47 protein-coding genes and 1 pseudogene (1 of these 48 cut by a window edge) are annotated in these 57,671 nt (G+C 53.9%); 23 read left to right on the top strand and 25 right to left on the bottom strand.

What is annotated here, in order from left to right; translation table 11 throughout:
* Nucleotides 1–444 (top strand): CHAT domain-containing protein (locus OSC10802_RS0126845; RefSeq protein WP_026098849.1); only part of this gene is annotated, 444 nt, incomplete at its 5' end.
* A 267-nt stretch (nt 445–711) separates the two neighbouring features.
* A complete protein-coding gene (locus OSC10802_RS0126855; RefSeq protein ID WP_155968439.1) occupies nt 712–1,005 on the top strand; it encodes a hypothetical protein in 294 nt (97 codons plus the stop codon).
* Here OSC10802_RS0126855 and OSC10802_RS0126860 read toward each other — a convergent pair.
* Nucleotides 1,002–2,003 (bottom strand): IS4 family transposase, encoded by a 1,002-nt coding sequence (locus tag OSC10802_RS0126860; protein WP_044170208.1) that lies wholly within the window; start codon nt 2,001–2,003, stop codon nt 1,002–1,004. The two genes, OSC10802_RS0126855 and OSC10802_RS0126860, sit on opposite strands and share 4 nt — an antisense overlap.
* Before the next feature lie 150 nt (nt 2,004–2,153).
* Here OSC10802_RS0126860 and OSC10802_RS41990 point away from each other — a divergent pair.
* Nucleotides 2,154–3,402 (top strand): annotated as a pseudogene (locus OSC10802_RS41990) (CHAT domain-containing protein).
* Entirely contained in the window at nt 3,399–3,686 is a 288-nt protein-coding gene (locus tag OSC10802_RS55895; RefSeq protein ID WP_026098851.1) for a CHAT domain-containing protein, read from the top strand. The pseudogene OSC10802_RS41990 and the gene OSC10802_RS55895 overlap by 4 nt, the downstream one beginning before the upstream one ends.
* 17 nt (nt 3,687–3,703) lie before the next feature.
* Here OSC10802_RS55895 and OSC10802_RS55900 read toward each other — a convergent pair whose 3' ends face one another.
* From OSC10802_RS55900 to OSC10802_RS0126890, 4 genes are all read right to left on the bottom strand, one after another.
* Complete coding sequence (locus tag OSC10802_RS55900; RefSeq protein WP_017719872.1) at nt 3,704–3,838, bottom strand: hypothetical protein; 135 nt, start codon at nt 3,836–3,838, stop codon at nt 3,704–3,706.
* Complete coding sequence (locus tag OSC10802_RS0126880) at nt 3,835–4,530, bottom strand: potassium channel family protein (protein WP_017719873.1); 696 nt, start codon at nt 4,528–4,530, stop codon at nt 3,835–3,837. Before OSC10802_RS0126880 ends, OSC10802_RS55900 begins: the two co-directional genes overlap by 4 nt.
* Nucleotides 4,531–4,702: 172 nt before the next feature.
* Nucleotides 4,703–6,037, bottom strand: coding sequence for a TrkH family potassium uptake protein (locus OSC10802_RS0126885; protein ID WP_017719874.1), 1,335 nt, complete (start codon nt 6,035–6,037; stop codon nt 4,703–4,705).
* A 142-nt stretch (nt 6,038–6,179) separates the two neighbouring features.
* The gene (locus tag OSC10802_RS0126890; RefSeq protein ID WP_017719875.1) at nt 6,180–6,821 is read right to left on the bottom strand and encodes a TenA family protein; all 642 of its coding nucleotides are present in this window, start codon (nt 6,819–6,821) and stop codon (nt 6,180–6,182) included.
* A 77-nt stretch (nt 6,822–6,898) separates the two neighbouring features.
* On the opposite strand from OSC10802_RS0126890, the gene OSC10802_RS0126895 reads away from it, so the two are divergent.
* From OSC10802_RS0126895 to OSC10802_RS0126935, 8 genes are all read left to right on the top strand, one after another.
* The gene (locus OSC10802_RS0126895) at nt 6,899–7,753 is read left to right on the top strand and encodes a methyltransferase domain-containing protein (RefSeq protein WP_017719876.1); all 855 of its coding nucleotides are present in this window, start codon (nt 6,899–6,901) and stop codon (nt 7,751–7,753) included.
* A 38-nt stretch (nt 7,754–7,791) separates the two neighbouring features.
* A complete protein-coding gene (locus OSC10802_RS0126900) occupies nt 7,792–8,724 on the top strand; it encodes a homogentisate phytyltransferase (protein ID WP_017719877.1) in 933 nt (310 codons plus the stop codon).
* Nucleotides 8,725–9,361: 637 nt separating this feature from the next.
* Nucleotides 9,362–9,847 carry a hypothetical protein gene (locus OSC10802_RS0126910; RefSeq protein WP_017719879.1) on the top strand — a complete coding sequence of 162 codons (486 nt, stop codon included), beginning with the start codon at nt 9,362–9,364 and terminating at the stop codon, nt 9,845–9,847.
* Between the two features lie 83 nt (nt 9,848–9,930).
* Nucleotides 9,931–10,206, top strand: a complete 276-nt coding sequence (locus OSC10802_RS0126915; protein ID WP_017719880.1) for a hypothetical protein — start codon at nt 9,931–9,933, stop codon at nt 10,204–10,206.
* A gap of 325 nt (nt 10,207–10,531) precedes the next feature.
* Entirely contained in the window at nt 10,532–10,702 is a 171-nt protein-coding gene (locus OSC10802_RS51220) for a hypothetical protein (RefSeq protein WP_155968441.1), read from the top strand.
* A gap of 1,717 nt (nt 10,703–12,419) precedes the next feature.
* Nucleotides 12,420–12,701 carry a glutaredoxin family protein gene (locus OSC10802_RS0126925; protein WP_017719883.1) on the top strand — a complete coding sequence of 94 codons (282 nt, stop codon included), beginning with the start codon at nt 12,420–12,422 and terminating at the stop codon, nt 12,699–12,701.
* A 107-nt stretch (nt 12,702–12,808) separates the two neighbouring features.
* The gene (locus tag OSC10802_RS0126930; RefSeq protein ID WP_017719884.1) at nt 12,809–14,329 is read left to right on the top strand and encodes a UDP-N-acetylmuramoyl-L-alanyl-D-glutamate--2,6-diaminopimelate ligase; all 1,521 of its coding nucleotides are present in this window, start codon (nt 12,809–12,811) and stop codon (nt 14,327–14,329) included.
* A gap of 9 nt (nt 14,330–14,338) precedes the next feature.
* Nucleotides 14,339–16,078, top strand: a complete 1,740-nt coding sequence (locus OSC10802_RS0126935; protein ID WP_017719885.1) for an ATP-binding protein — start codon at nt 14,339–14,341, stop codon at nt 16,076–16,078.
* Between the two features lie 312 nt (nt 16,079–16,390).
* On the opposite strand, the gene OSC10802_RS41995 is transcribed toward OSC10802_RS0126935, so the two are convergent.
* A complete protein-coding gene (locus tag OSC10802_RS41995) occupies nt 16,391–18,262 on the bottom strand; it encodes a sensor histidine kinase (RefSeq protein ID WP_017719886.1) in 1,872 nt (623 codons plus the stop codon).
* Nucleotides 18,263–19,365: 1,103 nt separating this feature from the next.
* Between OSC10802_RS41995 and OSC10802_RS0126950 the strand changes: the two genes are divergently transcribed.
* Together OSC10802_RS0126950 and OSC10802_RS0126955 are read left to right on the top strand one after the other, a co-directional pair.
* Nucleotides 19,366–19,545 carry a hypothetical protein gene (locus tag OSC10802_RS0126950; protein WP_155968443.1) on the top strand — a complete coding sequence of 60 codons (180 nt, stop codon included), beginning with the start codon at nt 19,366–19,368 and terminating at the stop codon, nt 19,543–19,545.
* Complete coding sequence (locus OSC10802_RS0126955) at nt 19,526–20,926, top strand: TldD/PmbA family protein (RefSeq protein WP_017719889.1); 1,401 nt, start codon at nt 19,526–19,528, stop codon at nt 20,924–20,926. Before OSC10802_RS0126950 ends, OSC10802_RS0126955 begins: the two co-directional genes overlap by 20 nt.
* Nucleotides 20,927–21,074: 148 nt before the next feature.
* Here the strand turns inward: OSC10802_RS0126955 and OSC10802_RS0126960 are convergent, their stop codons facing one another.
* From OSC10802_RS0126960 to OSC10802_RS0126980, 5 genes are all read right to left on the bottom strand, one after another.
* Entirely contained in the window at nt 21,075–21,443 is a 369-nt protein-coding gene (locus OSC10802_RS0126960; protein ID WP_017719890.1) for a hypothetical protein, read from the bottom strand.
* Nucleotides 21,440–21,757, bottom strand: coding sequence for a hypothetical protein (locus OSC10802_RS46725; protein WP_071593359.1), 318 nt, complete (start codon nt 21,755–21,757; stop codon nt 21,440–21,442). Before OSC10802_RS46725 ends, OSC10802_RS0126960 begins: the two co-directional genes overlap by 4 nt.
* 78 nt (nt 21,758–21,835) lie before the next feature.
* The gene (locus OSC10802_RS0126970; protein WP_017719892.1) at nt 21,836–23,209 is read right to left on the bottom strand and encodes a serine/threonine-protein kinase; all 1,374 of its coding nucleotides are present in this window, start codon (nt 23,207–23,209) and stop codon (nt 21,836–21,838) included.
* 242 nt (nt 23,210–23,451) lie between these two features.
* Nucleotides 23,452–24,420, bottom strand: coding sequence for a C40 family peptidase (locus tag OSC10802_RS44865; RefSeq protein WP_017719893.1), 969 nt, complete (start codon nt 24,418–24,420; stop codon nt 23,452–23,454).
* Nucleotides 24,421–24,571: 151 nt separating this feature from the next.
* Entirely contained in the window at nt 24,572–25,207 is a 636-nt protein-coding gene (locus tag OSC10802_RS0126980) for a hypothetical protein (RefSeq protein WP_017719894.1), read from the bottom strand.
* A gap of 417 nt (nt 25,208–25,624) precedes the next feature.
* Between OSC10802_RS0126980 and msrA the strand changes: the two genes are divergently transcribed.
* On the top strand, nt 25,625–26,290 hold the full coding sequence (gene msrA, locus OSC10802_RS0126985) for a peptide-methionine (S)-S-oxide reductase MsrA (protein ID WP_017719895.1): 666 nt from the start codon (nt 25,625–25,627) through the stop codon (nt 26,288–26,290).
* 194 nt (nt 26,291–26,484) lie between these two features.
* On the opposite strand, the gene OSC10802_RS0126990 is transcribed toward msrA, so the two are convergent.
* The 7 genes from OSC10802_RS0126990 to OSC10802_RS0127015 form a co-directional block, all read right to left on the bottom strand.
* A complete protein-coding gene (locus OSC10802_RS0126990) occupies nt 26,485–27,888 on the bottom strand; it encodes a reverse transcriptase family protein (RefSeq protein WP_017719896.1) in 1,404 nt (467 codons plus the stop codon).
* Between the two features lie 1,141 nt (nt 27,889–29,029).
* Nucleotides 29,030–30,673: a hypothetical protein gene (locus OSC10802_RS0126995; protein ID WP_017719897.1), complete on the bottom strand. Its 1,644-nt coding sequence runs from the start codon at nt 30,671–30,673 to the stop codon at nt 29,030–29,032.
* A gap of 26 nt (nt 30,674–30,699) precedes the next feature.
* Complete coding sequence (locus OSC10802_RS0127000; protein WP_017719898.1) at nt 30,700–30,924, bottom strand: type II toxin-antitoxin system HicB family antitoxin; 225 nt, start codon at nt 30,922–30,924, stop codon at nt 30,700–30,702.
* A 41-nt stretch (nt 30,925–30,965) separates the two neighbouring features.
* Nucleotides 30,966–31,496, bottom strand: coding sequence for a hypothetical protein (locus tag OSC10802_RS0127005; RefSeq protein WP_017719899.1), 531 nt, complete (start codon nt 31,494–31,496; stop codon nt 30,966–30,968).
* A 20-nt stretch (nt 31,497–31,516) separates the two neighbouring features.
* A complete protein-coding gene (locus OSC10802_RS42005; RefSeq protein WP_017719900.1) occupies nt 31,517–31,777 on the bottom strand; it encodes a RelB antitoxin-like protein in 261 nt (86 codons plus the stop codon).
* Nucleotides 31,778–32,000: 223 nt separating this feature from the next.
* A complete protein-coding gene (locus tag OSC10802_RS51225; protein WP_155968445.1) occupies nt 32,001–32,324 on the bottom strand; it encodes a hypothetical protein in 324 nt (107 codons plus the stop codon).
* A 71-nt stretch (nt 32,325–32,395) separates the two neighbouring features.
* Nucleotides 32,396–33,778 (bottom strand): helix-turn-helix domain-containing protein, encoded by a 1,383-nt coding sequence (locus OSC10802_RS0127015; protein WP_017719901.1) that lies wholly within the window; start codon nt 33,776–33,778, stop codon nt 32,396–32,398.
* A gap of 310 nt (nt 33,779–34,088) precedes the next feature.
* Here OSC10802_RS0127015 and OSC10802_RS0127020 point away from each other — a divergent pair, with 310 nt between their 5' ends.
* Nucleotides 34,089–34,451 carry a hypothetical protein gene (locus tag OSC10802_RS0127020; RefSeq protein ID WP_017719902.1) on the top strand — a complete coding sequence of 121 codons (363 nt, stop codon included), beginning with the start codon at nt 34,089–34,091 and terminating at the stop codon, nt 34,449–34,451.
* A 12-nt stretch (nt 34,452–34,463) separates the two neighbouring features.
* On the opposite strand, the gene OSC10802_RS51230 is transcribed toward OSC10802_RS0127020, so the two are convergent.
* Together OSC10802_RS51230 and OSC10802_RS0127025 are read right to left on the bottom strand one after the other, a co-directional pair.
* The gene (locus tag OSC10802_RS51230) at nt 34,464–34,646 is read right to left on the bottom strand and encodes a hypothetical protein (protein WP_155968447.1); all 183 of its coding nucleotides are present in this window, start codon (nt 34,644–34,646) and stop codon (nt 34,464–34,466) included.
* Between the two features lie 3 nt (nt 34,647–34,649).
* Nucleotides 34,650–37,823: a HEAT repeat domain-containing protein gene (locus OSC10802_RS0127025; protein ID WP_017719903.1), complete on the bottom strand. Its 3,174-nt coding sequence runs from the start codon at nt 37,821–37,823 to the stop codon at nt 34,650–34,652.
* Nucleotides 37,824–38,229: 406 nt separating this feature from the next.
* Between OSC10802_RS0127025 and OSC10802_RS0127030 the strand changes: the two genes are divergently transcribed.
* The 4 genes from OSC10802_RS0127030 to hemJ all read left to right on the top strand — a co-directional run bounded on the left by OSC10802_RS0127030 (nt 38,230) and on the right by hemJ (nt 42,042).
* Entirely contained in the window at nt 38,230–38,640 is a 411-nt protein-coding gene (locus OSC10802_RS0127030) for an ArsR/SmtB family transcription factor (protein WP_017719904.1), read from the top strand.
* Between the two features lie 4 nt (nt 38,641–38,644).
* Entirely contained in the window at nt 38,645–39,373 is a 729-nt protein-coding gene (hetL, locus tag OSC10802_RS0127035; RefSeq protein WP_017719905.1) for a heterocyst differentiation pentapeptide repeat protein HetL, read from the top strand.
* A gap of 348 nt (nt 39,374–39,721) precedes the next feature.
* A complete protein-coding gene (gene hemN / locus OSC10802_RS0127040; RefSeq protein WP_017719906.1) occupies nt 39,722–41,107 on the top strand; it encodes an oxygen-independent coproporphyrinogen III oxidase in 1,386 nt (461 codons plus the stop codon).
* Nucleotides 41,108–41,484: 377 nt separating this feature from the next.
* On the top strand, nt 41,485–42,042 hold the full coding sequence (hemJ, locus tag OSC10802_RS0127045; RefSeq protein WP_017719907.1) for a protoporphyrinogen oxidase HemJ: 558 nt from the start codon (nt 41,485–41,487) through the stop codon (nt 42,040–42,042).
* Nucleotides 42,043–42,093: 51 nt separating this feature from the next.
* On the opposite strand, the gene OSC10802_RS0127050 is transcribed toward hemJ, so the two are convergent.
* The 4 genes from OSC10802_RS0127050 to OSC10802_RS42015 form a co-directional block, all read right to left on the bottom strand.
* On the bottom strand, nt 42,094–43,773 hold the full coding sequence (locus OSC10802_RS0127050; protein WP_017719908.1) for a serine/threonine-protein kinase: 1,680 nt from the start codon (nt 43,771–43,773) through the stop codon (nt 42,094–42,096).
* 285 nt (nt 43,774–44,058) lie between these two features.
* Nucleotides 44,059–45,909: a serine/threonine-protein kinase gene (locus OSC10802_RS0127055; protein WP_017719909.1), complete on the bottom strand. Its 1,851-nt coding sequence runs from the start codon at nt 45,907–45,909 to the stop codon at nt 44,059–44,061.
* Nucleotides 45,910–46,016: 107 nt separating this feature from the next.
* Nucleotides 46,017–48,179 carry a protein-arginine deiminase domain-containing protein gene (locus tag OSC10802_RS42010; RefSeq protein ID WP_232731762.1) on the bottom strand — a complete coding sequence of 721 codons (2,163 nt, stop codon included), beginning with the start codon at nt 48,177–48,179 and terminating at the stop codon, nt 46,017–46,019.
* A 612-nt stretch (nt 48,180–48,791) separates the two neighbouring features.
* Nucleotides 48,792–49,418 carry a COP23 domain-containing protein gene (locus OSC10802_RS42015; protein ID WP_017719913.1) on the bottom strand — a complete coding sequence of 209 codons (627 nt, stop codon included), beginning with the start codon at nt 49,416–49,418 and terminating at the stop codon, nt 48,792–48,794.
* A gap of 300 nt (nt 49,419–49,718) precedes the next feature.
* On the opposite strand from OSC10802_RS42015, the gene gatA reads away from it, so the two are divergent.
* The 3 genes from gatA (at nt 49,719) to dnaE (ending at nt 57,407) form a co-directional block, all read left to right on the top strand.
* Nucleotides 49,719–51,176, top strand: a complete 1,458-nt coding sequence (gene gatA, locus OSC10802_RS0127075; protein ID WP_017719914.1) for an Asp-tRNA(Asn)/Glu-tRNA(Gln) amidotransferase subunit GatA — start codon at nt 49,719–49,721, stop codon at nt 51,174–51,176.
* Nucleotides 51,177–51,698: 522 nt separating this feature from the next.
* On the top strand, nt 51,699–52,604 hold the full coding sequence (locus tag OSC10802_RS0127080; RefSeq protein ID WP_017719915.1) for an alpha/beta hydrolase: 906 nt from the start codon (nt 51,699–51,701) through the stop codon (nt 52,602–52,604).
* A gap of 267 nt (nt 52,605–52,871) precedes the next feature.
* Nucleotides 52,872–57,407: a DNA polymerase III subunit alpha gene (gene dnaE, locus OSC10802_RS53325; RefSeq protein ID WP_017719916.1), complete on the top strand. Its 4,536-nt coding sequence runs from the start codon at nt 52,872–52,874 to the stop codon at nt 57,405–57,407.
* A gap of 76 nt (nt 57,408–57,483) precedes the next feature.
* Here dnaE and OSC10802_RS0127090 read toward each other — a convergent pair whose 3' ends face one another.
* Nucleotides 57,484–57,671: the 3' portion of a helix-turn-helix domain-containing transcriptional regulator gene (locus OSC10802_RS0127090; RefSeq protein ID WP_017719917.1), read on the bottom strand. 139 nt of this gene lie beyond the right edge of the window; the window shows 188 of its 327 coding nt (coding positions 140–327); the start codon falls outside the window, past its right edge — the gene reads right to left on this strand; it ends in the stop codon at nt 57,484–57,486.

The raw sequence follows: 57,671 nt of genomic DNA on the forward strand, positions 1-57,671 counted from the left end.
ATCGTGCATTTCGCCACTCACGGGTTCGCCAACAGCCAGAACCCTGAACTGTCAGGAATTGTCCTGTCTTTGCTCGATGAAAAGGGCGATTTGCAAAACGGCATTTTGCGGCTAAATGACATATTTAATCTTAAATTGCCGGCGGATTTGGTAGTGCTGAGCGCCTGTCAAACGGGGCTGGGTAAGGAGATTAAAGGAGAGGGGCTAGTAGGGCTGACAAGAGGGTTCATGTATGCCGGCGCTCCCAGAGTTGTGGTATCTTTATGGAGCGTCAATGACAAAAGTACAGCCGAGCTGATGGCAAAATTTTATCAGAAAATGCTCAAAGAAGGCAAGCCGGCGGCTGCGGCTCTGCGAGAAGCTCAATTGGAGATGTGGGAAGATAAAAACTGGAAATTGCCGTTTTACTGGGCGGCTTTTGTTTTGCAAGGCGAGTGGAGGTGAGTGTTAGGTGTCAGGCGTAAGGGGTGAGGGGTTAGCGGTGAGGTTTTAGGCAATGCACCGGCTCCCCTAAGCAATGACGGCGCTGACAATCGCAATGCACCGGCTCCCCTAAGCAATGCCGGCGCTGACAATCGCAATGCACCGGCTTACAATATTCATGCCGGCGCTCACAATTGCAATGCCGGTGCTCAACGCTCGCAATGCCCCATGCGCCATGCCCAATGCCCCATGCCCAGTTTAGAATGAGGTTGACTTTTCAGCAGAGGCGTGATATGCTTTCCCCAGTACAGTGGAATTGGCTCAATGGTGGTGCCGGCACCGGCATGGCTGTGCTGGCGAGGAAAGCAGCTTGTCTTGCTGTGCGTCTCGACTGCAAGTGCCGGCGCTCAACCGGCTCTGGCGCAAGGGGAAAAAAAACATAGCACAAAAAATCCAATCAGTCAAGGGGTGCCGGTGGTGCCGCGCGATGGCGTGCCGGTGCTAGACTCACAAGTGTTGAATTCTGTCACAAAACTTTACATTTTAGCTTACATTTATCCTGCCCTGAGTAAAAATGCTTAGCCAGAGAGAAGTCGTTCTATCCAGTGGACATAGCTGATTTCTTGACACATACAACATTGAAGATAGCGGAGTTTATCTAGTAGCGTAGTCCCCCATTCTTTAGGAATATCTACTATCTTTAATATCAGGTAAGCTATCAGCGAAACATAAATTTGTATAGCTATACCATTTACATTTTTAGTAATCAGCTTATCCAACTTAAGGTGCATTTTAAGAAACTTCCATAGCAACTCTATGTGCCACCTATATTTGTAGATTTCCATAAGCTCTTCATCGGAGACTTCGGCCCGCTCCAAATTGGTGGCCAATCTATACTCAGCACGCTTTTCAAGATCGCAAAAGTTAACAATTCTATATATTCCTGAGTCCTTGCCTGTCCCAACTAGAAACTGCCCCTTATTTTCAGAAAATTGAAGTTTGTAGTTGTTAGGTATGCGCAAGACAAAATACTTGTTTGACTGCTGGGCGAGCCGTAAAATTTTTAAACTAGAAAAGCCCCGATCCATTACCCCTACACCGTTTGGGGGCAAACTAGCTAACATCTCTTTTCCATATCTGTAGTCAGAGTCGTATCCAAAATTTATTAAGTTTTCTTCTGGAACTCCTGTGGTTAAATTTAAGGAGCTAACAAGCTTGACTTGGTAGTATTCTTGCAGCCATAGCAATTTACTCGTTAGAGTAATGACAGTTGAATCAATAGGAAACAGCTCATATTTTTGAAGGCTTTTTTGACGGCAAATTTCCTCATTAAGTTGTTGATAAAGTCTCAGAAATGGCTCTTGACTTCTGGACGCATTAGCTTTGGAGAAAGTTGAAATATCTAGCTCATAGCCAGTTCCATTTAGTCGCTTGAATATATCTCTCATACTGGTCAAGCTTTTATCCATTGCATAGCTCAACCATATGGACATAAACAAGCGGGTGTTAAGGACAGGATAATCATTTTTAGGCAAAGAAGCCAAACGATTTTGGACAATCTTAGAGAATGAGTTGAGCACAGGTTATTAACAGGATTGATTTGACCGTAGCCCAAATCATAGCACGTTTTGGGCGCTTTTTTTATGTCGAATTGTTAAGATTCAACACTTGTGTGCTAGACTTCCCCCCAGTAAAGGTGGCGCAACAGCCAGAAACCGGCTCGCCCCCAGATGCGAGTGCCGGTGCTGCAAAGCTGTTTCAAGAGACAGAGCAGCAAACAGCAACCCAACTCGGGATACGACGCTCAGGCGCTCCACGCTAGCGAGAGCGCCCGCGCCCGCACTTTGCTAGAACTCCTCACAGAAGCCGGTGCCGATATCCGTGCCGGTGCTAGCCCCGAATTATTGCAGGAAGAAAGCACTGTGGTGCAGCAACTCGACGCAACAGAAAAGCAGCGGGCACTCCTGCTGGCTAGCAACATCGACTCCCTCTGGCTAGTCGAGCTAGACAGACAGCGGGAATTTCTTCTCAGCTACTACCAGGAAGTGAGAGGGAAAATCCGCACCAGGAGCCCCCGTTACGCCGCCCTCACCCAGCCGCAACCCCTCACCCTTAAAGAAATTCAGCAGCAGGTGCTCGATGAGGGAACGTTGCTGCTAGAATACTCCTTAGGTGAGGAGCGCAGCTATCTGTGGGCGGTGACAAAAACCGGCATCACCAGCTACGAATTGCCCCCCTGCGCCGACATCGAAAAAGCCGCCAAAGATTTCCGGGAGGTTTTGACGCTGGCTGAGAGGGCGTCACCGGCACGCTTAGCATCTGCAGGAAAAAAACTCAGCGATATCATTCTGGCACCGGCTCTGCAGCAGTTCGGCGAGAAACGCTTGCTTATCGTTAGCGACGGCATCCTCCAGTATATCCCCTTCGCCGCCTTACCGGCACCCGGAAAGGATAGCGATTATATCCCCATAATACAAGAGCGTGAAATTGTCAATCTGCCCTCCGCTTCCGCTATAGCTATTATAAGGCGCGACACAGAAAAAAGGCAACCGGCTCCCAAAACACTGGCGGTGATTGCAGATCCCGTTTTCGGCACTGATGATGAGCGCGTCAGGGGTATTGTACTGTCAGGAAGTGTGCCGGTGGAAGCGCAACAGCTGCAAAGAGCCGCTAGAGATGCCGGTGTTGCTTGGAACCGGCTCCCCTTCACGCGCAGCGCAACAAATTCTCTCCCTCGTACCAGAAACACAGCGCGAGCAGGCATTCGATTTTGCCGCCAGTCGCGCTGCTGCAACTTCCTCGCAACTCAGCCAGTACCGTATCGTGCATTTCGCCACTCACGGGTTCGCCAACAGCCAGAACCCTGAACTGTCAGGAATTGTCCTGTCTTTGCTCGATGAAAAGGGCGATTTGCAAAAGTGCATTTTGCGATTAAATAACATATTTGATCTTAAATTGCCGGCGGATTTGGTAGTGTGAGCGCCTGTCAAACGGGGCTGGGCAAGCAAATTAAAGGTGAGGGGCTGGTGGGGCTGACAAGAGGGTTCATGTATGCCGGCGCTCCCAGAGTTGTGGTATCTTTATGGAGCGTCAATGACAAAAGTACAGCCGAGATCATGGAAAAATTTTATCACAAAATGCTCAAAGAAGGCAAGCCGGCAGCTGCGGCTCTGCGAGAAGCGCAATTGGAGATGTGGGGAGAGACGCAGTGGAAGTTGCCGTATTACTGGGCGGCTTTTGTTTTGCAAAGCGAGTGGAAGTGACTGTTAGGGATCGGGGTTCAGGTGTTAGGTTTCAGGAGCAATCCAATGCCCCACGCCCAATCCCCAATCCCAAATCCCAAATCCCAAATCCCCAATCCCCAATCCCCAATCCCCAATCCCAAATCCCCAATCCCCAATCCCAAATCCCTCAAATCGGCAAGCGATTGATATCCTTATTAGAGCCAATAACCACCATTGCCGTGCCCTTTTGCAGGCGGGTGTTTGCAGACGGATTAATTGCGAACTTTTTGTCCTGACTCACTGCCAGCAGGTTCAGCCCATAGCGGCTGCGGAGTTGGAGTTCCGCGATAGTTTTGCCGTGGAATTCTTCCGGAACAATCAGTTCCACAATACTATTTTCTGGGTCTAAGTCGAAGCGCTCGATAATGCTGGGTTTAGTGAGACTTTGCGCCAGAGTGCGCCCCATTTCATGTTCGGGGAACACCACCAGATCCGCCCCCACTTTTTTGAGGAGCTTTTCGTGTATTTCGGAAGAAGCTTTCGCCACCACATGCTTCACCCCGCCTTCCTTGAGATTGAGAGTTGTAATCACACTTTCCTCGACATAATTGCCGATCGCCACAATCACCGTATCGAACTCAAAAACCCCAGCCTCTTTGAGAGCGGTGTATTCCGTCGAGTCTAATTGTAGGGCGTGAGAGGCGATTTTATCCGTCAAGATTTGCGAGACTCGCTTTTCCTCGGTATCCACACCCAGCACTTCGTATCCGAGGCTGTGCAGCGTTCCGCACACCGCCCGACCGAAGCGACCTAAACCAATCACGGCATATTGCTTATGTTCCGTGCGCAAACTGCGGAAGAAACTTAAAGAAGACAAATTCATGGCAAGCACCTCAACCCGATACTAAAAATCCTATCAAACCTTGCATGCCTCACCGCCATAGCCGGTCAAGGACTTACAGAAATCGGTTTTCTTTGGCTGGGAGAAAATAACTTCTGTAAGTCTAGCACAAAATTGGTTTATTATGGCTACATAAGCCTACAATACCGGCTATCTAGCCGACATAAAGATTCTCCTCCGGATAGTGAAGGGCGGTGGGTTTGGGATCGCCGAGAATCGCACCCATCAGCAGCAACACTCCCACCCGCCCGGCGTACATCGTGCCAATCAGCACTAGCTTTCCCAGCACTGATACTTTCGCCGTGATGCCGGTGGAAAGACCTACGGTGCCAAAAGCTGATACAGCCTCAAACAGCACCTGGATAAATGTCAGTTGCGGATCGGTCAGCTGAATTAAAGTGGTGGAGATCAGGACTGCCATTAAAGAGCCCACCGCAACGCCTATGGACTTCAAAATAAGTATCAGCGGGATTTGGCGCTGGTAGCAGACAACTTCTTCCTTCCCCTCCAGCACAGCTTTGGTGCAGTTGAAAAGCACCCTGACAGTTGTGGTCTTAATCCCGCCGCCGGTGCTTCCCGGACTGGCACCCAGAAACATTAGCCCAACGGTAATAAACAGGGCTACCTCTGTCATTTTGCCGGTGTCAATGGTATTAAACCCAGCGGTGCGGGGCGTCACCGATTGAAACCAAGCAGCCATTAACTTTTCCCCAAAGTTGAGAGGGCCAAGGGTGTCAGGGTTGCTGTATTCTGTGAGCAAAAAGGCGACTGTACCGATTGCCAAAAGGAATATCGTTGTCGAGGTTGCTACCTTGAAATTCAGAGAGAATACAACGCAACTGGTATTTTTGTCAAGCCGGCATTTCACCCACAGGTACATTTCCATAATCACCTTATAGCCAATCCCGCCCAAAATGATTAAGGCGGTAACGGCGAAATTGACCAGTGGCGATCGCACATATCCTATCAAGTTGTCCGAAAACAGGCTAAACCCGGCATTATTGAAAGAATTGACGCTGTGAAAAATCGACAGCCACAACCCGTAACCGAAGCCATAGTCCCGCCCGAAAACCGCGAGCAGCAAGAAAACGCCGGTGAGTTCTAAAACTAGCGTTGTGGCTATAATAGACTTCACGAGCTGGGCCATACCGGCAAGTCCGGGCTGGTCAAGCGATTGCTGAATCGCGATTTTGTCGCGCAAGCCAAATCTGCGCCCAATCAGCAGCAGCAGGAAGGTGGTTGCTGTCATGTAGCCCAACCCGCCCACCTGCACCAGCAGCACCAGCACCAGCTGTCCCCAAAAGGAATAATACTTCCCCACATCCACCACAGACAAGCCGGTGACGCAAACGGCAGAAGTGGACGTAAACAGCGCCGTCACCGGATTGCTCCAAGTGCCGTCACTCATGGAAAAAGGCATCATCAGGAAAAGAGCGCCGGCGGTAATGACAGCCAGGAATCCCAGGCAAATCGTTCTAGAAACAGTCATGGATTGTTTATAGACAGTCAGTTTCAGAGATGGGCATCATCGCATCATCGCATCATCGCATCACGCAAAAGCTGATTTATCGCCAGCGCGTAAATCTTCCCCATACCCCATGCCCTATGCCCTATGCGCCACGCCCCATGCCCTATGCGCCACGCCCACCTTCAAATTCCCACGCCGCCTGAAAGAAATCTCGCTCGCACAGCATAGCGTAGCGATAAGTCGAGTGCGCCACCGGCACCTCAGAAGAGGCGTACCGGTCTGCCAGTCTTTCCAGCTGTTGGGCCAAAGGCTCGAACTCCGCACTGCTGTAAGTGCGAATCCAGCCGGCATAGCGGTGCTCGGGAATGCCGCCCTCAGCTAGCTTTTGCCCCAAAAAGGCGTACAGCCTCATGCAGGGGGACATGGCAGCTGCCGTCAGCCCCACATCCGCCCCCCAAGCGGTAGCCAGCAGGAAGTCCGTATAGCGCCGCGTCGCCGGTGCCGGTGCGCTGACAATAGAATCCGCCCCCGACTGCGGCGCATAGCCTTGATGCAGCTTAAGTTCTTCGAGCGCCCCACCGGCAAGGGAGTGAAACACTTCAAACGCCTCCCAGTCGGGCGCTTTGGCGGCGGCGACGCAGTAGGCGCGGGCGAAAGCTTGCAAAAAAAATGTGTCTTGCCCAATATAGTAGGCAAACCGGCTCACCGGCAGCGTGCCGGTGGCGATTCCCCGCACGAAGGGATGTTCCAGGCACGCTTGGGCCAAATCTTGATTGGCTCCCCACAAATCGCTCGATAGTGTCATTGCTGTCTTCTGGGCACCTCCTGAACTATCATCACTCTGGTAAACCAATCTCGTCCTGTATCAAACGCACAATCCCGATGACCTCCAGTCTCAACGAGCAAATTCAACAATTTTACGACGCCTCCTCAGGTCTGTGGGAGAGGATTTGGGGCGAGCACATGCACCACGGCTACTATGGGCCGGCAGGCACCCTAAAAAAAGACCGCCGGCAAGCTCAAATTGACCTAATTGAGGAACTGCTCAGCTGGGCTAGTCTGGGCGAATCCCTCCCCCAGAACATCCTTGATGCCGGTTGCGGCATTGGGGGGAGCACTCTCTACCTGGCTGACAAGTTTAACGCATCTGCCACCGGCATCACCCTCAGCCCCGCTCAAGTTACTCGAGCCACTCAGCGGGCCCAGGAAGCCGGCCTCAGCCAGCAGGTCCAGTTCCAAGTCGCAGACGCCCTCAATATGCCTTTTGCTGACAATTCCTTTGATTTGGTTTGGTCGCTCGAAAGCGGCGAACACATGCCAAATAAGCAAAAATTCTTGCAAGAGTGCCGCCGCGTCCTCAAACCCGGAGGGACCTTTATTATGGCAACTTGGTGCCACCGCCCTCTCGACAAACCCGCCGGTCAGCTGGCGGATGCTGAGCGCCGGCACTTGGCAGAAATTTACCGGGTTTACTGCTTGCCTTATGTGATTTCCCTCCCGGAATATGATATAATGTCTCGCGATGCCGGTTTCCAAAATATCCGCACCGCTGACTGGTCAAAAGCTGTTGCGCCGTTTTGGGATGTGGTGATAGATTCGGCTCTGACTTTTGATGCTATTGTCGGGTTGCTGTTGAGTGGCTGGACTACAATTCAAGCGGCTCTCTCTCTGGGGTTGATGAGGGAGGGTTACGAGAGCGGGCTGATTCGATTTGGCTTGCTCTGTGGGAGTAAGTAGGGTTATATTCAACCGCAAAGACGCCAAAGACGCCAAGGATGCAAGGAGATAAGGTGAGTTTGAGTCAGAGGAATTCTCGCACGTTTGGGGAGCAGCTGTATTCGTTTTGGAAATTTGCTCGCCCCCATACTATAATAGGTACGAGCTTGAGTGTGGTGGGGCTGTGTTCCCTCGCTCTGGCTGAGTCGGGGACCGGCTTTTCTGAGTTTCGCCTGTGGCAGCTGTTGGGGGCTCTGGTGGCTTGTCTTGCCGGCAATGTCTATATTGTGGGGCTGAATCAGCTGGAGGATGTGGAAATTGATAGGGTTAACAAGCCCCACCTGCCGGTGGCTGCCGGTGAGTTTTCCTTTCAGCAAGGGCGGCTGATTGTGGCGGCTGCCGGCAGTCTGGCAATGCTCGTGGCGCTACTCGGCGGGCCGTTTTTGCTGGGGACTGTGGGCGTGAGTTTGGCGATAGGCACGGCTTACTCCCTGCCGCCGGTGCGCTTGAAGCGCTTTCCTTTTTGGGCGTCTTTTTGCATTTTTACCGTGCGGGGTGTTATAGTGAATCTGGGGCTGTTTTTGCACTTCAGTCAAGGGGGGGCAATTCCGCCAGAAGTCTGGGCGCTGACGCTGTTTGTTTTGGGGTTTACCTTTGCGATTGCTATCTTTAAGGATATCCCAGATATGGAGGGCGACCGGCTGTACAATATCACGACCTTTACTCTACAGCTCGGAGCTAGGGCGGTGTTTAATTTAGGCCGGTGGGTGCTGGCGGCGTGCTATCTGGGTGTGGCGCTTGCCGGTGTTTTCTGGCTGCAGGGGGTCAATCCTGTTTTTCTCAGCGTCACTCACCTGCTGGCGCTGGGTTTGATGTGGTGGCGCAGTTTGCGGGTGAATTTGGAGGATAGGGCGGCGGTGGCGCAGTTCTACCAGTTTATTTGGAAGCTGTTTTTCTTGGAATATTTGATTTTTCCGGCGGGGTGTTTTTAACCGCCAAGACTGGAGGGGGAGTTGGGTTCGGGCTAGCCGGTGTGACTCATTCCTCCCCCTGGAAAATTCTCTCATGTCTTGTATATTAATCGCTTTTGAACCGCCACAGGACGCGCCGCTCGGCAGGTCCTGTGGCGCTTCCTTATTAAAGCCGATATCAATTCCCCAACAGTCTCACACTGCGTTGAGATAGATATAGCGGCTCTCAGTTGGATGAACCTGTTTGCCCAGAAACCCGGTTTCTTTAAGAAACCGGGTTGTACCTCACTAATATGAGAAACGCTATAGTATTTTTTCCGACCGGCGAACACCCTTTGTTGCCCGGACTTTCAATCCAAAATCCGGGCATCCAAAATCCAAAATAGGGATCGCGCCCCACGCCCATTGCCAGCGCTCGACCCCAGCTTGAAGGGGCGCGTATTCCCCTGGGAGGAAATCTCTCAGCCGATTTCTATCTAGCGCCAGAGGGAAGCCCTGAGGAATTGCAGCAACATTAAAAGTAGATGCCGCTGCTGCGCGCTGCCCGGTATTCAAGCGGGGAAAAAGGTGAAAGTGGAACCACTGTTTTGCAGCAGCGCAAAGAGGGCAGAACGCGCCACTGATGGCCTACTGTAACAACGAGTGAATAGGAGAGCTGATGAACGCAATCTATCCAAATCGCAGAAGATTTTTACAAACGCTAGCGCTGCTGCTGACAGTGCTGCTCATGCTTCCGCTCGCTACTGCCTGCAGTTCGCAGAGTTCGGCACCGCCACCGCCGGTTGACGACTCCCGGGGCGGAACAGTGCCTTACAATAACCCGCAACAGCCCAGGGCGCGTCAGGGGCTGTCAACCGGCCAGAAGGTGGCAATTTTGGCGGGAGCAGCCGCACTTTACTATCTTTACAACCAGCACAAAAATGCGCAGGGAACGGGTGCGCAGGGGCAGTATTACCTGTCTAAGAATGGGCGCGTTTACTACCGCGACGCCCAGCACCGGGCGCACTGGGTAACGCCGCCGTCGCAGGGGATTCAAGTTCCGGAATCAGAGGCGCAACAGTACCGCGACTTTCAAGGGTATAACGGCCAATCTACGGGGCGCACTTTAGAAGGTTTGGGTGCGGACCCGGTGCCGGCACAGTAATCGCTTTTGACAGCACCGGCTGTGCGCAGTCGCTCCTAAAGTACCGGCACAGCCGCACTCTGAATTGAACAAGGAGAACCATCATGCAACTCGACAGATTTTTGCAAAATATGGCAGATGCTTTCCTGGGCGGTGGCAACCGCGAACAGGATGAGGAGGAGCGATATCGCAACGCACGACCGGCGAGCGAAGATCCCTACGGCGATCCGGCGGATTCCGGGGAATTTGGCAACTTGCGACCGGCAAGCGAAGATCCCTATGGCGATCCGGCGGATTCCGGGGATTACGGCGAGTACGCCAACGCGCGCCCAGCAAGCGAAGATCCCTACGGCGATCCGGCGGATGAGGAGTATAGCTAGAATGCCGGTGAGCAAATCTGAAAAACCCTCACCAGCGCTCTCAACACGAAGATATCTGGCGTCTCAAAATCTGCGCGGTTTTTCCCTCGTTCCTGGGCAGTAGGCGGTTCCGCCACTCCCCGGACCCAAAAAGTCGCAGGGGCAACTCCCCCTTCCCACCCCCCTGCGCCGCCGGCAGCCGGCGGATCTCTCCCCCACAACCCAGTACCCGACGCCCTAACCCCCCTCCCCCCTCTTGGGGGTGGGGATTGATTCGATATGAATTCTCCCGCAGCATCATGCTATTATAAGTTTTTACCCCACTGTTGAAAAAACCTGCGCTGCCTTGGCGAGCCGAAAACCCCTCAAAGCTTCGCAACACATTCCCCCCAGCTGTGCTGAACCCACCGGCACCCCCCTGTCTGGTACCATATCAGCTAGTGCCGGCTCCTCCGCAGCAGTCCACACGGAACAGCTCGCCATACAAGCCCCACCGCAGCCCCACCCCCCACAATAGTCTTTCCGGCACCCCACAAGTCTATCCAAAATTAATCAACCGTAACTCTCTACAGTCATAAAGCTGGTATTGCCATAAACACAAGGTATTTTCCAAACAAATTTTATAACATCCGGCTATACAGTTTGGATTGAGGTTCAGGCCAGCTCCTGTCGGAAACCAACGGCACCCCCACGATCCCCGCGCATGTCCAATTACCAATTGGCAATTTGTCGCGCCCGCCGGCCCCTCAGGATTCCCCTAACCCAGTCTGCCCTCCCCCCAAGAAGTCTGTTCGAGATTAATCTTTCGGATATAGCTGCATTCATAATGCTATACTTATTTTAAACAGCTTATTGCGGGTAAACAAATTTTATGAATTACGGTTGAAAAGTTTGTTAGAGGGCTGCGAGCCGGTGCGGCGGCGGAAAAGGGACACACCGGCACCGCCGCAAAAGCCCCCTGCCAGAGGGCACACTAAAAAACATAGGGGACACACCGGCATCCCCACATGGTTCCCTCCCCTGTGAAATTAACAATTTGCAATTTGTCACCCCCGCCGGCCCCTTCCGATTCCCCCAACCCACTCTTTCCGGCACCCCACAAGTATATCCAAAATTAATCAACCGGAACTCTCTACAGTCATAAAGCTGTAATTGCCATAAACAAAAGGTATTTTCCAAACAAAATTTATAACATCCGGCTATACAGTTTGGATTGAGTTTCAGGCCAGCCCCTGTCGGAAACCACCGGCATCCCCACGAGCCCCGCGCATGTCCAATTACCAATTGGCAATTTGTCGCGCCCGCCGGCCCCTCAGGATTCCCCCAACCCAGTCTGCCCTCCCCCCAAGAAGTCTGTTCGAGATTAATCTTTCGGATATAGCTGCATTCATAATGCTATACTTATTTTAAACAGCTTATTGCGGGTAAACAAATTTTATGAATTACGGTTGAAAAGTTTGTTAGAGGGCTGCGAGCCGGTGCGGCGGCGGAAAAGGGACCCCCCGCCCCCGCCGCAAAAGCCCCCTGCCAGAGGGCACACTAAAAAACATAGGGGACACACCGGCATCCCCACATGGTTCCCTCCCCTGTGAAATTAACAATTTGCAATTTGTCACCCCCGCCGGCCCCTTCCGATTCCCCCAACCCACTCTTTCCGGCACCCCACAAGTCTATCCAAAATTAATCAACCGTAACTCTCTACAGTCATAAAGCTGAAATTGCCATAAACACAAGGTATTTTGAAAACAATATTTATAATATCCGGCTATACAGTTTGGATTGAGTTTCAGGCCAGCCCCTGTCGGAAACCACCGGCATCCCCACGAGCCCCGCGCATGTCCAATTACCAATTGGCAATTTGTCGCGCCCCCCGGCCCCTCAGGATTCCCCCAACCCAGCCTGCCGTCCCCCCAAGAAGTCTGTACGAGATTAATCAAGCGGAGATAGCTGCATTTGGGAAGCTGTATTCAGCTATGTGAAAGTGTAGTAGGGAAATAATTTACATAAATTCCGGTTAAAAAGTTTATTAGGGTGCTTCTGGGCAGGGGCGGAAAAGGGACGGACCGGCACCGCCACAAGAGCGCAGGCATTGGGAGACGCGCCGGTGGCGTCGGGCAAGAGGGCCTGGAGGCTGGTGAGCCAGCGACAGGACTTGATATGATACAGTGAGCCCGGACTTTTAGTAGCGAGGGCGGTCCTGCTGCCATGTAGAAACAGGAAATGGGAGAGAGGGAATGCGGTTAATTTTGTACAGCAAGCCCGGGTGCCACTTGTGCGAGGGGTTGCTGGAAAAACTCCAGGAGATAGAAGGGCTGAATTTAGAGATAGAGATTAGAGATATTACCACTCGCGAGGACTGGTGGCAAGCCTATCAGTACGAGATTCCCGTTTTGTGCGCAGAGACTGCAGGTGTGGCCGGCGGGGGCGTCGCCGAAAAACAGCTGCCCCGGCTTTCCGCCCGGGCGTCCGCAGAGCAGCTCAAGGCAAAGTTGCAGAAATATCTTCCGATTGAGTGAGCAATAGTCGAAATATTAAAAATATGCTAACGTCACAAGTCATTGCCGATGGGTCAAGTACCTCGGACATGACCTGCAAGTACCTCTAGGAGGAAGATTAGAGAATCATGCAACTGCGCGAGCTACTGTCAGTCGTTCCCGACATTCTGCAAATGCCCTCCGAGGCGGCTCTCCACGCCGAGGTGACGGGTTTGTCCACCAATTCCCACGCTTGCCAACCCGGAGACTTGTTCATTGGAATGCCGGGAACGCGAGTTGATGGGGGAGATTTTTGGCCATCCGCCCTGGCTGCCGGTGCGGTAGCCGCCTTGGTGTCGGCTCACGCCGCCCAGAAAAATGGTGAGATTAATGGTGCCAGCGTCATCCCCGTCGCCGACATCACTTCTGCCTGCGCCAAAGTCGCCGCAGCCTTTTATGGCTACCCGGGGCAAAAGCTGAAGATGGTGGGCGTCACCGGCACCAATGGCAAAACCACCACCACTCACCTGATAGAATATCTCCTCAACCTCGCGCCGGCACCAACAGCCCTGCTGGGCACCCTCTACGCCCGCTGGCCCGGTTTCGTGCGGACGGCCACTCACACCACCCCCTTTGCCGCAGACTTGCAGAAACAGCTGGCGGAAGCCCTTGGTGCCGGCAGCCAAGTCGCCGTCATGGAAGTCAGCTCCCACGCACTGGCCCAAGGACGGGTGAGGTCCTGCCCCTTCGAGGTGGCGGTGTTTACCAACCTGACGCAGGATCACCTGGACTTCCACCGCGACATGGAAGATTACTTTGCCGCCAAGGCGCTGCTGTTCAGCCCCGACTATCTCAAAGGGCGGGCGGTGATTAACCTAGACGACCCTTACGGCAAGCGGCTGATTGATAAAATAAGCCCCGATCGGGTTTGGAGTTACAGCACCACCGATCCCGAAGCCGATTTGCAAGCTATCAATATAGCATACGAACAGACAGGTGTCAAGGGGGTCTTGCACACGCCAGCCGGTGAGGCGGCGTTCTACTTGCCGCTGGTGGGCAAGTTTAATTTGCAGAACCTGCTGGCGGCTGTCGGTGCCGGCTTGCACCTGGGTCTGGACTTGGAGAAAATCGTCGCCGCGCTGCCGCAATTCCCCGGAGTGCCAGGGCGGATGGAGCGCGTGCAAATCAGTCCCGAGCAAGACATCAGCGCCATCGTGGACTACGCCCACACGCCGGACAGTTTAGAGAACCTGCTGAAAGCCTCCCGACCGTTTATTCCCGGCAAGATGATTTGCGTGTTCGGCTGCGGGGGCGATCGCGACCGCACCAAGCGCCCTAAAATGGGCAAAATTGTCGCTGAGCTGGCGGATCTGGCGGTCGTCACCTCCGACAACCCCCGCACCGAAGATCCCGAACGGATTTTGCAGGATATTTTAGCCGGCATACCGGCATCCGCAGAGCCAGTGGTGATCGCAGATCGGGCGGCGGCAATCCGCACCGCAATTTTGCAAGCTCAACCGGGAGACGGAGTGCTGATTGCCGGCAAAGGGCACGAGGATTACCAGATTCTCGGCACCGAAAAGGTTCACTTCGACGATCGCGAGCAAGCGCGAGAGGCTCTCAAGGAGCGCCTGTCAGCTACAGGAGCGGGAAAACGATCGTTAGAATAAGAATACCTAATGCCCATTGGCTTTGAAGACGGACAGCAAGCACTCATGGCACCGGCCCAACAAGCAGCCTCCCTCTATGAACTCGCCCTCAGCGCCCTACAGCCGCCTGTGCCGCTGCAAATCAGTCTGGCTACCCTGAAATCAGCCACCGGCAGCCTGATTGACCTGCTGCTCGACCGGCAGATTGCCGCCACCCTGTGGGTGAAACAGCCGCCGGGGAGTGCTTGGCTCTCCGAAATCGAGCGCTACCGCCAGCAGGCAGGGAGCAAAATCTACCTCTGCCTGGAGGCAAATACACCCCCAGAGGTGGCTGCAGGTGTTGATGACCCCTCCAGGGAACTGCTGCCGGATCTGGCGCACCCAGAGGTGCGTCCGGGATACCAGAGCGGCGGGCGCATGGCGGACAAAAAGTCCCGGAGTGCTGTCTTGGAAGCGGACAAGCGGCATGGGCCGGTGAGGGCCTCACAGCCAGAGCGCCTTCCCGCCTCTGGCGGGGGCGAGACGCCGGCACCACCGCCAGGGGGGCCGGTTTTCTCTGTGGCCCTGGCACCTGAATTTTCCCTGAGACGGGAATATTTCCTGCTGGTGCTCTCAGAACAGCTGTGCGGGCTCGTCATCGCCCACCGGCCCAGGTCGGTGCGGCTGCCGGCACAGGCGGCGTCAGCCGGGGCTGGCACGCACCCCGTCTTGGCGCTGTGCTCGGCGGACAGGCAGACAGTACAGCGGGCGTGGGAGGGGCTGGGGCGGGCGATAGCTTTGGGCGCACCGGCAGCCGGCGCAGCCGGTGCTGTGGCGTCCAGCTTCCCCGGAACGCTTTCCGAGCCGGTGCCGGCAAACCCTGAGGAGCTTTTGGCCAATTGGGAGTCCCTGTTCCCCCCCGCCCTAGCCCCCACTGACGCCGGGCCGGCGTCAGCAGGCTCTGCGCCCGATTCCCTGTGGGCCAAACAAATCCAGCGACAGGAGGAAGTCTGGCGCACTGCGGTTCACTACCGGCAGCAAGCGGCAGATGCGGACGACCTCCAGCGGCAAAACCAAGAACTGCTAGAAGCCTCCCACCTGAAAGACGAGTTTCTCAATAATGTCGGTCAGGCGCTGCGGACGCCTCTAACCAACATGAAAACGGCGCTCACCCTGCTGAGTTCGGCAAACCTCAAACCCGACCAGCGCAAGCGCTACCTGCAGCTGCTCAATACCGAGTGCGACCGGCAGACCTCCCTGATTAATGGTTTGCTGGAATTGGTGCAGCTGGATATGGCCGGCGAGCACACGGAGATGCAGCCCCTCCCTCTGGCGGATATGGTGCCCGGTGTGGTCAGCACCTACCAGCCACTGGCCCGAGAAAAAGGCATCATGCTGGCTTACACTGTACCCGACGACTTGCCGCCGGTGTCTTGCCTGCGCCCCTGGCTGAAACAAATTGTTATCAACCTGCTGCACAACGCGATTAAATTTACTGCTAGCGGCGGTCAAGTTTGGGTGCGGGCAAATCAGCAGGGGGATTATATCCAGCTGGAATTTCGCGACACCGGCAGGGGCATTCCGCAGCACGAACTTCCCAAAATCTTTGACCGCTTTTATCGGGTGCGCCAAGCTGTGGATGAAGATCCGGGCGGTGCCGGTTTGGGTTTGACGATCGTGCAGCAGCTGCTGCTGCGCTGCGGCGGTTCGATTTCGGTGAAGAGTCAAATGGGTCACGGTTCGACTTTTAAGGTGCTGCTGCCGGTGTACCACAACACTGCTGATGAGTAGCTGTTGGGGGGATGCCTGGATGCCCGGATGCCCGGATGGGGCAGGGGGCATCATCGCATTGGATTGTTCGTGAAACCTAGCACCTATAGCAATATACAGTTAGTTTGGGTGCGGCTACGCTGAACTTGCGAACCTTTTTGGGCTGCGCTGAACTTACGAACCTTTTTGGGCTGCGCTGAACTTACGAACCTTTTTGGGCTACGCTGAACTTGCGAACCTTTTTGGGCTGCGCTGAACTTACGAACGGGCGAAACCTCCTTGATGTCTGGATTTACAATTCCATTATCCAAAAACTAAAATCCAAAATTGTTATTATTCCAAGGGTAGGAAAATGGTGAGGACTTCTCCCTGTTGGGGCTTGTGCCGCACGATGAGTTTTCCGCCTAAGGCTTGAAAGAGATTTTTGGTTACGCTCAGGTTGAGGCTGAGGTTGCCGGTTTCTGGCTGGAACATCAGCAGCTGTCCGATGGATTTGATCGCCGGCTGTCCGGAGACTGGCAATTTGCCGGTGCTGTCGGCTTGAGATTGCAGCTGCACTTTGAGCTGGTGACCGGCTGGGATTACCTGCAGCTGGATGTGGCTGCCCAGGGGGAGAGAGCTGGTCACATTCTCTATTAAGCCGGTGAGGACTTGATCGAGCATGGTGGGATCGCTGACGACGGATGGCATTTTCTGGGGGAGGACGACATCTAGGGTGATGTTGCGCCGGGACGCCTGTTTTTGCCACCGGGGGATGCAGCTGCTGATCGCAGCGGCGAGGGAGGTGGGCGTTAGCCTCACCGGCACGAGATTGGCTTGTGAGGTTTCAAGCTCGACGGCTCGGAAAATTAGGCTGAACCGGTCGATTTGCTCGGTACACTCGCGATCTATCATTTCCAGCCGCTTTCTCACTTCAGCTTCGAGTTTGGGTCGTTTGAGCAGCAGGCGGGTGAGGGTGCGAATGGTGGTGAGCGGGGTGCGCACTTCGTGGGCGAGGGCTTGCAGCAATTCCACGTCTTGTGGCGGGGATTGCTCGCTGAAGCTGTTGCCGGTGGGGCTGTTGAGCTGTGGGATGCGCTGGTTGAGGGCTTCTGGGTTCAGATTTGACTTGGGGGCTGCCGGCGCAAAATAGGCGTCATTTTCTGGCAGGTTTCGGGCATTTTTTCTCTTTTCTGAATGGGTTTGGCGCTCAGCAATGGGATTGGGTTCGGATGCGCTGCGCCGGCGCGACACGGCAGCGCTGTCAAGGGCTGCTGGCAAGGCGGCGGGCTTGACGCCCGGGGGCGCTGGTATGCGGTGGCTCTCTGTCTCTGCCGGTTCTGGCTGAAATTCCAGGAGCAGCTTGGCAAACTGGGTGACTGTTTTGTAATGGGGGGCGCAAGGCGCGAACTGCTCCACTAGGCTGTCGAGATCGCAGAACTGACTGGCACTGCTGGTGAGTGCGGCGCGGGGGCGCAGCGCTTGCCAAACCTGCCAGACGACTTCTGGGTCAAAGGAAAACTGGAATGCCGGTTCGCTCCAGCTGTCTCTCGGCTGTTCTTGATTACGCACAACGTTGTGCGTAATCTCCGGCTTTACGCTCGCCACTGGGTTAAGTCGCGGCGCTCCCAGAACGATGGCCAAACTGAAATGAGGGGTAAGTATAACACAAAACTTCTCATTTGTCAAGGGGTCGGCGGGGAGTAAGGGCAGTATTGCCGGTCGGGAGTTTTCTGCCGGTGCGGCGCAAAAGGCGGCGACCGGCACGCGCGGACCTGCAGGGAGTGGGAGTGCCGGTAAGTGGGATTCGGCACAGGTGAATGTCCACGCCGAATAGTTGGCCACCAGGGCGGGGTGACTCAGATGGGAGTGGGGTCCGGACAGGACTAAGCCTTTGAGAGGTGCGGGAGTGAGGGGGTGTTGCAGTTCTCTTTGCAGGCGGTAAGACTGCGCTGCGCTGCTTCCCTCTCCCAAGCGGGACAACTGCGCCCTCTGTATGGGGGTTCGGGCAATGTCTTGTTGCAAGAGACAGCTGAGGGCGGAGATGGCGCTGAACCATTCCCGTTCAGCTTTGAGGCGCTTTCGCTCAGCTTTACCGGCGCTGGCTGTCAGTCGGGAGTGGCAGAGATTGCCAGCACTGTCAGCAGCACCGGCATCTGACTGAACTCCGTCAGCCCCTGCAAGGGCTAAAATCTCACTGACGGTCGGTAAGAACCACTTATCCATAGCAACACACCCCCCTGTGGACAGATGGGCATCTGTAAGAGAACCGCTTTAGCATCCACCGTAAAAGTGAAGATTATATAGTTTCTTTGTGGCAGGCAGGATTTATATCCCTTCCCTACCAGAGTACCGGCATTTTTCCCCGTGTGACAGTCGCAGAACCGAACCAATCGGTCGCAATCTCCGGGGGGTAAGGGTTAATAGGTATGGGGCATTGGCGATTGGGCATGGGGCATGGGGCATCGGGCATCGGGCATGAAGATATGATCGCCCTATTTCCGATTAAATGGTCTTTGCAAAACCCGCTTTTAGACGGGTTTTGCAGGTTGCTTTTTTTCGGATGTTATTAAATTTGCCTCTCAGCCGCCCCCCCAGCTCCCCCCACCGGGTGCCGGTGGGCCCGTTTTTGGCCCTCCAGAAGGCCGGCAATTGGTTTTTCTCCCCCTCCACTCTATATCCTAACCCCTAGCTCTGATATATCAACAGCAGTTTTACCTGCTATCCTATTAAATGGTCTTTGCAAAACACGGGTTTTGACGGGTTTTGTAGGTATGCTTTCTTTCGGATATTATTAAATTTGCCTCTCAGCCGCCCCCCGGCTCCCCCAACCGGGTGCCGGTGGACGGTTTGTAGTTCAGTGCAGCCCAACCGGCAGGCCCGTTTTTGGCCCTCCAGAAGGCTGGCCATTGGTTTTTCTCCCCCTCCCCTCTAGTGCCTAACGCCTAGCTATGAGATTTAAGCAGCAGTTTTACCTGTTATCCTATTAAATGGTCTTTGCAAAACACGGGTTGAGACGGGTTTTGTAGGTATGCTTTCTTCCGGATGTTATTAAAGTTGCCTCTCAGCCGCCCCCCAGATATCCCAACCGGGTGCCGGCAGGCCCATTTTTGGCCCTCCAGAAGACCGGCCATTGGTTTTTCTCCCCCTCGACTCTAGTTTCTAACCCCTAGCCATGAGAGCCCTAGAGCAGTTTTACCTGTTATCCTATTAAATGGTCTTTGCAAAACACGGGTTGAGACGGGTTTTGTAGGTATGCTTTCTTTCGGAGACTATAAAAGCAGGTAATGGGCGTGGGGTATGGGGGGGACGCGAATGGGGCATGGAGCATGGGGGAGATTTACGCGCTGCGCTGGCGCGCCGGCACGGAACGGCGAGAAATCAGCATTGCAAGCGTGCCCTATGCCCTATGCCCAATCCCCCAAACCCCTAACAGCTCCCGAAAGCTGTTGCAAAATGAAGTCAGTTCATTTATCTTGCTGCTGGCCCATGTCAATTTTGCAGGCTGATGTAAAAAATCTGCTGTCTGACTTGATAGCTCGCTTCTCGCGGCGCGTCGATTATTTGGCGATTCGCCTGGAGGAATCGGAAGGAACGGATATCTTCTTGCGGGGGGACAAGATTGAAACGCTCAGTGAGGGGGTGTCGGTTGGGGGACAAGTCCGCGCCTGCTATAAGGGGGGCTGGGGGTTTGCCAGTTTCAACCGGCTGGCGAATCTGGCTGAGCGGATTGAGGAAGCGGTGGCTGCGGCTAGGATGGTAGGGGTGGAGGAAACGCTGCTAGCGCCCGTCGAGCCGGTGCAGACGGTTTGCGTTTTGCCGCTCACCGGCACCGATCCGCGCCTGATTCCCCTAGCGGCGAAGAAGGCGCTGTGCGATCGCTACGGGGAAATTCTGCGTTCGGTGGACCGGCGGATCGCGACGACTTCTGTGCGCTACGGCGACAGCGCTCAGCGCATCATCCTGGCGACTTCCGAAGGAACGCTGCTGGAACAGTCCTGGACGGATATGGAAATGCGCTTTGCCGCGACTGCCCGCGACGGGACTACGGTGCAGACCGGTCGGGAAACCACCGGCTCGCGCAAAGCTTATGAAGATTTAACCGCCCTGGACACTCAGGTGCGGGGGGCTGCTGAGCGGGCGGTGGAGGCGCTGTCTTTACCGCCGGTGAGGGGGAACACCTACACGGTGGTGATTGACCCGATTCTCAGCGGTCTGTTTGTCCACGAAGCCTTCGGGCACCTCTCGGAGGCGGATATGGCTTACGAAAATCCGGACTTGCTGGAGGTGATGACGTTGGGACGCCGGTTTGGCCCGCAGGACCTGCAAATTTTTGATGGCGCAGCGCCCCCTGGGCATCGCGGCAGCTATTTTTATGATGATGAGGGCACACCGGCAACCACAACTCAACTGATTCAGGATGGGGTGCTGGTAGGACGCCTGCACTCGCGGGAGACGGCGGGGAAGCTAGAGGAAGCGCCCACCGGCAACGCGCGCTGTTTGAATTACCACTTTCCGCCAATTGTGCGCATGACGAATACCTGGATTGAGCGGGGGAAGACGCCGGTGGCGGATTTGTTTGCCGGTATTAAGGAGGGGGTTTACGCCCGAAACTGGCTGGGGGGGATGACCAATGGGGAGATGTTCACCTTCAGTGCCGGTGAGGCGTGGTACATTCGCAACGGCGAGCTGGCTGAGCAGGTGCGGGACGTGACGCTTTCTGGAAATGTGTTTAGCACTCTGGCGGATATTGAAGCGATTGGGGATGATTTCTACTGGGATGAGTCCGGCGGTTGCGGTAAGGGGGGTCAGAGTGGGCTGCCGGTGGGCTGCGGCGGTCCGAGTTTGCGCATCCGCAATGTAGTTGTGGGTGGGGAAGCGGCGGAGTAGTTTGATACAGCAATGGACATTGGGAATGGGGCATGGCGCATAGGACATGGCGCATAGGGAAAATGCCCAATACCCATGTCCTAAACTTACTGGTTATTGCTATATAAAAGACGCGACATGTCGCGTCTTTACATTTAGGGAGCCGGCTTTACCCCAGAGTCAGCACTCTTGCTGGAAAATCTACGACGAGTCGCAGTGTTTGCAGCCACTGCAAACCGAGCAAATTTTCTGGAAGCTCGATAGCAGCTACAACAGGAATATTAAACTCCTGTTCGTCTAGCAGAACTTTGCCGGCATAGAGTCTGAAAAACTCTTCACCCCTTGCTGTCCGCATGGCTCGTCTGCGTTCCATCAGAGGCCAACCCAATATCTCTATGTCTTGGATGTTCATCGCCAGCCAGCCGGTGGTGAAACAGGTATCTAGCAGCACCTCGACTGGGAAGCTCTCCCCGTCAGCAGCAATCAACTCAATTTCAAACAATAGCTGACCTGTGTCGCCGAATCTGCCTGTAATCATATTTGACCGCAGGCTCCTGTCTCATTGAGACAAAAAGTTCCAAGTATGGCATCAGGGTGCTTCTGACGAGCTTTTTGGTCGGCCACTTCTTCATTGGAATCGATGAAATAGTCACCGCTATCCGGCTCGATGACGATAAACCAATTATAGTGGCCATCTATCACTTCTGGGCGGACTCGCTCAAAAATTGAGCGACAGCGGTGATATAAGGCTGAGTCTTCAGCTTGGCGTCTGGCAAGTTCCTCGGACGGTATGGTGTGTGAGGGGAATACCCTTCCCCGACGCGGGGTGCGTTTTTCTGGTGTTTGGGTCATGTTATGTCCTGCCGGTTTAATAATGGGGGGCTAGTTTCTATTATAACTCAATCCGAACCGGCAATTTCCTGAACCGGCTTAATTGGGCAAGCTAACTTCTGCCCAAACTGCGATGGGGGCTGAATTAGATTCGGCGAAAGAATCGACTTTGAGAATGATGATTTGCTGCCCCTCCTTAAGGACGCCAACTTTCTCTGGCAAGTCGTACTTGGGTTTTCTGGGCATATCTTTTCTCAGATTAACTCCTGTGGTAACAGTTACTGTAGCTCCGGGTGAGGGGACGACAGGAGGAGATATGGTGACTGGCTGTTTCGTTGCAATCAGGGTTTCGCCCACATAGGCAAAGCCTGCAGTTTTGCTGACCGCACCTATTCTCAGCCAACCGACAGGACGGATCTGGCTGTTGTGAGTGGGCGCTACTATCACTTGAAGCGGTCTTGCTACAACAAGACCCACAATGATTGCTGCTCCTATTATACTGCCTAATATTGCTATTTTTTGAACGTCTGCCAAACCAGAAGAGGGGGTGTTTATCTGGGGTTGAAGAGACGTTGAGCGAGGAGACACCGCTGCAGTGGGTTCTGTGGGTTCGCCGGCAGGAGAGGGAGGTGGGGGAGGGGAGATGGGAAGAGGGTTAGATTGCAAGGCGGAAAGCATTTCTCTGGCGGTGGCGTAGCGTTCGCGCGGACTGAATTGAACCGCTTTGTCTAGCACCGCCGCTAGAGAAGGGCTGACATTCAAAGCGTGCCGGTGCCAAGCAATTTCACCGGCTAGCGGATCTGCGAGTTCTTGTGGCCATTTGCCGGTGAGCAGATAAATCGCGGTCAGCCCTAAGGCGTATAAATCGCTACAATACATCGGTCTGCCGGCAGCCTGCTCGCTAGGCATAAATCCGGGGGTGCCAATGACAATCGAACTGGCAGGATTGCCGGTGGAATTGATGCCGGTGCCCATTGTTTCTTTGACAGCACCGAAGTCAATCAGCACCGGCAAGCCATCCCGCTCCCGCAAAATGATATTATCCGGCTTGATATCCCGGTGAACAATCCGCTTGCTGTGGACAAAATCGAGAACCGGCAGGATACTGCTCAGCAGCGCCCTGACTGAACTCTCACTCATCACCCCAGATGTGTCTATTTTGCGCCTCAGGGTTTCCCCCTCAACCCACTCTTGCACTAAGTAGAACTGTCCCGCTTCTGAAAAGTAAGCGTACAGCCGGGGAATTTGGTTGCTGCCATCGCCCAAACCTTCCAGGACAGCGGCTTCTCGCCCGAACCGATCTCGCACGAGATTGTACATCTGGGGGTTGTTCGCCACCGGCTTGAGTTGCTTGATCGCGCAGCGGCGACTGGAAGGCATCTGGGTGTCTTCCGCCAGAAATGTTTCGCCAAACCCGCCTGCGCCCAGGGTCTGAATAATCCGATAGCGGTTGTTCAAGAGTGCCGGTGTCATAATTCTATTTCACCAGATAGATGTTTGGCTATCAATATAACCCTAAGCAGAGCGCTGGTAGGCGGGAATGATAGGAAAATTTACATAATATAGCAGTTCTAAATGATTTGCGCAACCGCTCTTGGCCCAGAACCCCGGTTTCTTAAAGAAACCGGGGTTCTGAAATTTATTGGGGGCGGGTGTTGGGGGCTGGTTTATCAATCCCCTTCGCGGTGGGGCAAAGATTTTGGGGGAACCCGCCCCTACCGGCGGCGAAGAATCCTTTTTGCGCCCAGGAAACGATCTGAAAAATCGGGGGCGTCGAGGGAGCTATAAATCACACCGTCAGAGGAGGATGCCTGGATAAACTTGCCATTGCCGGCATAGATTCCCAGATGCGAAGGGCCAGAAGTGTAAGTTTCAAAAAATACGAGATCCCCCGGGTGCAATTGGTCGGGAGGGATGCTAATTCCGTCGGAAAAATATTGCTGGTCTGCGTCGCGGTGGAGGCGGATTCCGTGAACTTTGAAAACCGTGTGGGCGAAACCGGAACAGTCCACACCGGCTGTCGTCATCCCGCCCCAGAGATAGGGCTGCCCTAATAGCTGGCGGGCGGTTTCTAGAATGCGCTCTCCCGACACTCGCTGCCGATTCTGCTGTGAGTAATCCAGCAACTCTCTAGAGAGGATATATCCCTGTCGCCCGCCTACCAGTTCCACCCATGTGAAGTTGCTATCTGCTCGCGCACCGGCACCGACTACTGTACCGAGAGGCAAAACGAGAAAAGCCGGCGCATTTCGGCGGGGGAGGGTTCGCACAGACGCTCGCGCAACAGAAACGATTGAGCGTTTTTCCCACGGTTTCCCTGAGGAAATGCTTCCCAAATCTGACGCGCGCACCCACCCGCGATAGTCAAATTGATCTGGCAAACTGACTTGCAACCAGGAATTTTGCCGGCTGAGAACTCTGACGGGTTCCCCATGCAGAGCCTGAGTCACCATCTCGGATTCTTCCGAGGGGTGCCGGTGAACGCTGACAGCGGCTTTTGCTGCGTAAAGGTTCGCCGCCAGCTGTTTTTCTGCTCCCACTTGTGCGTAAGAAACGCCTGACTGAGGCGCAATGTTCAGGGAGGTGTCTCCCGCAGCAGCTTTTGCGCCGGCAAACCAGCCTATTGTCACCCAGACGAACCCGAAGGTGACAGCAAATTTGGCTTTGAGCTTGTTTACTAACATCTTCTTAAAGGTTAAGCTGTCAGGTTGGCTTGATAGCGGTTCTAAGTGAGTTGTGATTTTTTTTAGGAACCGCCGCCGTGAAGGAGCGCCAAGGGGAGAAAGGAGAGAGGGGAGCTCACAAATCATTTAGAACTGTTAGAGAAGCCGGCACTTAGGTAAAGTCTCGTCTGATGCGATTTAAGGCTTGATTGAGTCCGTCACTGTCAATCCAGCCGACAAAGCCGCTGTAAACCATTTTATCATCTCTGTCGGCTAAAAAAACGTGGTCAACGCCAAGTGGGTTTTTCCAGGTTCTCACGGCTGTGCCGTCTCTCAGTCTCATCACGGGATTGGAATGTTTGAAGTCCCGGTGGTGTGCCGGTGTGATTCCAGGTACGCTGTTTAAGATGGCGATGACTTGTCGGGTGATTTCTGTGGCGCTGTCGCTGACTGCAGTTGAGCAGCCGCACCCATCAGTGACTGTGGCTCTGAGCCGGTCTTTCATGTCGGCATCAAAGAGTAACAGGGAGTCAATTTCGCTGAGGAGTTTTCCGTGCGCTTCAGTCTGCCGCCTTTGGCAATAAATGGCGGTGAGCAAATCCTCAAGTCCGACTTCTGTCAGGGCGTCGGCAATCAGTGCTGTGACTCCCAAAACTGCTATCCCGCCCAGCATGCCGGCTGGCCCTCCCAGTAGGGCTAGGGCGGCTGTAATGGCGGCGGCTCCTGTTAAGCCGGTTGTTGCCATGACTGTTACTAATATTATACCTGGCAATCCTAATGCTGCGACTTTTTTGACAACTTCATCCATACGCTAGTTCCCGGAACTATTATTAATTTTAGCTCACCGGCTTCGCCGGCTGCCGGCCTGGGGGCTGGCCAGAGGGACTGGGGGGCTAAAGCCCTACTACAAACTTTGGGGCTAAAGCCCAACTACGAACTGGGCTAAAGCCCAACTACGAACTGGGCTAAAGCCCAACTACGAACCTTTGGGCTAAAGCCCAACTACGAACCTTTGGGCTAAAGCCCAACTACGAACCTTTGGGCTAAAGCCCAACTACGAACCTTTGGGCTAAAGCCCAACTACGAACCTTTGGGCTAAAGCCCAACTACGAACCTTTGGGCTAAAGCCCAACTACAAACGGTCGGTTTTCCGCCCCCCTGGAGTGGCAACTCGGGTATTATATTAAGTAAAGTAAAGATGTCGTTCAGAAATCACTAGAAACTCATGGGGCTATTCGGATTTGGTAAGAAGCTGGCACTGCCCACTCCTCAGGAGGCTTTGCCTGGACGGGCGCAACCCATGCCGGTTCCCGCCCGTCACTATGTGAGCGGGAATCCGCTCAAACCCCCTTACCCGCTGGGGATGGAAATGGCAATGTTTGGCATGGGGTGTTTCTGGGGGGCGGAACGCAAATTTTGGCAGCTTGAGGGCGTTTTCAGCACTGCGGTGGGTTACGCCGCCGGCATAACGCCAAACCCTCTGTATGAGGAGGTTTGCACCGGCATGACGGGTCACAATGAGGTGGTTCGCGCTGTTTTTGACCCGAAAGCTATCAGTTACGAGGCTCTGCTGAAGGTGTTTTGGGAAAGCCACGACCCCACGCAAGGGATGCGTCAGGGCAATGATGTTGGCACGCAGTACCGTTCGGGAATTTATGTGTATTCGGACGAGCAAAAGAAGCTGGCTGAAGCTTCGCGAGACGCTTATCAGGACGCTCTGAAAGCTGCCGGTTACAAGGGGATTACTACTGAAATTCTGGACGCTCCTGAATTTTACTACGCGGAAGGCTACCACCAGCAATACCTCGCGAAAAATCCGAATGGATATTGCGGTCTGGGCGGGACGAAGGTTTCTTGCCCTGGATTTGCTGTGCCTGAAGGGGTTAAGTGATAGGTTTGATTGACTTTACCTGATGCAGAGAAACCCGGTTTCTTTAAGAAACCGGGTTTCTGTCTTATCCTGCGGCAACTGGCTAATAATGCTGCTTGTCCCTTGAAAGGAGGCAGAGCCTCCAAAGGGGCGTTCCCAGGCTCCGCCTGGGAGGGGGAGAACTAGAAACCGGGTTTCTTAAAGAAACCCGGTTTCTAAAGCATGTATTTTTCTTTGATGCGCTGAATTTGTTCTAGGAATTCTGCGCCTTTTTGGGGGTTGACCATTGCGACAAAATTGGCAAATCCCTGCAGGGAGGCGAGAAGGGTGTCGGAGTTGCCCCAGTGTTTGCCTTCTAAGCCGTCTCTCTCGATTTGGTAGAGTGTGGCGCGGAAGCGTTTTAAGGTTTCTCTGGAGATGTTGGGGTGGCTGTTGACAACTATGCCGGTGACTTCTTGCTGCCGGTTTTTGCGCAGGATTCGGGTTTTCTGTTCGTTGATGGCAAATCCTTCGTGGGCGACGATTGACTCTGTGCGTCTGAGGATGTTGCAAATGTGGCGCAGGCTCTCACCGGCACCGGAAAAGGTGAGGTCGTCTGCGTAGCGGGTGTATGTAAAGCCGAGTTCTTGCGCCATCTGAACCAGCCGCCGGTCTAAGCGCCGGCACAGCAAGTTGGTAATCGCTGGAGATGCGGGGGAACCTTGCGGGAGGTGCCGGTTGCTAATTGCTACAAAGTAAGTCTTTCCGTCTAATTCGACTTCTTCAATTTCGGGTTCGGTACAGAGTAACGCGAAGATGGTGCCGGCGGATTCTGAATAGCCGAAGGACTGGAAAAGTCCTTTAACTCGTCTGTAGGAAATTGAGGGAAAGAAATCTTTGAGGTCGAAGTTGATAATAACGTCTGCTGCGACGTGAGGTTGGGCGTTGGTGAGGATGGAGCGCTCGCGCCTGAATCCGTGAGCGGCGTCGTGAAGTTCCAGCTTTTCCAAAATATTGCTGAGTATCCAGTGCTGCGCTCGCTTCAAGCGGGGCATGGGGGCGGAAATCAGCCGCTCGCCACCCGTTTTTTTTGGAATTTTGAAGCGAATGTAGTGGGAGGTTGTTGAGGTTTTGCGGTCAAAGGCGAGAAAGCGCAATTCGCCCACAGAAATCCCCATTGCGCCGGCAATGTCTTCGGCGGTTTGGCAGGGGGGCAAGCTGTTACTTTGCAACCGCTCCAAATTGCCTTCTGTGCGGTTGAGCCCACCAGAAACATCTTCCCCCAGATAGATGATTTCTTTCTGTTTTTTCTCTCGCCACGCTTGGGCGCGTTCTTGACGCTCTCTTTCTCGCCGCTCTTTTGTTTCCTGACGCTTGCGCCGCGATTCAGCCAGTCGCTGCTTGAGCATTTGTTTGCGGAGCGCTTGTTCGTTTTGCAGGCGGGATGTCTCGCGCCGCAGTTCGTCGAGCTCCCGCCGGATTTCTCCTTTGCGCCGGATTTCATCGGCTGGATCTTGGGGGATTTCGCCCTGTGCCGGCCAGAATCCGTAGCGAATCATTTCTTCGAGAATGACTTCTTCTCTGCCAATTTGCCAGATGCGTTCGTAGAGTTCTTGGCGGGTTCTCGGTTGGTCAGTCATGGTGCCGGTGTTATACCTATTTTGGATTTTGGATGCAAGGATTTTGGATTGAAAAAGGCGGGAGGAAAGCTTTTTATCCCTCGTTCCTAGGCTCCGCCTGGGAACGCGACTCTGGAGGCTCTGCCTTCTTTCTCCAATAAGCAGCATTATTATTATACCTATTTTTGATTTTGGATTTTGGATTGAAAAAGGTGGGAGGAAAGCTTTTTATCCCTCGTTCCCAAACACCCTGCGGGAAGCCTGCGGCTACAGCCTGGGAATGCGACTCTGGAGGCTCTGCCTCCTTTCGACCACATGCAGCATTATTAGCCTAACAGCTTGAGTCGCGTTTATCTGTGTTTATCTTTGTACTTCTGCGGTTTTTAATAAGCTAGTTTCTAGGCAAAAATAGTCGGGAGGCGGAGCCTGTGCGTGAGCCTTCCCAGGTAGTAGGGGCGGGTCCGAGTGCCATCGGTGTCAACTTAAGCTCCCGGCGATTGGAAATCGCGGCTACACAAATCAAGTCCGCCTGCGCGGACTTAAGAGAAGAGCTAGAATCTTAAAACCCGCGCAGGCGGGTTTTGTCTGTATAGCTGCGGTTTCAACCGCCTAGAGACTACGGGACACAGCTTAAGTTGACACCAATGGTCCCCGTGCCCGCCTCCGGAACTAGAAATAAGCTAACTTGTAGGCAAAAAATAGTCGGGAGGCGGAGCCTCTGGGTGAGCGCTCCCAGGCGGAGCCTGGGAACGAGAAATGAGAAAAAAAAATCACGCGCCGCTAAGCTTTGGTTGCCCCTTCGTAAACCCCTCAGGACTAGACTGCTCAACTCAAGCGGTCTCGGGTACTGTCGCTCATTCACTTCGCGGAAGTCACACTGGAATTGCGACAGTACCCGAATGACCGCACAGTCAAGAGCAGGCTAGTGATGCGTGTCTGGACTGAGCGCAAGGACGGCGATCCACCGCCCGGATTGCAAGGCTGTTTACCTCGTAATTAGCGTGCGCGTGATGGAATTACCGGCACGAGTGCGTCACACTTTGGAAAATATACCCTGGCGATTAGAAATCGCGGCTATACAAACGAAGTCCGCCTTCGCGGACTTTTGCAGATAGCCTAGGCGGTTTCTACTTCTATCCCGGATTCCCTCGTGGGATGCTACCTACCGGCTCTGACGAGCGTGTTGCATTCGCAGGGCCAGAATGTGCTCGCACGGGCCTTTGTACAGCTTGTTTTGCTGGTGCCAGTTGCAATTACATTCTGCACCTATTATACGCTCGTCGGCATCAACTGTCAAGGAGGGGTTTAAAATTTTTTCCCGGTCTTGGACAGTGCCTTGCAGTGCCAGCGCTCCGGCGGAATCGCCGGTGACTGAGGACACACGGACGGCATTTTGGGTCAGGAAGCGAGTGGCCTTTTCTTCTCGCTCGTTGGCAAAGCGCAGGCGCTCCACCGGCAGGGGTTCGCGGCTGAGCTCCCGCACTCGGTACACTTGCTTATTCAAGTCGTAAATGGCCCGACCGGCTTGGGTGTAGGCGCTCAACGCTCCCAAAACCGCCGCTCGGTTCAGGTTGAGGCGCTGCGCCAAAACGTCAGGAGTTTCTAACCAAGTGTGCCTCAATTCATCAAAGATGAGTTGCTGGGTGTAGGAGTCCACATCGGCGCGGGGTGCCATCAAGTCGAAGTTGCCAGATTGCGACCAATCATTGGCTGTCCACCCGGACAGACCGAGGGTAAAAGACATGTCGCCCAAGTCGGCAACGTAGAAGGATGGCATACCGTTTCCTAACAGGTGAACGGTAAATTTTTTGGCGATGGGGATGAGGCGTTCCAGGATGTGAATGCGCCGGCGTCCCCACACTCGAATGACTTTTTCATCACTGCCGGTGTAGGGGGAGCGAGGGCAAACCAGTTCAATGTTCCAGGGTTCAAATACAACGCGCACCGGCGCTCCGGGTTTGAGGTGGTAGCGCAAGCTGCGGGGGCCTTTTTGCTCTTTGTGCCGGCGCAGGATAAAGCAGAGATTGTGAATGTCCATTGGGTGCAAGTCAAACCGGGTTGCCGGCAGGGACATTGCGGAGCTAACTTGCAAGAAACCCCTCACCCAGCTGTCCGGCAAATCGATTTTGACTTCCTTAAATGTCTCTTCGTTGGTGGTTTGAACCTCAAAGCCCGACGGGTCGATTTGAAATTGGGTTGTCTTGTAGCTGCGGATTTTCTGGAACTCGTCGTAGAGTGCGGCTGAGTAGTCGATATTGGTGGTGCCGCAAGCGAACTCGCTGATCTTTTTAAACACCTCGTAGCTGGCACCCAGGCGACCGTAGCTGGACTCATCGACGCTGAAACACTCGAAGAACACCTCATCCGGGTGAACTGTGATTACCGGGTCAAAGAGAAAGTAGATATCGAGTTGCTTTTTGAAGACGTATTGACGGAATTTCTCTCTGGCGTCATAATAAGGTTTCAGGCGAGAGTAGGTGTGCCGGTCAAGCTCGGTGAGTTCTGCTTGCAGCGCCTTTACTTTCTCAGCGACTTCCTGGCGCATAGTGGCGACCTGCTGCCAGTCTATTTCCTCTTGTTTGGCCCGCCACTCTTTGTAAGCGGTTTTGTCTTTTGGTTTGAACCGCAAATCGGAAACGACGACATCGTGCAAGGCGCTAATCGCCTTGCGAAAGGCGACATTTTGCCGCAATTCGCCGATAAAATAGGTGGGGGGGCGCTTGACATCGGGAGAGAAGGACATCTGGGTGCTTCCGCCGGTGTCGCTGACTGCTGTGCTTCCTTTGTAACTGTAGTTGAATTCCATAGTAAGTGTTTGTGCGTAAACTAGACTCACACAACCTGGAGAGACTTGCCAAATTTACTCGGTTTTGGTAGAGTTTTCCCCTCCTCTAAGCTGGACTCTATTAAAAGTTCTAACACCTCTTGTGCGTTTTTGAGCGCCTCTTCATAAGTATCCCCATGTGTGTGGCAGAGTTCCCCCCACTCAGGAAGGCTGACCACATAGCACTCGTCTTCATCTGACCACTGAATCACGATAGTGTACTCACACTTCATTCTTGTCCCTCCTCTTGTCCGCAGGAGATCCTGCGTGCTAACTAATCGATAGGAACCGGCAACCCAACGCGCATAAAGAACCGAGCAAAAGCTTGCGACAAGTGCTCCCGATAGGGCGAAAGGAGTCTCAATCGCTGACCGCGTTTTGCTGCAAGGCTCTTGAGAAAGGGGTAAGGCAAACTATAGACATTGCGGAAGTCAACAACACGGGTGTCGCTATTCCAACCCTCAAGGTCGCACCTCCGCAAGACGTGATAGCCAGGAATATTCCCACGCCTCAAATCTTCCTTGCCTTTTCGCGACTTGAAATAGTCATTTTCCCGGCCAAACTCTTCGAGCGACCAATGAGGACACACCAAGACCAGATCCAGCTTTTCCTGTTCTAAATCGCAGGATTGGCTCATAACAATCACGTCGAATTCTTGAATGTAACCATCCAGTTCGTATTCATTCCCTTCCGATGTCTCCAGAAGTTTCACAGAGGGGAGCAGTACAGGACAGCCGTCCAGTAAATCTCCTTGGCGGAGGTCTGACCCTTCCACAAATCCATACCAGGGATAAGTTTCAGTCATGCCCAATATTTACCTATATATTAGTCCAGGGACAAGGGGTCATATATGACTCGCGGCTTGGCTCGACCCAGGTGTCTGACCCGAACCTTTACCTGCCGTTGGGAAAGAGGCTCCATCCGAACCATCATATCTTTTTCTACGTCTGTGTCAGTCTCTCTCTCCTCATCTGTTTTGATCTTTTCAAGTGCTGAGGATATTTTTTCAAACTCAGCCAGGGTAATTTGGACAGCGACAGGCTGCTGGTTTTCGTCAATCAGATAATTTTTATGAATTTCCAACATAGTCACAAGCTTCTGCTGTATGTTATAGGAGTATCGCGTTTTTGCATTGGTCAATGGCCCCTGTATCTAGATACTGCGACAGACTTTCGCCCGTCTGCGCCGGCTAAAAAAACCCTTGTTTCCTGTGTTTCCTGTCGTCCCCCTAAAGAGTCAGGTTTACTTTCTTATGCCGGCACTCTCGGAAAGCCGGTATACAAAAGTGGGATGTTCCCTATGTTATTTATTATAACTGATACTTTTGTACCTCATCATATTGAAAACCGCTAAGCCCGCGCCCACACCCCGAAGAGGTAGGACCGGCCAGAACGCCTGTCCCTGAATGGGCCGGCACCGGCACGACACCCGCGCCCAAACCCCGAAGGCGTAGGACCGGCATCCCGCCTGTCCCCGAATGGGCCGGCACCGGCACCACACCCGCGCCCACTCCCAGAAGACGTAGGACAGGCGGGACGCCTGTCCCCCCTCGTGGTGTCCACCGGCACGACACCCGCGCCCACTCCCACCGGCGAATCCCCACGCCGTCCCAATCCAAAAGTTTATTCAGCATATATGCCGGTGTGAAAGAATATCGGTGAACCCGCCCCTAAAACTAGAGATGCCACCGGCACGGCAATTCTATTATAGCCCTTTAATATACTGCTTCAGTACAGGTAACAGCGTGTAAAGATTGTCTCGTTTTTCTATCAAGCACCGGCGCGATAGGGATTGCAGTGCGTTGGGTAACTCTGAGGATGGGATTCGCCCCTTTTCTAGCAAGCTGTCCCGGCTCATCGGCCCACTTTCCCCAGCCAGCACGAACATCAGCGATTTTTCTCTCTCAGACAAGCGATTAAACTGCAGCCGGCAAACATCTTTCACATCTTCCGGCAACACTATGCTATCATTTTGTAAGAAGTCAGTCACGCGGCTTCCCGACTCTTCAATGAGAGTGGCCACACTTTTTAACCAGAGAGGGTTGCCTTGGTAGCGGTCAGTGAGTGCGTCCCACTCCTGTTCTTCTGTTAACCCGCTATCTCTGAGGATTTGCCGGCTGGCTGCGGTGTCCAAACCAGTGAGGGTTAAGGTGCGAATGGGACTATTTGGGCTTTTGAGTTGAGCGACTTCTCTGGGTGGCTCCCAACCTACGAGCAGGAAACAGCTGTTATGCTGTGATTCTGCTATCTCTTTGAAAAGGGAGCGATACTCTTCGCATGCCGATTTGTACTGACCGGCATGCTGTCCGCTACTGAAGAGGTTGTGAATCTCATTTAGGATAACCAAACACCGGTGCTTTTGCAAATATTTAATGAGGGGGAAGCGCCTGGTGTTGGTTGCGGATGGGTTGCTGTCCTCCGCTTCTGAGAAAAGCTCAGTCAGGTTCTCTTGCAGTTCCGCCGGCGTGGGGGATGAGTTGAGGTTGTGCCAAAGCACATATTGAAACTGGTTTTTAATTTGCTGTGTGAGTTGCGCGGCGAGGGCGGTTTTGCCAATTCCGCTGATGCCGGTGAGCGCTACCAGGCGACAGCGTTCTTGTAAAATCCAGGTTTGCAGGGTTTCCAGTTCGCCGGTGCGAGCGTAAAAAGCACCCAACTCCGGCATCTCGCTCAAATCTTGAGGCAGGGTTGGGGTTTGTTGTGGGCTAGATGCTTCCTGCTGTGGTGGGTGTGAGTTGGTTATACTTGGCGAATGCCTGTTGTCGCCACAAAAGTTAACACTGCTAATTTGCCCGAAGTCTTGTGCTTGTGCGACATTTGAAAATAGGGCTATTTGCCATCTTTCCATTGCTGCTCGTAAATTTGATTTACTGACTTTTTCCCCCAAACGTTTTGAAATAATCTGCCATAAGTCCGAGGCAACCTCCCTAACACGAGCCTCCGATAGGTTAACCGCCTGGGCAATTTCTTGGTAGTCCTTATCTTCCCATGTCCCGCGCAGAATCCTCTCTTGCAAGTCATTCAGGTGCTTATCTGTTTGGGCCAACACCAGCTCGTCGGCGAGCTTTAGCACTTCCTTAATGTCCATACAGTCGGGTAAATGTCACTGCTGGCTGTATTGTACCCTACATTTCCCGACTTCGCCCTACATTCCCCTACATTCCCCTATATTTCCCTATATTCCCCTACATTCCCCTACATTCCCCTATCCTTCCCGATTTTTCCCTACATTTTATCATGCTGGCAGCTGGAAAAATCCCCACAAAACCCGACTTTTCCCTGCAGGCAGGAGAAGAATTTATTGCTAGTATGGGCGCAAATAAAGCTCTGTCCGCTCGTAAAGGTCTCGTATCTAACACAAGAATAGTTTGTGGGCTCGATAGCAGAAAGCAACAATTATGGCAGCAACAAACAAGAGAAAAGCCAGAGAACAAGCCCGTTCAGCCATTAACGTATGGGCTTTATCATTTGCTAGTGTGGCTTGGATTCCAGGTTCCCACTATGTAATGACTACAGGCGATTTAGCAATGGTTGTCCAAATCGGGTCAATTTTTGCGGTTGATTTGGACAAGTCACAAGCTGGGGCAGTGTTTGCTACAGTTGCGGCTCCACTTATTGGCAGTAAAATTGCACACTCAGTCCTTGACTTTGTGCCTGTTTTAGGTTGGGCAGCAAAATCAGCAGTAGCTGCTGGAGTTACAAAAACTGTTGGTGAAGCACTGATCCACTATTTTAATGGTTGCTCAGATCTGCCTGAATAAATAACACTACCCTTAGACTGCCCGGGCACCGGCACGACGCCCGCGTCTACGTCCTCGTGGCGTAGAACCGGCATCCCGCCTGTCCCCTTCGTATTGTGGGCGCAGGCGAGACGCCTGCGCTACGCCTTCGCGACGTAGGACCGGCATCCCGCCTGTCCCCCTCGTGAAGGCCACCGGCACCACACCCGCGCCCACACCCTAACTCCTCACCTCCGAAACCGGCTTCACCTGAATCGGTAACTCAATCCCCGGAAATCGCCGGCGAATCCTCACCATGATCTCAACCGCCGTCGCCTTATCCCCAATCGCCAGCGTCACCGACTGGCGCGTCAGAATTTCCGCCACAATCCGCGCCGCCTCCTCACTCTTTTGCGCCTCCTTATCCAAAAACTTAAAAATCCGCCCTTTCGCCACGCGCCCCCGATTCACCTGACACAGCACCGTCACAAAATAGGGCACCAACTCTCGCAGCCGGTCGGCATTATCGGCAGCGTAACTCTCCAAATAATTCGTAGCAAACACCTGCATGTCCCCACTCGGATGTTCCGAGAACTTCAGCAAATACTCTTCCCCATAACCCTCCTGAAAATTGCGCCTCACCAAATCCCGCCCAAACACCCGCACATCTTCCCGAACGCTGTCGCACACACTCACCATCACCTCTGGCATCCAGTCTTCCGCAGAAAATTCCGTGCTGAAAATCCGGCGGGCAAACTCCCGCGAATCCTCCCACTTCGACTCCAGCAACCGCACCCCAGCGAGCATTTCCTGCGAGTTCCCGCGCAGCCGGCCTAAAATTTCCCCAAACATCTCTCGCGCCGCTTCCCGCACAGACAAAACCTCGTGACCGGCAAGTTTGACAATTTCGCTCGTCTCCAACCCCCCAACAAACCTGTCCCGATTTTCCTTGAGCACCAACCCCCCCAATTCTTGCACAGCGCCAGACTTCGCGCCCACTAGCCGCATCGCCGTCTCCTCGCTAATCCGCGACACCCACCCCGGTATGTCTTCCCGCATGACGCGCACCACATCCGCGTGAACGCCTTCATGCCTTTCTGGCACTACCAAAATCTCAATAAAATCACCGGCAAGCCCCAACCCAAACTCGGGATAATTGCTTGCCAAGCGCCGAATTGCTGGGCGGATAGCGCTGCGCAGCTCACCGGCAGCACTCACCGCCATTGCAATAATAAACGAGCGATCGCTCATCAGCCTCTCATCCGGCAATTGCCCAAAAAGCCTCACCCCAATTGCGCGTACCGGCTCATGCGGCGACGCCAGAAGCGATTCTATCAAATCTGCCGGCAAGTCAACCGCCCTCATCTCGTGATTGAGCAAAATCCTCGCCCCCAACTCCTGAATTTCTGGCATCGGGTGCGCCAGCAAATCAAGGATAACCCCAAATCCCAAATTCCGCAACTGCGGCGTGAAACTAGCCAGCAGCGTTTCCCCAATTTCTTTCGCCAGTTCGGCTTGGCTTGGCTCAAGTGCCAGCAGCGCCACAATAATGCGCCCAATCAGCACCCTCGCAGTCGTGTCGCTCAAAATTGAAGAACCCAGGAGCCGGCGGGCGAACCGGCGCGTGTCAGCTTGCGAACTTGTCACTAAAGCCGCAATAAAATCGCTCTCTTCAAAAAAGCGCTCCCGCTGCTCTTCAATCCACCGATAAGCTTGCGCCCGAGCTTCTAGCGACACGCAATTGACAGCAGCCAAAACCAACTGCCGGTTGGGTTCGGCGGGGTTGTAGCGCTCCCTAGCCAGCTCAAACCCCAGCAGCGCCGTCACTTCATAAGTTTTGCCCAAAAGTGCGATTACTGTCTCAATATTCAGCTCAGCACAAAATTGCCGGCAGGCTCGCATGGCTTTAGCAGCAAACTGGTGAACCGGGCGACAGTTGCTTTGCAAAAGCAATTCCAGCAGCGCCTCTGGGTGTCGCTCCCAAAGTTCCGGAAACGCCTCCTCCCGCACTTGCGGTTCCGGATTTCCCGGAGTATAATTGTCCTGACAGCGCCACGCTTGGGAACCCGGCTTTAACTCATAGCGCGGACTGTTTTCATAGAGAATGTGATTAAAGGTGAGATAGCCGGCATAAACATCCCAATTGCTCTGGGAGACGATAGTGCGCCAGGTAGAGCGCTCCCACCGGTACACATTTGAGTGCCTGACTTCCTGAGCGTCAGCATCGGAATACACGAGCAAAACACCGGCAGCCATTCTCACATAGTCCGGATCGCCCTCTTCAGCGAGTTGCTCCAGCGTGCGCCACACGCGCCGGCGCAGATATTCGCGAGTCCTGTCACTGTAAGCAATTCTGCAGTTAGGGCTCTGCATTTCCCGCTCGAACTCAGTGCCTTGAACTTGTTCGTGCCGGCCTTTTGCAGTATTGTAGTTCCACTCACGCCTCCTCAAATATGTGCCGTCTGGGAGCCGAATGAAATTCGTGTCGCTGTGAAACATCCCCGATTCTCTCTCAAACCGGTAGGCGAGGGTGCCGAAAACTTCTGCATCGTGCCGGTATTCAGCCATTTTGAAAATGTGGCGAATCTGCCGGAAGTAATTGGGTTTCACCGGCGCGTCGCGCAAAACAGAGAGCAGTGCTGGGCGCACATGTTCATTATCGATTTGATAAATCGCATCGAGGACAGCAAAATGCGTGCTGTCTCCCCCATCTAGATAGGCGCGAAGTGCCGCTAAAAACGCCTCAGACGAGCCATTTCGAGCTAAGTCCCGCAATTCAGAAGGCAGTTGCTCTATTTTCCCGGCTCGCATTTCTTGCCGCACCGGCTCGCCAAACAGCTTAAACCGCGCTTCCCAAGCAATGCGGCGCACAAATTCCGGATTTGAGCTGTCGCAGAGACGTTGCAGGGGAGCAATCGCACTCTCGTCCCCGCACCAGCCTAGCGCCCAGGCAATGCAGTAATTTCTCAGCGGTTCGCCGGTGCCAATCAGCTGAATGAGCAGTGATGTGGCTTCCGGGATTTGCAGCTCACCGGCACGCCAAATCGCCCTCTCTACCGGCCATTTATTATTATCCCGTCTCGCCAGCCGGTTCAGTATTGCCTGGTGTCGCGGATTGCCGGCAACCGGTGCGTTTGGCGCGGGTTCGCTAGATGCCGGTCCGGTGCGTGCCGGCGGCATTTCCTGATAGCCTTTCTTGACTTTTTCCCCCACCAATTTATCAAAAACTCGCTCAGCTTGCGCTAGGGGAACCGGCTGCTCGGTTTTTGTCCCTTCCTTCAGCTTTGCGCCCCGGCGTCCGTAACGAAAGTTCACAGTATAGCGATTCTCCCCCAGCCGGTAGAGATCCACTTCATAAACTTTGTCGGAAGCCCCTTCTCGAAAGTAAAGCGAAGTCCGCTTAATTAGTTCCATGCACGTCCCTCAACTACACAAATACAGCAAAGCCGTTTAGCCAGCCGGTGCGGGCTGTTTTCCCCCGGAAATAAAAGCGCCCCAGCTAACGGGGCTGAGGAGTATTGTTAATAATTTATCTCATTTGGGTAAATAATCAACTGGCCGGCTATGAAAATTAACATTCCGTAAAATTCCGCCCCTCGTTCCGGGGTTCAGGCTGGGAACGCCGCTGTGCCGGCAGCCGGCACCCCGCTCCGGAACGCCGCTGTGCCGGCTCCGCCGACTTTCAAGCGCCGATGAACGTGCTCCCCCCACCGGCACCGCCAAACCAGTAGAATTGCCGGTTGTTTCGTGCCGGCTGTACTTCTATGTGGTAATATGGTAGGCTAGTCTAGTCCTGAATTAAAACTTCCCCTGACTCGCTATGCCAAAAACTTCCTTGAAGAAACCGACTGTCGTGGCGCAAGCTCCCCAACAAGAGTGCGGACTGTCTAAACTGCCCCCCGCCGCTCTATCCCTAATGGCGGACTTTTTCAAGGTTTTGTCAGAAGCCAGCCGGTTGCAAATTGTTTGCAGTCTCAAGTGTGGGCCAAAAAACGTCTCGCAAATCATCGAAGAGACCGGTTTGGGGCAAGCCAATGTCTCCAAGCATCTAAAGGTCTTGGCTACAGCCGGCATCGTGACTCGGACTCAGCAAGGCACGAGCGTGTATTACGAAATCGCCAATCCTTTCCTGTTTGAACTGTGCGATCTCGTCTGCGACTCTCTTTTCATTCAAATGCAGCAACAAAATCAGCAGTTACAGCAGATCAAACTTTTGCAGGAGTCTTTTTAATGACATGGATGCCAGCGAATTTTTCAGAGAATATGCAGCCGGCAAAAGGAATTTTTCTGGCGCGGAATTGTCTGGGGCGGAGTTCCGGGAAGCGAACTTAGTTCATCTCAATCTGACAGGCGCTAACCTCAGCCACGCTGACCTGCGGGAAGCGCGGCTGGGTCAAGCCAATCTCTCTCAGGCGAATCTCAGCCAAGCGAATCTGAGTGAGGCGATTCTGTGGGGGACAGATTTGAGCGAAGCCAACTTGCGCCAAGCGGAGTTGCGAGAAACCGAGCTAACTGGAGCCAACTTGACGAACGCCCGCTTGCAGGAAGCAAAACTCACTAAGGCGTGTTTGTCTGGGTGTAATTTGAGCGGCGCGGATCTCTCAAACGCTCTGCTATTTGAAGCCGACCTCCGTCCCAATTCCGCACACCCAACCGACCTGAGATACGCAATTTTGAGCGGTGCCAATCTCAGCTACGCGAACTTAAGCGGGGCGATCCTGCACAGGGCTAATCTGGAGGGAGCTAAGCTTTGCCGAAGCATTTTAGCGGTCTGGGAAAAAGACAAATTCTGCCAGACAGACTTCAGCGAAGCCAGCTTGCAGGGTGCGGATCTCAGCTATGCTGACTTCACTGGGGTGAATTTGCGCAAAGCGAATCTTCGGGGAGCTGACTTAACCCGAACTTTGCTGAAAAATGCCAACCTGGAAGGGGCAATTATGCCTGATGGCTCGGTTCACGATTAACACGATTAGAGAGTGTTTATCAAGAAAACGTGAAAGAGCCTACAGAGGTTTGTAGTTGGGCTTTAGCCCAATCAGCGGGCTCTGAAAAAGCCGCCCGATGGCCAGGTTTGTAGTTGGGCTTTAGCCCAATCGGCGGGCTCTTAAAGCAGTAAGGCTTTTCTGCGCTCGCTCCCTCCCCGCACCCAGGGGCGTGCCGGTGCCGGCGCGGGGTCTATGTTAAGAATTATTACAAGATTCATCACTGCGAAGCGATATAGTGTTCTATAAGAAGTCATGGCTACCCGCCCCATCCAAGGGCGCTAGCCCATACCCGCCGGCACCCCGGATCTGGACTAGGAGGCAAATTAGATGGTCTTTTGCGCTCAAGATGTGACGTTTGACTTTGATTTGATTAAAAAGTACGACATGCCGGTGCCGAGATACACCAGCTACCCACCGGCAACCGAATTAAAAGAAAATTTTTCCCAACTCGACTATCGGCTGGCGATAGCGGCGTCCAACCAGCGACAGTCGCCCCTCTCCCTATACTTTCACCTGCCCTTTTGCCACAGCGCCTGCTATTTTTGCGGCTGCAACGTCCTGGTATCGAACAGCACAAAACTGGCCGGCAATTACCTGCAATATTTAGCGCGAGAAATTGCAGCCACCTCAGCCCTGATTGACCCCAGCCGAAAAGTGGCGCAACTGCACTGGGGAGGGGGCACGCCGAATTACTTGTCCATGCCAGAAGTGGAATCCCTGTGGACAGCCATCAACCGCCACTTCACCTTCGAGGACCGGCCAGAAATTTCTATCGAGATTAACCCCCGATACGCCGACAGGAACTACATTTTCTTATTAAAGTCCCTGGGCTTCAATCGCATCAGCTTTGGCATTCAGGACTTCAACCCGAAAGTCCAAGAAGCAGTCAACCGCGTCCAGCCGGAAGCAATGCTCTTTGAAGTTATGGGCTGGATTAAAGAAGCCGGGTTTGAAAGCGTCAACGTAGACCTGATATACGGGCTTCCCTATCAAACCGTAGAAACCTTTCGGGAAACGGTAAAAAAGACGGTTCAGCTAGACCCGAACCGCATTGCCATCTTTAACTTCGCTTATGTTCCCTCCCTCAAACCTGTCCAAAAAAACATCCCGCAGTTTGCCTTACCGCAGGCGCAGGAGAAACTAGAAATCTGGCAAATGGCCATCCAAGAACTGACGGATCGGGGATATGTCTTTATTGGCATGGATCACTTTGCCAAACCCCAGGATGAGCTCACCATTGCCCAGCGGAACCGCAGCCTGAAACGGAATTTCCAAGGCTACACCACCCAACCCAAAGCCGAACTGTTTGGGTTTGGCTTGACATCCATCGGCATGATGGAAGATACTTACGTTCAAAACCACAAGCGCTTAAAAGACTATTACCGAGCCATTGACGAAGGTAATTTACCCGTCAGCCACGGCATCCAGCTGAGTCGGGAGGACATTCTCCGGCGAGATGTGATCATGCAAATCATGTCGAACTTCCTGCTAGAGAAATCCGACATTGAATCCAAGTACGGCATTAATTTCGACGCTTATTTCGCGGCAGAACTGGAGTCTCTTCAACCCCTCGAACAGGATGGCTTAGTGAAAGCCTCGCCCCAGCGCCTTGAGGTGACGCCTCTCGGCAGATTGCTCGTCAGAAATATTGCGGTGATCTTTGACGCTCACGCTCACAACCGGGGTGCAAAAACACTTTCGCGGTCGATTTAAGTTGGCGAGCGCACAGTAAACTTTCCTCGTTCCCAGGCTTCGCCTGGGAACAACTCAAAGGAGGCTCCGGCTCCGCCTCTCCTGGCAATTCAGCGCTGCCACCGGCGCGGGGGTAATATCATATCCGCTGGCATGGGTTGTGTGTGCATAGCCTTGTAGGGGCGGGTTCTAGCAAGATATTTCTGGCGAGCCAGCAGAATATGAATAAACCCGCCCCCACCCAGGGTGCAACAGCGGTGCTACCGGACATGATATAATACCCCGCGTTCATTCGCCAACAGCATCATTTAAGTTGGCGATCCTGCAGTAAACTGTAAGTTGGCAGTCCGAGCTAAAGCCCACACTGCTAGCTCGGCCAGTTAAAAAGGAGACAATTCATGGCTTATCTCTGGTTTAAAGCATTTCACATCATCGGAATTGTGGTTTGGTTTGCCGGCTTGTTTTACTTGGTGCGCCTTTTCGTGTATCATGTCGAAGCCGAGGAGAAGCCAGAACCGGCTCGCCAGATTCTCAAGGAGCAGTACCAGCTGATGGAAAAACGCCTTTATAACCTGATCACAACCCCAGGCATGGTGTTAAGCGTCGGCATGGCAATCGCTCTGCTCGTAACAGCACCGCAACTCCTGCAAGACGTCTGGTTGCAATTTAAGCTGGTTTTGGTCGCTGTTTTAATGGCCTATCACTTTTACTGCGGCAGGCTTATGAAACAGCTAGCCGCCGAAAAGTTTACCTGGAGCAGCCAGCAAATGAGGGGGCTGAACGAAGTTCCCACAGTCCTTTTGCTAGCCATTGTTTTGCTGGCGGTGTTCAAGAACACTTTGCCAGTCAGCGCCACTATCTGGGCGCTTGTCGGGATAACCGCCGCCCTGGCAGTGTTCTTTCAACTCTATGCCAGACATCGCCGCAAGCAAGCCTTAATTGAAGTGCGTGACTAGAGGCAAATCCTCTGGAGACAGCGTTCCCAGCCCTAGGCTGGGAACGAGAAATCAACCGGACTTTTTGATTCTGTCGTCAAACAGCCAGCTGCCGGTTTGCGCATCCCACACCAGCTGGATGCGAATAGAATCAGGAATGACACGCCCATCTTTCATCAAGTACGCTATGGCGGCATCCACTGTAGCTGAATCCCCGCCCGACTCTACAAGCGTCACTTGCCGGATATCCACTTGCTGAACCTTTTCCCACCAGCCGGCATAAGCCTCGTAGCTATTCTCCGAATATTTACTTTGAAATTTCCCAGACAGCTTGCCCCACCCTGTTTGATAATTGCGGCTATTAATCATTGCATAGTAATCTCGCACAGCTTGTTCCGGCGACGGTTTAGACGAAGCTTGCGACGGGGGCGAACCGGCTTCACCTGCTTGTAACCTGCCGGCAGGTGCGCTGCGCTCTTTACTCGCCAAATCGCAGTAGGCATCCGGCTTTTTTTGCTGGTAATCCCTCAGCATCTCAGCACAGCTGGCGCTGTCGGGGAACTTGGCCACATAAACCTGCCACAAAGGGCTGCCAGATAGATTGGGGTAATCCGGTATCCAAAATTGACTGGCTTCCCTATACCCAGACGATTTCAGCGTTTGCAACCGGCTCTCGGCATTGTTCTGATCTCGAAAGGCAGAATCTGCCAAAAAATAAAAAGAACCGGCATCACTTTCACGAGGCGGCGAATTTGGTTGAGGTCTGGTGATGGCCAAACCAATTATGACACAAGCCCCAACAATCCCTCCCACAATTGCCGCCTTTTGCCAATCTCCCCCACCCGAAGGCGCACTTATCGGCACCTCCAATGAACGAGACACCGGCACACCAGAAGGCACAGTCGGAGACACCGGCACTGTCGGTTGCTGCAATGGTTGCTGCAAAGCGTCCAGCATTTCCCGCGCCGCAGTATAGCGCTGTCGCGGATTAAATTGAGTCGCCTTATCCAGCACCGCTGCCAATTCCGGACTCACCCTCGAAGCGTGCCGGTGCCAAACAAATTCCCCCGCAACCGGATCTGCCAATTCTTGTGGCCATTTCCCCGTTAGCAAATAAATCGCCGTCAGCCCCAAACTGTACAAATCGCTAGAATATAAAGGTCGCCCCGCCGCCTGTTCCGAAGGCATAAACCCCGGAGTTCCTATCACAATCGAACTCGTGGCATTCCCCTGAGAATTCACCACCGTTCCCATTGTTTCCTTCACCGCGCCGAAGTCAATCAGCACCGGCACCCCATCCCGCCGGCGCACAATAATATTGTCCGGCTTAATATCCCGGTGCACAATCCGCTTGCTGTGGACAAACTCCAGCACCGGCAGCACACTCACCAAAAACGCCCTGACTGAACTCTCACTCATCACCCCAGACGTTTCCAACTTCTGGCTGAGCGTTTCTCCGTCCACCCACTCTTGCACCAAATAGAACCCGTCCCCTTCTGAAAAGTAAGCGTACAGCCGGGGAATTTGACTGTTCCCCTCGCCCAACTCTTCCAAAATCGCCGCCTCTCGCGCGAACCTATCCCGCACCAGCTGGTATATCTGGGGATTGTTCGCCACCGGCTTCAGTTGCTTGATCACGCAGCGGCGGCTAGAGGGCATCTGGGTGTCTTCCGCCAGAAAAGTTTCGCCAAACCCCCCTGCGCCCAGTGGCTTAATAATGCGATAGCGGTTGTTCAACAGTGCCGGTGTCATCGGAAGCTACCACGTCGGTTTTAAAGATAGCCCTGAGTCTAGCAGATCCTGGCGCGTTTTCTGCCAAATTTATCAAAAATTTACACAATCCGCCCCTGAGTTCATCTCCGGGCAATTAATCATAATATCTGTCTGGGCGGTTTTGGCCTTGGCAATTTGACCGCCGGGCAAGAGATATAGCGTTTCTCATATTAGTGAGGTACTGAGAAACTACTGAGAAACCCGGTTTATTTAAGAAACCGGGTTTCTGCCATGTACCATGCCCCATGCCCCATGCCCAATCCCCTACCTGTAGCTTGTGTCGTCAATCAGCCAGGTGCTAGTTGCCGCATCCCAAATCAGGGATAAACGCTGAGACTCAGGCGCAACCCGGCCATCTTTCATAATGTATGCCAGCCGGACATCCACCACAGCTGACTTAGCGTCAGATTGCACCAGATTTACGTCCTGCAGATCCACGCGATCGACCTGCTGCCACCAGTCCTGATAGGAAGCGAAACTGTCACGCGAGTGATTTCTTTTGAAGTCGTAAGACAGCTTCGTCCATCCTTTATCGTACTGGCGGTTATTGATAAGATTGGAGTAATAATCTCGCACCGCTAGCTCTGGGTAGGGTCTGGAATTAGAAACAGCCGGCGCTGAGGGCTTAAGATTCGCACCGGCGGACGCATCTGTGTACAAAACCTCAATCCGCACCGCATATTTCGAGGTATTATGAGAGGTAATTTCAACATTGTAGTCACCGGAACTTGGCAGTGTGCCGGTCCACTCACTGTTGCTCCCGCTCGCCGTTCCCAGCTTTTGGTCTAGCTGGTCATACACCTCCACTTTTACATTCCCTTTTAAAATTATTACCGTAAACTGCTGCCCTTTAGCGCTCTTCACCTGGTAGCGTTTGATTTCTCCGGGGGCGACAGAGCCTCTCACCGTCGTGCCGGTGGAACCGAGACTGAAAGTAACTCGCTGAATGTCAACTTTTACGATTTCGCTGTCAGGCTGCTTTGGTTCGGGGCTGGAAATCGCCGGCGGTTTTTTTGTGGGCTTTGCTGCCGGCTTATCTGGTCGCACCGGCGTCGATCCTGTACCGGCACTCCCTGAGCCCACCCCGGACGGTTGAGATTGAGCCACAAGCAACCCGATGAGCGCAAACGCACCCACAATTCCGCCGACAATTGCCGGCTTGTGCCAGTCGCCCTCACCTGCAGATTGCGGTGGTTGCGCCGCTACGGTGCCCCGATTAAAACCCGGGGAAACCGCCTGCGTCTGCATTTGAGACATATTGCCTGCCCGTGCCGGCGCTGCCGGTGCGGCGGGGAGGGATTGCAAGGCGGAAAGCATTGCTGGCGCGTTGTGGTAGCGATCTCGCGGGTGAGACTGAATCGCCTTATCCAGCACCGCCACAAAGCCCGGGGTGATATGGCTTGCGTGCCGGTGCCAGACAAACTCGCCGGTGCGGGGGTCCACTTCCAGCTGTTGGGGAGTCCTGCCGGTGAGCAGGAAAATTGCCGTCAGCGCTAGAGAGTACAGATCGCTGGAGAAAAGGGGTCTGCCTGCTGCTTGTTCCGAGGGCATAAACCCGGGAGTGCCAATCACAATCGAGTTGGTGGGGTTGCCTTGGGTATTGAGCGCCGCCCCCATCGCTTCCTTCACCGCGCCGAAGTCTATCAGCACCGGCACCCCGTCGCGCTGGCGCAAAATGATATTGTCCGGCTTGATATCGCGGTGGACGATGCGCTGGCTGTGGATGTAATTGAGCACCGGCAGCAGGCTGACCACTATTCCCCGGACTTGACTTTCCCCGAGCTTGCCCTGTGCCCGCACGGTATCGCTGAGGGTGACGCCCTCGATCCATTCCTGAACTAAATAAAACTGCCCCCCTTCCGAGAAGTAGGCGTACAGCTTGGGAATCTGACTGCTGCCCTCGCCGAGTTCTTCCAAAACAGCTGCTTCCCGCTGGAAGCGATCTCGAACCAGCTGGTAAATCTGGGGGTTGCCGGTGGCGGGTTTGAGCTGCTTTATCACGCACCGGCGCGTTGAAGGCATGTAAGTGTCTTCAGCGAGGAAGGTTTCGCCAAACCCCCCGCTTCCCAACAGGCGGATGGTGCGATAGCGGTTGTTCAGGAGTGCCGGTGCCATTGGTTCCAGTCCGTAACGCTTTTGTTATAAAAATAGCACTGCTTTATGGCAGATGCTGCGAAAAAACCCGGTTTCTCAAAGAAACCGGGTTTCTCGCGCCCCAGGAATCAGCGTTGGGCCTCGGTAGAGGGCAAAGCCTTCCAGAACGGCTCAGCGAATCCCTTGCGCCTGGTGTTGGTGGCGCAGTGGGTGTTGCCCCTGAGTTCCTGATAGTAGCGGTCATCTAGAAAATAGACCTTGAGTGCGGAGCGCGCCACCCGTTTGCGGAACGCCTCCTGGGTGTAGTCTTTGCCACCGATCAGGGCCCCGCGCGGATTCGACACCATCAGTTTGCCATTCACGGCCACCGAGTTGACCATATTTGACCAAAACGCCGAGCCCCCGTAATTGAACATGGCGGGAATCCGGATAATTTGACTGTCCGTGAGTTTAAACTCGCGTTTGAGTTTGGCGATGATGGGGTTGATTTTCTCGGTTTGCAGCTTGAGATTGTACTGGATCAAGTTCTTGCTATTGAGCGCCGATCTCACGGTTGTTTCGGTACTCAAGCCGCGATTGATCAGTTGGTTGCCGTATCCTTTTTTATCGAGTTCTTTCAGGAGTTTAACTCCCTCCTCCGGGCTGACAATCATCATGAGTGGTTTTCCGGATGGCGAGGGAATAAAGCTTACAATCTCGTCTACGTGGCGAATCGCCAGCCAAGACGTGTCAATCACCACCGGCGGGCCTTGAAGTTCCTGAGCTTTCAGAAAATCTGCCACATCCGGGTGAAAGGAAACCGTATCGGACTTGCCGTAATAAATTCGGCCCAGGGGGTAGCCCGGGAGGGGGGGAGTCACTTCCAGGTTGCCGTACCAGTCTGTCCACTGGTTGAGGGGGTCGAGGGCTCGCGGCTTGCCAACTTGAAACCAGCCGAAGTCCCTGTCGAGGAGGTTGCGGGCAAAGGTGTCCGCCACCCAACCGCGATTGCCGTTGAGGACGACATTGATTTCGCGGACAGAAGACTTAGCGGGGAACTGGACGTAGCCAATTTCCATTGTATCTTGCTTCCAGACGGTGCCTCCGGGCACGATATTAACCTTAGCGCCGGTGGCTTCCACACCGGTTTTGATTTGGGAGACAAACTGCTGGTTGGCTGCGCCGCGCTGGCTGACGTAAAGTTCCTTAACCGGCGCGGTGTTGGGCAGCATAATCCAAGGAACTACGCGCAGGCGCACAGTATCTGAGGCGAGTGTCTTGCCGTTTTGCCGAGCGCTCGCCTTGAGGGTGAGGGAGCCGTTCCAGTTGCGGTTGGCGAATTGTTTAGCCTCCACCCCGAGGACAATCTCGCGGCTGTACTCGAGGGACTTCTCGCCGTCAAAGCTAACTGGCAGCCATCCGCTTTGGGTTTTTTGGAAGATGTTGATATAGGGGCGGGATTTCTCGTCAGCGTCCAGGAACACTTCAGCATCTGCAAACCGCTCACCCAACTGCAAGTGGATTTTGGCGAGATCGTCTGCATCGCTGTTGCCGTTCACCTTACGATCTTGCCAGTCGGGGCTGCCGTTGCCGTCATCGTCGTCGCTGTTAAACAGCATGAAGGCACCTTGTTGCCAGGACCATGTTTGATGGTTCGGGTAGTCGTTTTGATTGACCTCACCGTCGCGGTTGGTGTCGCCGTAAAGGTTAAAGGTGTTTTTCTCAAGCCGGGCTTCTGTGGCCACCAGCTGCACGGCGAGCGCTTGATAGGAATGGGAGAGGCTTTTCGACTGGGAGTAATCTCCGTAGAGCGCGAAACCGAGGCCGGTGGAGCATGGATTGGGCTCAGTCTGGGGGCGATCTGCGGCTGGCTTGCCTTCCGGGACAGATTTCCCTTCTGAGCGGGTTTCAATTAAGGAACAAGATGCCGGCGGGGCGATGGTCAGGGGGCTGTACATGAGTTCCATGCCACCCAATATGCCAAACGCACTCGTCACCGCCACCGCGAAACACCGAAGCCGGTGCATAAAGTTTATCCTCACACTATGATTGATGTTCAAAACAAAGATTGTACTAGAATTTCTAATGGCGTGCAGGTGCGGCAATCTCCCTGTGCGCGCTTGATGCTTGTCAAGTGTGCCAGAAAGCTGCCGGCGATTTTCTGCCGGCAGCGCCCCTCCGGTGCCGGCAACTCCTGACCGGGATGCCGTCATCTCCTGCTGTCCACGAGTGTGCCGCCGGCGTTGGGCGAGCCGTCTCGCACGATTCCTGACTCCCCTGGGCAAATCAGGACTGAATTGGGAGTGCGGCACTGCCCCGCCCCCACTCCCGGGTTTGCAACCCGATGGCTTGCGAATTTATGCAGAGTTATCCTGCCGGATTTTATATTATTTATGGGGAGGGTTCAAATCCGAAATCTGAAAAATGGGAAAGAGAAACCCTGTTTTTTCATAGGTTTTATAGGCGATTGGCGGGAGATATAGCAGTAAGCATTTAGGAAACCTCCATTCCGGCCTCCCTTGCTGCCCCGCTCCCGAAGCTTCTATTGTTCTAACCAATATGACTGCTGCTATAAAACTTAACCTTCAAGTAAGAGACTCGCAAAATATAGAGTTAGCCAAGTCTTGCCCAAGAAGCCTATATTGTGCAATTTAAAATCCGGTCCCCAAACGGTTCCGCGCCCGTCCGAGAGACGGGGAAAGCTGTCAGCGCTGGCTCGCTTTTTATGCCTGATATCATATCGTTGAACTGCCGCAATTTAGTTGCCAATGCCCCATCGCCGGCTGCCCCAATGCCCAACCATCGAGATATTACCGGCATTCAACCTGACAGATTGAAGATAACTTTTCTGCGAGGGAATCTGACCGGCAGCAGGGGGGCCCAACCGGCAAATAGCGGCAAAAGCGCTGCTGGTGCAGGGGCGATTACCAAAGAGAGGTTGCCGGCTGTGCGCTGGGCTTTTCTGGCTGTGCGCTGGGCTTTTCCAGTGCGCTCGGGGGAGCCGGCGCTGCAAGGGGTGCCGGGGCGATTTGCTCAACCGGCGCAGTGTTGAGGTACTGGTTAAAATCGATGGTGCCGTCGCCTGGAGTGTCAGTGTCATCGCTGCTTTCCAAAAGCGGGCCGGCAGCGCCCTGACGCACCGCCTGCAGCCGTTCCAGGACGACATTAGGATTTTGCCCAGGCTTGAGGGTGTAGAGTAAAGTGCACTGGTCGCCGAGCTGGCTGAGGGCGCAGATCACCGGCTGGCTGTTTTGAACCGAGGCGCTAAGGTAATTCAGCCGTCCGGCGCGGTGGAGAGTGTTGAACCGGCCAGTGACAATCTGGCAGCGCGTCTGAGGGGAATAGCCGGAATCGCTGAAATGCTCGGAAACCCACTTAATCACCGGCACTGCGCCTCGCGGGGTTTGCGCGTAGGTTGTCGGGACGCCGGCAGAGTCGGGAGTGCAAACGAAGGTGGTGCGCCCGGGGGTGCCGGTCTGAGCGAACGCGGCAGTCGCGCCAAGAGTGAGCGCCCACAGGGCAGTAGCAGTTGTCAGGGATTGCTGTTTCATAATCAAGCAGCCTGCCTTCAGGGGAGAATTTGTGGAGCGGAATCTGTGGCTAGCACTATTTTAAGCCCCGACAAAGCCCCCAGGGGGCTGCGGCGTGCGGCTGCAAGGGCAGTGCCGGCCCTCCTGCCTCCAATTTTAGCTAGAATCAGAATTTCCGGTTAAAATTTAATATTTGGCCCCAAACAGAATGCGGTCAAGTCCGGAGGCAAGCTGCTTTGACCCAACGCCAGAGCGCAGCAGGATTCATTTGGCAGCTATATTTGCTAAGGGGCTAAAAATTGAGTCAATGAAGGTACAAGCATGGCATCCATCCGCGAGTTGCACAAACAACTGATCCGAAAAGAACGTTCTGCTGTAGAGATTACCAAAGAAGCGCTGGGGCGCGTTGAGCAGCTAGAGCCGAAACTCCACAGCTTCTTGTGCGTGACAGCTGAGCGCGCCTTGGAACAGGCTCGCAAGGTGGATGCCCAAATCGCCGCCGGCGAGCCAATCGGGCCGCTGGCGGGGATACCTGTGGCCATCAAAGACAACATGTGCACCAAGGGGATTCCCACCACCTGCGGGTCGCGGATTCTGGAAAACTTTATCCCGCCTTACGAGTCCGCGGTGACGCAAAAATTGGCGGATGCCGGTGCGGTGATGGTGGGCAAAACCAATCTCGACGAGTTCGCGATGGGGAGTTCCACTGAGAATTCGGCTTACGGGCTGACCGCCAACCCCTGGGATCTGGAGCGAGTGCCCGGTGGGTCTTCTGGGGGGTCGGCGGCGGCGGTGTCGTCGGGAGAGTGCGCGGTGGCGCTCGGTTCGGACACCGGCGGCTCGATCCGCCAGCCGGCATCGTTCTGCGGCGTGGTGGGGCTGAAGCCGACCTATGGCCTGGTTTCTCGCTACGGCTTGGTGGCTTACGCTTCTTCGCTGGATCAAATCGGGCCGTTTGGCCGGACGGTGGAGGATGCGGCGTTTTTGCTGGGGGCGATTGCCGGTTACGACCCGAAGGACTCTACTAGCCTGAAGGTGAAGATACCCGACTACGCCAAAGCCCTGCAGCCCAACATGAAACCCAGAGGCCAGCGGCGAATTGGCGTGATCCAAGAAACCTTTGGCCAAGGGCTAGATCCGGTGGTGGAGCAGGTGGTGACCAAAGCGATCCAGCAGCTGCAGGACTTGGGCGCGGAAATCCAAGTGGTTTCTTGCCCCCGATTCCGCTACGGCCTGCCCACCTATTATATCATCGCCCCGTCGGAGGCGTCTGCCAATCTGGCCCGCTACGACGGCGTGAAGTATGGCTTGCGGGTGCCCGAGGCGGACAACCTGCTTTCTATGTACGGCAAGACTCGCGCCAGCGGTTTCGGGGCGGAGGTGAAGCGCCGGATCGTGATTGGCACTTACGCGCTGTCCGCCGGCTACTACGACGCCTACTATCTCAAAGCCCAAAAAGTCCGCAGCCTGATCAAGCAAGACTTTGACCGGGCTTTCGCTCAGGTGGACTTGCTGGTCACTCCCACTGCGCCAACTACGGCGTTCAAAGCCGGCGAAAAAACGAGTGACCCCCTGAGCATGTACCTGTCGGATTTGATGACTATCCCGGTGAATTTGGCAGGGCTGCCGGCGTTAAGTATCCCCTGCGGTTTCGACGACGGGGGCCTGCCCATTGGCATGCAGCTGATCGGCAATGTCTTGCAAGAACAGCTGCTGCTAGAAGTCGCCCACGCCTACGAGCAAAGCACTGAATGGCACCTGCGCAGACCTGCCCTCTAGAAGCGTGCGGAGGTCAAGTCTGATACCAATGCCCGGATTTTGTATTTTGGATTTTGGATTGAAAAAATGGCAGTAAAGCCTTTTCAGTCCGAGTCAAAAATACAAGCTATCTGAACTTGGTATTATAGCAATAGACAGCTCAGTAATGGACAAGGCATCTCACTTGGCAGTAGGTACAGGGACAGGCGAGACGCCTGTCCTACGTCCTAACCTAAGGTACAGGGATAGGTAAAACGCCTGTCCTATGTCCTAACCCAAGTGGCTACTGCTATAGAATCGAGGTTAAGAAACCGGGGTTCCCTGCTGCCAAAAGAAACCCGGTTTCTCAGCTGTCTCACCGGCGCGACCTCTCTCAGGGGAGAGAAATTCTCAGGCCCCACAGACGCGACCTGTAGCGTCCGCACGCCAGGGCCGGGGGCATCTACAAAGCCAGCAACGCAAGTCCAAAGCGGGAGTGAGGGAAAAATAACTTCAACTCTCACTTTTCGCTGCTAACTGCTCATATCTATATTCACAAGTATGATGCCAATTTTTCTGCCGCTGTTGTGGAAGCTGCTGCTCGCCATTGGGGGGGTCTTGACAGTCGCGTACATCTGTGCGTGCTACTACCTCTTGCGGCAGCAAACCCGATTCATATTTTTCCCCTCGCCGGCGCTGGAAAAAACGCCGGCTTTTTTGGATCTGGACTACGAAGATGTCTGGCTGCCGGTGCCAGCGAGTGCCGGAAAAGTTGAACATATCCACGGGTGGTGGGTGCCGGCGGCGTCACCGAACTCTGGACCTGCCGGTGTGGTGCTGTATTTGCACGGAAACGGCATCAATATGGGAGCGAATGTTAACCACGCTCACCGATTTCACCAGCTGGGTTTCGATGTGCTGATGATTGACTATCGGGGCTACGGTTGCAGTCAAGGACGTTTTCCCAGTGAAGCGCAGGTTTATGAAGATGCGGCAACGGCGTGGAATTATTTGGTGTTGAAACGCGGGATGAATCCGGGGGAGATTTTTATCTACGGTCACTCTCTCGGCGGCGCGATTGGTCTGGAACTGGCGGTGCGGCACCCAGAGGCGGCGGGATTAATTGTGGAAAGTTCGTTTACTTCGATGCGGGACATGGTGAGTTGCCTGCACGGATATTTTCGCATATTCCCGGTGAATTTGCTGCTCAAGGAGCGGTTTGACTCTATTTGTAAGGTGAAATCGCTGCAAATGCCGGTGCTTTTTATTCACGGCACGGCGGACTGTACGGTTCCCGCTTCTATGAGCAAAATCCTCTTTTCTGCAGCCCCGGAACCGAAACAGCTGTTTTTCGTAAGCGGTGCCGGTCACAACGATGTCGCTACAGTTGCCGGAGCCCAATATCTGCAGACGGTTGGCCGGTTCTTGGAACAGGTGCGAGCCCGACAAACCCAGGTGCCGGTGGGTTGAAAAACCCCTTGACATTTATCGCCCTTTATGCTATAAACTCGCCCCGAATAAAACCGGCACCCCAACCCCCTTCTCGCTTGCGGGGAGGGGGAGTATTTTTTGTTCGAGGCAGTGGCGGAAAACAAGTTGACGAGTATAATGTATATAGCGTCTCTCATATTACTGAGGTGCGGAGAAACCCGGGTTTTTAAAGAAACCGGGTTCAGGTACTTCCTGGAACTGAGAGCCGCTATAATGTAAGGTGAAATCTGAAATTAGCGGGGACTTATGTCTTTCGTAGGTCTGCACACTCACAGTGATTACAGCCTGCTCGATGGAGCCAGCCAGCTGCCGCAGTTAGTGGGGCGAGCTGTGGAGTTGGGAATGCCGGCAATTGCGCTCACGGATCACGGCGTAATGTACGGGGCGATAGAGCTGCTAAAAGTCTGTCGCGGCAAAGGGGTAAAGCCGATTATCGGCAATGAAATGTATGTGGTGAACGACCGAATAAAAAATGCGAGGGGGTATTACAGGCCGCACCACCAAGTTGTTTTGGCAAAAAACAACCAAGGCTATAAAAATTTGGTGAAGCTGACGACGAAATCTCAGCTGACCGGCATGCAGGGGAAAGGGATAATGGCGCGCCCTTGCATTACGAAAGAACAGCTGGCAGAGTACAGCGAAGGGCTAATTGTCACCAGTGGGTGTCTGGCCGGTGAGCTGCCGAGACTGATTCTGAAAAACCGGCTCGACGAGGCGAAGCTGGTGGCTGAGTGGTACAAGGATTTATTTGGGGACGACTATTATTTAGAAATTCAAGACCACGGCAACTGGGAAGATCGGATTGTGAATGTGGGGCTCGTGAGGATTGGGCGGGAGTTGGGAATTAAAATTATTGCCACCAATGACTCGCACTTTACGTTCTGTACTGACGTGGAAGCTCACGACGCTTTGCTGTGCGTGCAAACCGGCCAGCTGATTTCAGAGGAAAAGCGCATGCGCTACAGCGGTACGGAATATCTCAAGTCCGCTGAGGAGATGGCGAAGCTGTTCCGCGACCATTTGCCGGATGATGTGATTCAGGAGGCGATCTCCAACACGTTGGAAGTCGCCAACAAAGTCGAACAGTACAACCTAATGGGCGACACCCGCATTCCTGACTATCCTATCCCTGCCGGTCACACCGCTGATACTTATGTGGAAGAAAAGGCTTGGGAAGGACTGCTAGAGCGGCTAGAGGCAAAATCCCGCTCGGAAATCAAGCCGGTTTACAGAGAGCGGCTGGAGTACGAGCTGAAGATGATTCAGAAAATGGGGTTTTCCAGTTACTTTTTGGTGGTGTGGGATTATATCAAATATGCCAGAGATCATGGCATTCCTGTGGGCCCGGGGCGCGGTTCTGCAGCGGGATCTCTGGTGGCGTACTCGCTGAGGATTACGAACATTGACCCAGTGCATCACGGGCTGCTCTTCGAGCGATTCTTGAACCCTGAGCGGAAATCCATGCCAGATATTGACACAGATTTCTGTGTTAAAAGCCGCGATAAGGTGATAGAATATGTTACGGGAAAGTACGGCGAAGACAAGGTGGCGCAGATTATTACCTTTAACCGCATGACCTCCAAGGCGGTGTTGAAAGATGTGGCCCGGGTGCTGGACATTCCCTACGCGGAATCGGACAAGATGGGTAAGTTGGTTCCCGTGTCGCGGGGGAAACCGGAGAAACTCGCGGTGATGATTTCGGATGAGTCGCCGGAACCGGAGTTTAAAAAAGCTTATGACAGCGACGAAAAAGTCCGCCAGTGGCTGGATATGGCGCTGCGGATTGAGGGGACGAATAAAAGCTCTGGGGTGCACGCTGCCGGTGTGATTATTTCAGCGATTCCGCTGGATGAGATTGTGCCGCTGCAGCGGAATGATAAAGGCGCGGTGATCACGCAGTATCCTATGGAAGACCTGGAATCTCTGGGGCTGCTAAAAATGGACTTCCTGGGGTTGAAAAACCTGACGATGCTCCAGAAAACAGTGAATTTGATTAACAAAACACACGGCCTCAATATCAATCCAGAACTGCTGCCAGAGGACGCCCGAAAAGCTCAAGAAAAATTCGCCACGCTGAAAAAGCTGCCTCAAGATGTTGAGAAAGCTTATAAAGTTTTAGAGAGAGGTGAGCTGGAAGGCATTTTTCAGCTAGAATCTTCCGGCATGCGCCAGATCGTGCGAGACTTGAAGCCATCCTCTCTGGAAGATATTTCCTCGATTCTGGCGCTCTACCGGCCCGGACCTTTGGATGCCGGTTTGATTCCGCTGTTTATTAAGCGCAAGCACGGCAGGGAGCCGATTAAATACCAGCACCCGCTGTTAGAGTCGATTCTCCAAGAAACTTATGCGGTTCTGGTTTACCAGGAGCAAATTATGAAGGTGGCCCAAGATTTGGCCGGCTACTCCTTGGGACAGGCCGACATCTTGCGCCGGTGTTTGAGTGGCTCAACAGAGATAGTTGATTGCCAGACAGGTCGTTTAGTGACTTTAAGTGAGATTGCGGCCAAGCCCGAGTTCTGGCTGGGGAGAAAAGTTTTCTCCCTGGATGTACAGACTCAGAAGATAACCCAGCAGCCCATTACCGAAATTCATCCGAATGGGGTGCGGGATGTCTGGGAGATGACAACCAAAACCAACCGCAAAATCAAAGCGACAGACGACCATCTTTTCTATACGCTTTTGGGATGGCAGCCTCTGAAAGCTTTCCGAGTAGGCGACCGGATCGGTTTAGCAAAGACACTCCCTATCGCGCACGCGAGCGATATCCCAGAGGCTCAAATTAAGCTGGCAGCAGCCCGCCATCGAGTCCGCAATTTTGCTGTAGCTTTCCAGCACACACAGTTGATGGCCATCGCGGATTCTGAGGTGTTCTGGGATGAGATTGCTTCCATTGAATATGCCGGCAAGGAAGAAGTCTTCGACCTGACGATTCCTGAAACCCATAATTTTATAGCCGGGGACTTTATCGCCCACAATTGCATGGGGAAGAAAAAGGCTGATGAGATGCAAAAGCAGCGGGAGCTTTTCCTGGACGGGGCGGCCAAAAATGGGATTAAACGCGCCATAGCGGAAGATTTGTTCGAGCAAATGGTGAAGTTTGCGGAGTATTGCTTCAACAAGTCCCACTCCACGGCTTACGCCTATGTCACCTATCAAACCGCCTATCTGAAGGGGAATTATAAAGTTGAGTACATGGCGGCGCTGCTGACGGAGAACAGCGAAGACCAGGATAAGGTCAAGAAATACATCGCCAACTGCTTGAGTCAGGGAATTGAGGTGGAGCCGCCGGACCTCAATCGCTCTGATGTGGATTTCACGCCGGTGGGCAATAAAATTATGTTTGGGCTGTCCGCAGTCCGAAATCTGGGAGATGGGGCGGTTGCCTGTATTTTGGCGGCGCGGAATAAGGGAGGAGCCTTTAAGTCTCTGGCGGATTTGTGCGAGCGGGTAGATTTGCGCACGGTCAACAGCCGCGCTCTGGAAGCTCTGATCAAATGCGGTGCGCTGGACAAGCTCAACCCCAACCGGCAGCAATTAATCGAAGACCTGAAGTTCGTGATTCCTTGGGCGCAAAACCGGGCGAAAGACAAAGAAGTTGGTCAGGGCAATTTACTTGACCTGCTGAGCGCTATGGGGTCGGGTTCAGGAGGCAGCCAGGGTTTTGAATCCGTCCCAAAAGCAAAGCCTGTTGAGGATTTTCCCCAGAAGGAAAAGTTGAAGTTTGAAAAAGAACTGCTGGGCTTCTACGTGTCCGACCACCCCCTGAAATTCGCGCAGAAAGCCGCCAGCCAGCTGCGTACTGAGCCAGTCAGTCTCAGCCAGCTGGAGGCGAAGCTGGGGAAAACTGTCAAGGCGATCGTGATGCTGGCAGACGTGAAGCATATCACGACTAAGAAAGGCGAGCGGATGGCGCGTCTGCAAATCGAAGACTTGGAAGGTAAAGTTGAAGCCGTAGTTTTTTCCAAGGCTTACGAAGAGATTCGCGAATTACTGGTGACAGACGAGCCGGTAGTCATCTCAGGCAGAGTGGATAAGCAAGACGATCGAACCCAGCTGCTGGTTGAGAATGTGCAGCGCATCGATCCGGAGACCGGGAAGATTATACCATCGAAGGCGCAGGGAGTAAAAGAGGAGGACTCGTCTCCGAGCAAATCTGTGCGAAAAGCCGCCGAAATGCTGGGTTTTGCGCCGGTCAGTCTCAGCGATCTCGACAAGCACAAGGGGAAAACCGTCTTCTGCGCTGTGACGCTGACAAAAGTTAAGCAGATCACGACTAAAAATGGCGAGGACATGGCGTTCCTGCAACTGGAAGATCCCGACAGTGAAGCTGAAGCGGTTGTTTTTCCCCGGACTTACGGGAGTGTTGCCTCCTCTCTGGTAACAGACGCCTCTCTGCTGATCTGGGGTAAAGTGGAAGAGCGCCAGGAGAAAACCCAGGTGATTGTTGAAAATGCGGTGCGGATTGAACCGGCTCAGTTCGTGACGCTGGAACTGACGCCGCAGCTGGTGCTCAATCCGGGAAAAATGAGCGACCTGCAGATGATTTTGCAAGAATACTCAGGGGAGAAAGATAAGCCAAAAGTGCCGGTGCTAGCCACGGTTGCCGGTCAGCCTCCCCGTGAGGCGGTTCGCTTCGGACCCCAATACTGGGTGCAAGACTGCCAAAGCGCTGCAGACCGGCTCAATGCCGGTGGGTTTCCCGCCAGCATTTCTGGGAGTGCCGGTGCGCCTGTGCCGGCTCCTCTGCCGGCTGAGGCACCTACAGAGGAAATTGACTTTTGAGCAGTAGGGTGCGTTTCCCCCGGAAACGCACCCCACCTTCTCATAAAGTAGCGTTCCTCCCAGGAACGCACGCCATTTAAGCATTATTTTCCTCTTTGACCGTTACCGCTAGCCGAAATCCCAGCGCCTCCAGCAACTCTACCAGGGTGTAAATTTCTGAGCCGCCGGTTTCCGAGAGCATCTTGTCGAGTTTTTCCCACTGCTGTTTGGCTGACTCCGAGAGACTGTCCATGCGGAGGCGAGCATCGATTACATCTTGAATTG

Source organism: Kamptonema formosum PCC 10802, from assembly GCF_000332335.1.
In the GTDB taxonomy this organism is placed as follows: Bacteria; Cyanobacteriota; Cyanobacteriia; order Cyanobacteriales; family Oscillatoriaceae; genus Oscillatoria.

Coding starts and splice junctions, on each gene's coding strand:
- OSC10802_RS0126885 (WP_017719874.1), bottom strand. CDS start 6,037: ATGACTGTTTCTAGAACGATTTGCCTGGGATTCCTGGCTGTCATTACC.
- hetL (WP_017719905.1), top strand. CDS start 38,645: ATGGATGCCAGCGAATTTTTCAGAGAATATGCAGCCGGCAAAAGGAAT.
- OSC10802_RS41995 (WP_017719886.1), bottom strand. CDS start 18,262: ATGGATAAGTGGTTCTTACCGACCGTCAGTGAGATTTTAGCCCTTGCA.
- OSC10802_RS44865 (WP_017719893.1), bottom strand. CDS start 24,420: ATGTTAGTAAACAAGCTCAAAGCCAAATTTGCTGTCACCTTCGGGTTC.
- OSC10802_RS0127015 (WP_017719901.1), bottom strand. CDS start 33,778: ATGGACATTAAGGAAGTGCTAAAGCTCGCCGACGAGCTGGTGTTGGCC.
- OSC10802_RS0127025 (WP_017719903.1), bottom strand. CDS start 37,823: ATGGAACTAATTAAGCGGACTTCGCTTTACTTTCGAGAAGGGGCTTCC.
- OSC10802_RS0126900 (WP_017719877.1), top strand. CDS start 7,792: ATGCAAGGAGATAAGGTGAGTTTGAGTCAGAGGAATTCTCGCACGTTT.
- OSC10802_RS0126960 (WP_017719890.1), bottom strand. CDS start 21,443: ATGATTACAGGCAGATTCGGCGACACAGGTCAGCTATTGTTTGAAATT.
- dnaE (WP_017719916.1), top strand. CDS start 52,872: ATGTCTTTCGTAGGTCTGCACACTCACAGTGATTACAGCCTGCTCGAT.
- hemJ (WP_017719907.1), top strand. CDS start 41,485: ATGGCTTATCTCTGGTTTAAAGCATTTCACATCATCGGAATTGTGGTT.
- OSC10802_RS0127020 (WP_017719902.1), top strand. CDS start 34,089: ATGGCAGCAACAAACAAGAGAAAAGCCAGAGAACAAGCCCGTTCAGCC.
- OSC10802_RS0126970 (WP_017719892.1), bottom strand. CDS start 23,209: ATGACACCGGCACTCTTGAACAACCGCTATCGGATTATTCAGACCCTG.
- OSC10802_RS0126990 (WP_017719896.1), bottom strand. CDS start 27,888: ATGACTGACCAACCGAGAACCCGCCAAGAACTCTACGAACGCATCTGG.
- OSC10802_RS0126995 (WP_017719897.1), bottom strand. CDS start 30,673: ATGGAATTCAACTACAGTTACAAAGGAAGCACAGCAGTCAGCGACACC.
- OSC10802_RS0126910 (WP_017719879.1), top strand. CDS start 9,362: ATGAACGCAATCTATCCAAATCGCAGAAGATTTTTACAAACGCTAGCG.
- OSC10802_RS0126950 (WP_155968443.1), top strand. CDS start 19,366: ATGGGGGAGATTTACGCGCTGCGCTGGCGCGCCGGCACGGAACGGCGA.
- OSC10802_RS0127000 (WP_017719898.1), bottom strand. CDS start 30,924: ATGAAGTGTGAGTACACTATCGTGATTCAGTGGTCAGATGAAGACGAG.
- hemN (WP_017719906.1), top strand. CDS start 39,722: ATGGTCTTTTGCGCTCAAGATGTGACGTTTGACTTTGATTTGATTAAA.
- OSC10802_RS0126925 (WP_017719883.1), top strand. CDS start 12,420: ATGCGGTTAATTTTGTACAGCAAGCCCGGGTGCCACTTGTGCGAGGGG.
- OSC10802_RS0126955 (WP_017719889.1), top strand. CDS start 19,526: ATGTCAATTTTGCAGGCTGATGTAAAAAATCTGCTGTCTGACTTGATA.
- OSC10802_RS0126980 (WP_017719894.1), bottom strand. CDS start 25,207: ATGGATGAAGTTGTCAAAAAAGTCGCAGCATTAGGATTGCCAGGTATA.
- OSC10802_RS0127050 (WP_017719908.1), bottom strand. CDS start 43,773: ATGACACCGGCACTGTTGAACAACCGCTATCGCATTATTAAGCCACTG.
- msrA (WP_017719895.1), top strand. CDS start 25,625: ATGGGGCTATTCGGATTTGGTAAGAAGCTGGCACTGCCCACTCCTCAG.
- OSC10802_RS0127030 (WP_017719904.1), top strand. CDS start 38,230: ATGCCAAAAACTTCCTTGAAGAAACCGACTGTCGTGGCGCAAGCTCCC.
- OSC10802_RS0126915 (WP_017719880.1), top strand. CDS start 9,931: ATGCAACTCGACAGATTTTTGCAAAATATGGCAGATGCTTTCCTGGGC.
- OSC10802_RS0127005 (WP_017719899.1), bottom strand. CDS start 31,496: ATGACTGAAACTTATCCCTGGTATGGATTTGTGGAAGGGTCAGACCTC.
- OSC10802_RS42015 (WP_017719913.1), bottom strand. CDS start 49,418: ATGAAACAGCAATCCCTGACAACTGCTACTGCCCTGTGGGCGCTCACT.
- OSC10802_RS46725 (WP_071593359.1), bottom strand. CDS start 21,757: ATGACCCAAACACCAGAAAAACGCACCCCGCGTCGGGGAAGGGTATTC.
- gatA (WP_017719914.1), top strand. CDS start 49,719: ATGGCATCCATCCGCGAGTTGCACAAACAACTGATCCGAAAAGAACGT.
- OSC10802_RS0127055 (WP_017719909.1), bottom strand. CDS start 45,909: ATGGCACCGGCACTCCTGAACAACCGCTATCGCACCATCCGCCTGTTG.
- OSC10802_RS0127080 (WP_017719915.1), top strand. CDS start 51,699: ATGCCAATTTTTCTGCCGCTGTTGTGGAAGCTGCTGCTCGCCATTGGG.
- OSC10802_RS0126935 (WP_017719885.1), top strand. CDS start 14,339: ATGCCCATTGGCTTTGAAGACGGACAGCAAGCACTCATGGCACCGGCC.
- OSC10802_RS51225 (WP_155968445.1), bottom strand. CDS start 32,324: ATGCTGAATAAACTTTTGGATTGGGACGGCGTGGGGATTCGCCGGTGG.
- OSC10802_RS0126930 (WP_017719884.1), top strand. CDS start 12,809: ATGCAACTGCGCGAGCTACTGTCAGTCGTTCCCGACATTCTGCAAATG.
- OSC10802_RS0126890 (WP_017719875.1), bottom strand. CDS start 6,821: ATGACACTATCGAGCGATTTGTGGGGAGCCAATCAAGATTTGGCCCAA.
- OSC10802_RS0126880 (WP_017719873.1), bottom strand. CDS start 4,530: ATGAATTTGTCTTCTTTAAGTTTCTTCCGCAGTTTGCGCACGGAACAT.
- OSC10802_RS42005 (WP_017719900.1), bottom strand. CDS start 31,777: ATGTTGGAAATTCATAAAAATTATCTGATTGACGAAAACCAGCAGCCT.
- OSC10802_RS0126895 (WP_017719876.1), top strand. CDS start 6,899: ATGACCTCCAGTCTCAACGAGCAAATTCAACAATTTTACGACGCCTCC.